At 68.6% G+C, this 56480-nt stretch carries 52 protein-coding genes (1 of these 52 only partly in view); 25 read left to right on the forward strand and 27 right to left on the reverse strand.

Annotation, left to right across the window (positions count from 1 at the left end):
• Positions 1–128: 128 nt before the first annotated feature.
• The gene (locus ACFFGN_RS21285) at positions 129–374 is read left to right on the forward strand and encodes a helix-turn-helix domain-containing protein (protein WP_380050466.1); all 246 of its coding nucleotides are present in this window, start codon (positions 129–131) and stop codon (positions 372–374) included.
• A gap of 333 nt (positions 375–707) precedes the next feature.
• Here ACFFGN_RS21285 and ACFFGN_RS21290 read toward each other — a convergent pair whose 3' ends face one another.
• Positions 708–1262, reverse strand: coding sequence for a hypothetical protein (locus ACFFGN_RS21290; RefSeq protein WP_380050469.1), 555 nt, complete (start codon positions 1260–1262; stop codon positions 708–710).
• Between the two features lie 156 nt (positions 1263–1418).
• Between ACFFGN_RS21290 and ACFFGN_RS21295 the strand changes: the two genes are divergently transcribed.
• The 4 genes from ACFFGN_RS21295 to ACFFGN_RS21310 all read left to right on the forward strand — a co-directional run bounded on the left by ACFFGN_RS21295 (position 1419) and on the right by ACFFGN_RS21310 (position 5339).
• Positions 1419–2621, forward strand: coding sequence for a LysM peptidoglycan-binding domain-containing protein (locus ACFFGN_RS21295; protein ID WP_380050471.1), 1203 nt, complete (start codon positions 1419–1421; stop codon positions 2619–2621).
• Position 2622: 1 nt separating this feature from the next.
• Positions 2623–3138 carry an Rv3235 family protein gene (locus ACFFGN_RS21300; protein ID WP_380050473.1) on the forward strand — a complete coding sequence of 172 codons (516 nt, stop codon included), beginning with the start codon at positions 2623–2625 and terminating at the stop codon, positions 3136–3138.
• Positions 3139–3528: 390 nt separating this feature from the next.
• The gene (locus ACFFGN_RS21305) at positions 3529–4338 is read left to right on the forward strand and encodes a VanW family protein (RefSeq protein ID WP_380050475.1); all 810 of its coding nucleotides are present in this window, start codon (positions 3529–3531) and stop codon (positions 4336–4338) included.
• 275 nt (positions 4339–4613) lie between these two features.
• Positions 4614–5339, forward strand: a complete 726-nt coding sequence (locus ACFFGN_RS21310) for a helix-turn-helix domain-containing protein (RefSeq protein WP_380050478.1) — start codon at positions 4614–4616, stop codon at positions 5337–5339.
• Here ACFFGN_RS21310 and ACFFGN_RS21315 read toward each other — a convergent pair.
• Both ACFFGN_RS21315 and ACFFGN_RS21320 read right to left on the reverse strand, forming a co-directional pair.
• Positions 5287–6330, reverse strand: coding sequence for a transglutaminase domain-containing protein (locus tag ACFFGN_RS21315; RefSeq protein ID WP_380050480.1), 1044 nt, complete (start codon positions 6328–6330; stop codon positions 5287–5289). The two genes, ACFFGN_RS21310 and ACFFGN_RS21315, sit on opposite strands and share 53 nt — an antisense overlap.
• Positions 6331–6674: 344 nt before the next feature.
• Positions 6675–7475, reverse strand: coding sequence for a methyltransferase domain-containing protein (locus ACFFGN_RS21320; protein WP_380050482.1), 801 nt, complete (start codon positions 7473–7475; stop codon positions 6675–6677).
• Here ACFFGN_RS21320 and ACFFGN_RS21325 point away from each other — a divergent pair.
• Complete coding sequence (locus tag ACFFGN_RS21325; protein WP_380050484.1) at positions 7474–9381, forward strand: aminotransferase-like domain-containing protein; 1908 nt, start codon at positions 7474–7476, stop codon at positions 9379–9381. The genes ACFFGN_RS21320 and ACFFGN_RS21325 overlap by 2 nt on opposite strands.
• Before the next feature lie 29 nt (positions 9382–9410).
• Here ACFFGN_RS21325 and ACFFGN_RS21330 read toward each other — a convergent pair whose 3' ends face one another.
• On the reverse strand, positions 9411–10733 hold the full coding sequence (locus tag ACFFGN_RS21330) for a phosphoinositide-specific phospholipase C-related protein (RefSeq protein WP_380050486.1): 1323 nt from the start codon (positions 10731–10733) through the stop codon (positions 9411–9413).
• A 303-nt stretch (positions 10734–11036) separates the two neighbouring features.
• On the opposite strand from ACFFGN_RS21330, the gene ACFFGN_RS21335 reads away from it, so the two are divergent.
• On the forward strand, positions 11037–11882 hold the full coding sequence (locus ACFFGN_RS21335) for an endo alpha-1,4 polygalactosaminidase (RefSeq protein WP_380050488.1): 846 nt from the start codon (positions 11037–11039) through the stop codon (positions 11880–11882).
• 3 nt (positions 11883–11885) lie between these two features.
• Here the strand turns inward: ACFFGN_RS21335 and ACFFGN_RS21340 are convergent, their stop codons facing one another.
• The 3 genes from ACFFGN_RS21340 to ACFFGN_RS21350 all read right to left on the reverse strand — a co-directional run bounded on the left by ACFFGN_RS21340 (position 11886) and on the right by ACFFGN_RS21350 (position 17213).
• Entirely contained in the window at positions 11886–12779 is an 894-nt protein-coding gene (locus ACFFGN_RS21340; RefSeq protein WP_380050489.1) for an NAD(P)H-dependent flavin oxidoreductase, read from the reverse strand.
• Positions 12780–12946: 167 nt separating this feature from the next.
• The gene (gene secA / locus ACFFGN_RS21345; RefSeq protein WP_380050491.1) at positions 12947–15802 is read right to left on the reverse strand and encodes a preprotein translocase subunit SecA; all 2856 of its coding nucleotides are present in this window, start codon (positions 15800–15802) and stop codon (positions 12947–12949) included.
• Positions 15803–15992: 190 nt separating this feature from the next.
• Positions 15993–17213 (reverse strand): winged helix-turn-helix domain-containing protein, encoded by a 1221-nt coding sequence (locus ACFFGN_RS21350; RefSeq protein WP_380050493.1) that lies wholly within the window; start codon positions 17211–17213, stop codon positions 15993–15995.
• A 455-nt stretch (positions 17214–17668) separates the two neighbouring features.
• Here ACFFGN_RS21350 and ACFFGN_RS21355 point away from each other — a divergent pair, with 455 nt between their 5' ends.
• Positions 17669–18514, forward strand: a complete 846-nt coding sequence (locus tag ACFFGN_RS21355) for a S1 family peptidase (protein WP_380050495.1) — start codon at positions 17669–17671, stop codon at positions 18512–18514.
• Between the two features lie 72 nt (positions 18515–18586).
• Here the strand turns inward: ACFFGN_RS21355 and hpf are convergent, their stop codons facing one another.
• The 5 genes from hpf to mtrA all read right to left on the reverse strand — a co-directional run bounded on the left by hpf (position 18587) and on the right by mtrA (position 24399).
• Positions 18587–19228 carry a ribosome hibernation-promoting factor, HPF/YfiA family gene (hpf, locus tag ACFFGN_RS21360; RefSeq protein ID WP_446685213.1) on the reverse strand — a complete coding sequence of 214 codons (642 nt, stop codon included), beginning with the start codon at positions 19226–19228 and terminating at the stop codon, positions 18587–18589.
• A 180-nt stretch (positions 19229–19408) separates the two neighbouring features.
• The gene (locus ACFFGN_RS21365; protein ID WP_380050498.1) at positions 19409–20140 is read right to left on the reverse strand and encodes a ComF family protein; all 732 of its coding nucleotides are present in this window, start codon (positions 20138–20140) and stop codon (positions 19409–19411) included.
• Positions 20141–20219: 79 nt separating this feature from the next.
• The gene (locus ACFFGN_RS21370) at positions 20220–21968 is read right to left on the reverse strand and encodes an LpqB family beta-propeller domain-containing protein (RefSeq protein WP_380050500.1); all 1749 of its coding nucleotides are present in this window, start codon (positions 21966–21968) and stop codon (positions 20220–20222) included.
• Positions 21965–23662: an MtrAB system histidine kinase MtrB gene (gene mtrB / locus ACFFGN_RS21375; protein ID WP_380050502.1), complete on the reverse strand. Its 1698-nt coding sequence runs from the start codon at positions 23660–23662 to the stop codon at positions 21965–21967. The genes ACFFGN_RS21370 and mtrB overlap by 4 nt, the downstream gene beginning before the upstream one ends.
• A gap of 38 nt (positions 23663–23700) precedes the next feature.
• Positions 23701–24399 (reverse strand): MtrAB system response regulator MtrA, encoded by a 699-nt coding sequence (gene mtrA / locus ACFFGN_RS21380; RefSeq protein ID WP_328996498.1) that lies wholly within the window; start codon positions 24397–24399, stop codon positions 23701–23703.
• 128 nt (positions 24400–24527) lie between these two features.
• Here mtrA and ACFFGN_RS21385 point away from each other — a divergent pair, with 128 nt between their 5' ends.
• From ACFFGN_RS21385 to ACFFGN_RS21415, 7 genes are all read left to right on the forward strand, one after another.
• On the forward strand, positions 24528–25616 hold the full coding sequence (locus ACFFGN_RS21385) for a hypothetical protein (protein ID WP_380050505.1): 1089 nt from the start codon (positions 24528–24530) through the stop codon (positions 25614–25616).
• Positions 25613–26263 carry a DUF4129 domain-containing protein gene (locus ACFFGN_RS21390; RefSeq protein ID WP_380050507.1) on the forward strand — a complete coding sequence of 217 codons (651 nt, stop codon included), beginning with the start codon at positions 25613–25615 and terminating at the stop codon, positions 26261–26263. Before ACFFGN_RS21385 ends, ACFFGN_RS21390 begins: the two co-directional genes overlap by 4 nt.
• On the forward strand, positions 26260–27414 hold the full coding sequence (locus tag ACFFGN_RS21395) for a DUF4350 domain-containing protein (protein ID WP_380050509.1): 1155 nt from the start codon (positions 26260–26262) through the stop codon (positions 27412–27414). The genes ACFFGN_RS21390 and ACFFGN_RS21395 overlap by 4 nt, the downstream gene beginning before the upstream one ends.
• A complete protein-coding gene (locus ACFFGN_RS21400; RefSeq protein ID WP_380050511.1) occupies positions 27411–28400 on the forward strand; it encodes an AAA family ATPase in 990 nt (329 codons plus the stop codon). The genes ACFFGN_RS21395 and ACFFGN_RS21400 overlap by 4 nt, the downstream gene beginning before the upstream one ends.
• A complete protein-coding gene (locus tag ACFFGN_RS21405) occupies positions 28400–29692 on the forward strand; it encodes a DUF58 domain-containing protein (protein ID WP_380050513.1) in 1293 nt (430 codons plus the stop codon). The genes ACFFGN_RS21400 and ACFFGN_RS21405 overlap by 1 nt, the downstream gene beginning before the upstream one ends.
• 68 nt (positions 29693–29760) lie before the next feature.
• Complete coding sequence (locus tag ACFFGN_RS21410) at positions 29761–30294, forward strand: hypothetical protein (RefSeq protein ID WP_380050515.1); 534 nt, start codon at positions 29761–29763, stop codon at positions 30292–30294.
• A gap of 130 nt (positions 30295–30424) precedes the next feature.
• Positions 30425–30868, forward strand: a complete 444-nt coding sequence (locus ACFFGN_RS21415) for a hypothetical protein (protein WP_380050517.1) — start codon at positions 30425–30427, stop codon at positions 30866–30868.
• A gap of 54 nt (positions 30869–30922) precedes the next feature.
• Here ACFFGN_RS21415 and ACFFGN_RS21420 read toward each other — a convergent pair whose 3' ends face one another.
• Positions 30923–31678: a DUF1206 domain-containing protein gene (locus ACFFGN_RS21420; RefSeq protein WP_380050519.1), complete on the reverse strand. Its 756-nt coding sequence runs from the start codon at positions 31676–31678 to the stop codon at positions 30923–30925.
• 54 nt (positions 31679–31732) lie between these two features.
• On the reverse strand, positions 31733–32731 hold the full coding sequence (locus tag ACFFGN_RS21425) for a stage II sporulation protein M (RefSeq protein ID WP_380050521.1): 999 nt from the start codon (positions 32729–32731) through the stop codon (positions 31733–31735).
• Between the two features lie 93 nt (positions 32732–32824).
• Here ACFFGN_RS21425 and ACFFGN_RS21430 point away from each other — a divergent pair, with 93 nt between their 5' ends.
• Positions 32825–33643 carry an RDD family protein gene (locus ACFFGN_RS21430; protein ID WP_380050523.1) on the forward strand — a complete coding sequence of 273 codons (819 nt, stop codon included), beginning with the start codon at positions 32825–32827 and terminating at the stop codon, positions 33641–33643.
• A gap of 10 nt (positions 33644–33653) precedes the next feature.
• The gene (locus tag ACFFGN_RS21435) at positions 33654–34409 is read left to right on the forward strand and encodes a class I SAM-dependent methyltransferase (RefSeq protein WP_380050525.1); all 756 of its coding nucleotides are present in this window, start codon (positions 33654–33656) and stop codon (positions 34407–34409) included.
• A gap of 65 nt (positions 34410–34474) precedes the next feature.
• Here the strand turns inward: ACFFGN_RS21435 and ahcY are convergent, their stop codons facing one another.
• Positions 34475–35911, reverse strand: coding sequence for an adenosylhomocysteinase (gene ahcY / locus ACFFGN_RS21440; protein WP_380050527.1), 1437 nt, complete (start codon positions 35909–35911; stop codon positions 34475–34477).
• 116 nt (positions 35912–36027) lie between these two features.
• Between ahcY and ACFFGN_RS21445 the strand changes: the two genes are divergently transcribed.
• Positions 36028–36390 carry a MerR family transcriptional regulator gene (locus ACFFGN_RS21445; RefSeq protein WP_380050529.1) on the forward strand — a complete coding sequence of 121 codons (363 nt, stop codon included), beginning with the start codon at positions 36028–36030 and terminating at the stop codon, positions 36388–36390.
• An 80-nt stretch (positions 36391–36470) separates the two neighbouring features.
• On the opposite strand, the gene ACFFGN_RS21450 is transcribed toward ACFFGN_RS21445, so the two are convergent.
• From ACFFGN_RS21450 to ACFFGN_RS21475, 6 genes are all read right to left on the reverse strand, one after another.
• Positions 36471–37430, reverse strand: coding sequence for a cation diffusion facilitator family transporter (locus tag ACFFGN_RS21450; RefSeq protein WP_380050531.1), 960 nt, complete (start codon positions 37428–37430; stop codon positions 36471–36473).
• Positions 37431–37473: 43 nt separating this feature from the next.
• The gene (gene manA, locus ACFFGN_RS21455; RefSeq protein ID WP_380050533.1) at positions 37474–38637 is read right to left on the reverse strand and encodes a mannose-6-phosphate isomerase, class I; all 1164 of its coding nucleotides are present in this window, start codon (positions 38635–38637) and stop codon (positions 37474–37476) included.
• A complete protein-coding gene (locus ACFFGN_RS21460; RefSeq protein WP_380050535.1) occupies positions 38634–39713 on the reverse strand; it encodes an SIS domain-containing protein in 1080 nt (359 codons plus the stop codon). Before ACFFGN_RS21460 ends, manA begins: the two co-directional genes overlap by 4 nt.
• Positions 39710–39892 (reverse strand): Trm112 family protein, encoded by a 183-nt coding sequence (locus tag ACFFGN_RS21465; protein ID WP_380050537.1) that lies wholly within the window; start codon positions 39890–39892, stop codon positions 39710–39712. Before ACFFGN_RS21465 ends, ACFFGN_RS21460 begins: the two co-directional genes overlap by 4 nt.
• An 80-nt stretch (positions 39893–39972) precedes the next feature.
• Positions 39973–41346 (reverse strand): phosphomannomutase/phosphoglucomutase, encoded by a 1374-nt coding sequence (locus tag ACFFGN_RS21470; protein WP_380050539.1) that lies wholly within the window; start codon positions 41344–41346, stop codon positions 39973–39975.
• A 124-nt stretch (positions 41347–41470) separates the two neighbouring features.
• A complete protein-coding gene (locus ACFFGN_RS21475) occupies positions 41471–41854 on the reverse strand; it encodes a DUF3499 domain-containing protein (protein WP_380050541.1) in 384 nt (127 codons plus the stop codon).
• Between the two features lie 31 nt (positions 41855–41885).
• Between ACFFGN_RS21475 and ACFFGN_RS21480 the strand changes: the two genes are divergently transcribed.
• Positions 41886–42332, forward strand: coding sequence for a metallopeptidase family protein (locus tag ACFFGN_RS21480; RefSeq protein ID WP_380050543.1), 447 nt, complete (start codon positions 41886–41888; stop codon positions 42330–42332).
• 410 nt (positions 42333–42742) lie between these two features.
• Here ACFFGN_RS21480 and ACFFGN_RS21485 read toward each other — a convergent pair whose 3' ends face one another.
• From ACFFGN_RS21485 to ACFFGN_RS21500, 4 genes are all read right to left on the reverse strand, one after another.
• Entirely contained in the window at positions 42743–44221 is a 1479-nt protein-coding gene (locus ACFFGN_RS21485) for a DUF5719 family protein (protein ID WP_380050545.1), read from the reverse strand.
• A complete protein-coding gene (locus ACFFGN_RS21490; RefSeq protein WP_380050547.1) occupies positions 44218–47121 on the reverse strand; it encodes a glycosyltransferase in 2904 nt (967 codons plus the stop codon). The genes ACFFGN_RS21485 and ACFFGN_RS21490 overlap by 4 nt, the downstream gene beginning before the upstream one ends.
• A 202-nt stretch (positions 47122–47323) precedes the next feature.
• Positions 47324–47575 (reverse strand): WhiB family transcriptional regulator, encoded by a 252-nt coding sequence (locus tag ACFFGN_RS21495; RefSeq protein ID WP_380050681.1) that lies wholly within the window; start codon positions 47573–47575, stop codon positions 47324–47326.
• A 273-nt stretch (positions 47576–47848) separates the two neighbouring features.
• Entirely contained in the window at positions 47849–49117 is a 1269-nt protein-coding gene (locus ACFFGN_RS21500) for a cation:proton antiporter (RefSeq protein ID WP_380050549.1), read from the reverse strand.
• Positions 49118–49250: 133 nt separating this feature from the next.
• On the opposite strand from ACFFGN_RS21500, the gene cofD reads away from it, so the two are divergent.
• The 5 genes from cofD (at position 49251) to ACFFGN_RS21525 (ending at position 54056) form a co-directional block, all read left to right on the forward strand.
• Complete coding sequence (gene cofD, locus ACFFGN_RS21505; protein ID WP_380050551.1) at positions 49251–50228, forward strand: 2-phospho-L-lactate transferase; 978 nt, start codon at positions 49251–49253, stop codon at positions 50226–50228.
• Positions 50225–51196 (forward strand): coenzyme F420-0:L-glutamate ligase, encoded by a 972-nt coding sequence (locus ACFFGN_RS21510; protein ID WP_380050553.1) that lies wholly within the window; start codon positions 50225–50227, stop codon positions 51194–51196. Before cofD ends, ACFFGN_RS21510 begins: the two co-directional genes overlap by 4 nt.
• Positions 51197–51391: 195 nt before the next feature.
• Positions 51392–52102, forward strand: coding sequence for a thioredoxin-like domain-containing protein (locus tag ACFFGN_RS21515; RefSeq protein WP_380050555.1), 711 nt, complete (start codon positions 51392–51394; stop codon positions 52100–52102).
• Positions 52103–52243: 141 nt separating this feature from the next.
• Positions 52244–53320, forward strand: a complete 1077-nt coding sequence (locus ACFFGN_RS21520) for a Gfo/Idh/MocA family protein (RefSeq protein WP_380050557.1) — start codon at positions 52244–52246, stop codon at positions 53318–53320.
• Positions 53313–54056 (forward strand): ThuA domain-containing protein, encoded by a 744-nt coding sequence (locus ACFFGN_RS21525; RefSeq protein WP_380050559.1) that lies wholly within the window; start codon positions 53313–53315, stop codon positions 54054–54056. The genes ACFFGN_RS21520 and ACFFGN_RS21525 overlap by 8 nt, the downstream gene beginning before the upstream one ends.
• Positions 54057–54103: 47 nt before the next feature.
• Here ACFFGN_RS21525 and ACFFGN_RS21530 read toward each other — a convergent pair whose 3' ends face one another.
• Positions 54104–55201, reverse strand: a complete 1098-nt coding sequence (locus ACFFGN_RS21530; RefSeq protein WP_380050561.1) for a mannose-1-phosphate guanylyltransferase — start codon at positions 55199–55201, stop codon at positions 54104–54106.
• 90 nt (positions 55202–55291) lie between these two features.
• On the opposite strand from ACFFGN_RS21530, the gene ACFFGN_RS21535 reads away from it, so the two are divergent.
• Positions 55292–55561 carry a hypothetical protein gene (locus ACFFGN_RS21535; protein WP_380050563.1) on the forward strand — a complete coding sequence of 90 codons (270 nt, stop codon included), beginning with the start codon at positions 55292–55294 and terminating at the stop codon, positions 55559–55561.
• Here the strand turns inward: ACFFGN_RS21535 and ACFFGN_RS21540 are convergent.
• On the reverse strand, positions 55547–56480 hold the 3' portion of the coding sequence (locus tag ACFFGN_RS21540) for an MFS transporter (RefSeq protein ID WP_380050565.1). It continues 272 nt past the right edge of the window; only the last 934 of its 1206 coding nucleotides appear in the window; the start codon falls outside the window, past its right edge; the stop codon is at positions 55547–55549. The genes ACFFGN_RS21535 and ACFFGN_RS21540 overlap by 15 nt on opposite strands.

Below are 56480 nucleotides of genomic sequence, written 5' to 3' on the forward strand. Positions count from 1 at the left end.
CTGCCTTGTTGCCAGTTCCGGCGCCGGAAGTTGTCCACAGGCAGTCAGATGGGGACAAACCCGGCGAATCCGAGGCAAGACATGCCAAACTGATTCAAACGACGATGACTTGATGAATCGAAGGTCCCATGCCAGCACCGCGTTTCCTGCAGCTGTCCGATGTCGCCGAAGTGCTGAACATCTCCGCCAACCAGGTCTACGCGCTGGTGCGGCGCGGCGACATTCCCGCGGTGAAGATCGGCGGGCGCGGTCAATGGCGAGTCGAGGCCACCGAACTCGAGAAGTACATCGAGCGCCTCTACACCGAAACCAAAGAGTTCATCGAAGCCCACCCCTTCGGCGACGAAGCCGAACAGACAGAAGACGTCCGCTAGTCCACCGCTCCCCGGACCGCCTCCTGCCCGCCGCGGCCTCAACAGCTACCCCACGAACGCCGCCGCGACGCCCCGGCGATCGGCCACATCCGGCGGCGACGCCTCAGTGATCGGTCGTATCTGGCGCTGCGGCGAAATCAACTCCGCCGGACGCCGCTCTCCGCCATCTCGCGCCCATTGGGAACACCTAGCGCCCGCCAGACTGGCCGACTCGGACTGGACAGATCGACTCAGCAGGCAAGTACGACTGGCAAGCTTTGCCGCTTGCGTTACCTAGCAGGGCTGACGGGACTACAGATCGACTGGGCCTCACAAGTCCTCCCGATCTCTGGACTATCGGCGCCAGACGGCTTGCAAGGCCGCGGCCGGGACCAGGCGCGTGTTGTAGACCTCGCCCCGGCGACGGGGCACGTCGAGCGGATGCTCGGCCATCTCCAGGAAATCCGCCCCCACTCGATCGACCGTTCCCGTCACGGCCTGCTGATCAACGCCCGCGCAGAACACCGTGACCGCTGATCGGTCACGCGCGATCCCCCGCAGTAGATGAGCCAGTCCGAGCTTGGCCGCGACTGCCCCCTGCGCCGGCTCTGCCCAAGGCCCTAGGCCTTGCACCGCCCGCAGCGCCGCCACCGGGATCAGCCATTCGTCGTACCGCTCGGCGGTCACCAGCAAACAGTCCTTGCCCACCCGACTCAATACGCCCTGAACCGTCCGACCCGATCCGAGTTCAACCTGGATCGTGTCGCCGACCGCACCCCGCAGGCGGTCCAGCACGGTGATCCGGCCGACCTCGGCCCGGATCCGGTCGGCCACCTCGCCATATAGATCGCCGTCGGTGAGCGCGTCGAACTGGGACTCCAGGTCCTCGAACAAGGCCTCCAAACGCACGCTTCAAAATCTACTGCCTTCCGTGTTGTAGCGACCACATGCTGTAACGAAGGTGGCCATCAGGACTTGCCAAAGTATCGCTAACGAGGTCTATATTAGACAAATCGAGGCAAACTAACGCAAACGCAAGATTCGGACCGCAAAGGAGCCATGCCGATGATCCGCATGATCAAGACGGCTCTCACCCTGGCCGCCGTCGCGGCAGCCGGGCTCGGCCTGCGCTGGGTGACAGCCGACTCGCTGGCCTCGGCATCTCGTGACGACCTCGCATCGCTGGCGGTCGTGGCCATTGGCGCAGTCGCGTGGGGTGCATACGCCTGGCTGGTGGTGGTCACCAGCGCGACCGCTCTCGAGCAGCTGCCAGGCGCGCTCGGCCAGATAGCAGGCACAATCGCGACTGGTCTGACTTCCGCCGGTTCCCGCACCCTCATCCGCTCCACCCTCGGCATCGCCGCCGTCACACCCCTGACGGTCGGCCTCGCCCACGCCGCCCCTCCCGCCCCCTCCAGCGCTTGGACGGCGTTCGACTCAACTCGCGCGATCGACCCGCCCGCCCGCGCGCCGTCGTACGCCGGTCACGAGGTGGAACCGGCCTCAGAGGTCGACCTTGGCCACCCACCCTCGACGACGTACGTCTACGGACAGGCCGAACCGCCCTCCCACATAAACCTCAGCCCAGGCGTCCCATCCGACCGCCCAGCCCAACCGTCACCCAGCGGCGACCGCAATGCCCCAGATCACCCCGAAACCGCCGGGCGGCCCCACACTGCGGGCCGGCCGGACGTGACCCGCCACTTCAACGTGACGACTCGTCCCGATGGAACTGATCGCCCTAACGTGGCGAGCGATCCCGTGGCGATCGGGCGCCCTGGAGATACGAGTCGTCCCGTGGCCGCCGACCGACCTGACCTGGCGAGTCGTCCCGTGGTCGCAGGTCGTACTGAGGTGACGAGTCGTACCGCGGGAGCGCGGCGTTTCGTGGTGGCAGGGCGTTCCGAGGTGGCGGGGCGGCCGTGGGAGGTGGAGCCGCCGGGCGGGCGTGGGGATCGTCGGGTGGTGGAGCGGCGGATCGCGGTACCGGATCGGCCGACGGTCGGCGCTCCCACGCGGTACACGCCGATCCGTGCACCGCGGCAGCTCGTGGTGCGGCCGGGCGACACGCTCTGGTCCATCGCCCGCGACGAACTCGGGCCCAACAGCACCGATCAGGCGATCGCCATCCGGTGGCCGGACTGGTTCGCGGTCAACGCTGCCGTCATCGGGCCCGACCCGCACTACCTCGAGCCAGGCCAAATCCTCCAGCAACCAGCACCTTCAGCCGAGGTGCGTCGGCTGTCCCCAACCTCGAAGGAGTACTGAAATGAGCACCAACAAACCTCATCTCGTCGCCGTGGCCCCGGTCAAACGTCCGACACCGGCCCGCGCCCGTGGCCGGGCGAACCTGCCGCCAACCGACGGCTCACTCGCGCTGCACTACCCCGCCGACTCGCTGCCGTCAGGTCCAAATCTGCGGCTGGTACGGGATCCAGCCCCAGAGGCAATACCTGACATAACGGCCTGGGCCGCCCGGCTCGCGCAGGCGATCGCCGAAGTCGTCGTCGGCGATCGTCCGGTTGCCCAGCTAGTGCGATGGGTTGAGCCATCCGTCTACGCAGACCTGTATCGGCGGGTCCGCGTCCTCGGTCTGACCACCTCCGCCGGTATCCGGACCGCGTCGGACCGGTCGTCAGTCCGTTCCATCCGCCTCTGCACGCCGACCGAAGGTGCGGTGGAGGTGGCGGCCCACGTCCGGCACGGCGCCCGCTCACGAGCGATCGCCCTACGCCTCGAACTCCATCGCGATCGCTGGATCTGTACCGCGCTACAAATGGGCTGATGCCTTGGTCCGCAAGGGGAAACGTACGTCGGCATGGCACTGCATAACCCCGGAGCGAACTCGGCCGGTCGGCGAATGCGCGATGGCGAAGCCCGACGGGTTCGGGCCGCATGCGGCGCGGGCATTACAGCTGTTCTGCCATCCGGCTACAGCGCGGCGGATTCGGCGCGGCAAGCACCCTGCGGCGGATAGCCTCGCGGTCAGGCCTCAGCAGGTTTCACTCGCACAATGTCCCGGGGGAACGTCGTGACGCAATCGGCAGTCGAGCTGTCCGCCGCAGAACGAGCAGCCCTGGCGCCACGCCTCGGCAAGCCGCGATGGTCGGAGCGAATCCCGGCGCTTTATCCGGTGGCGGTTCGGTACCACCGGGCGCGAAGGCGCATCCAATGGATGCGATCTCCCTTGACCTTCAGCTCGACACGTCAGCCGGAATCCCTTCCAGTACGGGTGAAACAACACAAATCGCTGCTGCTTCGCACCCTCGGCGAGACCGAGATGTGGCTGCAGCACAACAAGGTCACCAACCTGCGACTCGCCTGCGCCCGGGTCGACGGTCTGCTGATCAGGCCAGGCGAGACCTTCTCGTTCAACAAGGCCGTCGGCAATGCCACCCGCCGGAAGGGGTACGTGCCCGGGATGCGCCTCTCGAACGGCGTTGCCCGGCCCGGCATCGGCGGCGGTATCTGCCAGCTCGCGAACCTGCTGCACTGGATGGTGCTGCACTCGCCGTTGACGGTGACCGAGCGTTCGACCCACAGCTTCGACCCATTCCCGGACAACGGACGCGTTCTGCCATGGGGTGTCGGTTGCAGCATCGTCTACAACTACGTGGATCTGCAGTTCCGGAACGACACCGACCAGACCTTCCAGCTTCGGGTAGCTGTAGGCGAGCGCTATCTCGAAGGCGAGATCCGCTCGGCCAGCCCGACCGAGTCCACGTACCGGGTCTTCGCCCGTGGTGAACGCTTCTTCCGCTCCGGCGAACGGTTCTTCCGGCGCAACGAGATCTGGCGTACGACGATCAACCGCCGGACCGGCCTCCCCACCGACGAGACTCTCGTCCGCGAAAACGTCGCCCTGGTCAAATACGTGCCCACCGACGTCGAGATCATCGACCTCCCCGCAACCCTGCCTCCCCCAGCCACCCCTAATGCCGCCCGAGTTCAGGCACAGCGACGGACTGTCGCGAGCCGACATTGAACGCGGCTCCAAACCCGCGCGCCTCGCATCGCACACGGACAGGCCACTGACGCGTGTCGGCAACACGAGCCGGTCGGCGTGGCGAGCCGGTCGGCGTGGCGAGCCGGTCGGCGTGGCGAGCCGGTCGGCGTGGCGAGCCGGTCGGCGTGGCGGGCCGGTCGGCGTGGCGGGCCGGATGATGGGGCCGGGCACGCGAGGCGTGGGTGTCGGAGAGGCTGCGCCGGCCGTAGAAGGTGCGGCCGGAAACTGTCGGTGGGGTGGTGGAGACTGGCGGCATGAGTGAGGGTGCGATCGCCTATCGGGAGCGGCCTGCCCGGTTTGTGGGTGCCACCTTGTGGGGACTGCGGACCGATGGCAAGCCGCATCGCGTACTGCCCGACGGCTGCATGGACCTGATCTGGTCTGGCGACCAGTTATTGGTTGCTGGACCCGATACGCAGGCTTTCATCAGCGCCGGCTCTGCTGGCATGCCGGTCGCGGGAGTGCGCTTCGCGCCTGGCACTGCCCCGGGTCTGCTGGGTGTGCCCGCGCGGGAACTTCGCAATATCCGTGTCCCGCTGGCCGATCTCTGGTCACCGGCGCAGGCCCGCCGAATCAGCGAGCGCATCGCCCGCGCGCCGTACGCCGCCCGCGCCCTGGAATCCGAGGTCCTGCGCCTTGCCGATGATCGTCCGGTGAGTCCACCTCTTGGAGGCGGTACGGCGTCCACCGTCGCGCGCGTTCGGCAAGGCGACCCGGTGCACGCCATCGCGAGCGGCCTCGGCCTGAGTGAACGCCAACTACATCGACGATGCCTCGAGGCGTTCGGCTATGGCCTGAAGACGCTCGGCCGAATCCTGCGAATGACCGCGGCCCTCGACCTCGGCCGCGACGGCCTCCCCTTGGCCGACGTCGCCGTCCGAACCGGATACGCCGACCAGACCCACCTCACCCGCGATATCAAAGCCCTCACCGGCCTCTCCCCCACCCGCCTCTTAACACCACAATCCCCACGCCCCTAACACCACCCGTGAGACCGGTCAACGCGAGTAGGCCGGCGCACCCGATAGCAGCGGTAGTGGCGCGCGACTGTCGACGGTGCGTAGCGGGACAGCGCGACGCGGCCGCTGGTGAAGCGCGGCTGCACGCGGCGAGTGCGGCGGCCGGACGGTGGGCGGGGTGGCGAAGCGGGCAGGGCCGGCAGGTGGCGCGACGCGGCCGCTGGCGGTGGGAGGAAGTCTGGGCGAGGAGTCGCCGCGGCGGGTGGTTGGTGGGGCAGTGGGCGGATGAGCGGGTCAGTAGGGGGTTGGCAATTCGGCGGGCGGTCCAGCAGAGACTTTGACCGTGGGCGGCGAAGAGGGCGTCGCGCGAGCTGAAGCGGCCGTAGTCGTGGACCACCTGGCCGGAGAGATCGCAGGGTGACTGCCCGTTGATGCCGCACGTCACGCCGTCCCAATCCACGGCGGTTCGGCCGATGGCGTCGAACAGGGTTTCCGGCCCGGTGTTGGTGAATCCGCTTCGACTGCTCATGCTTCCGATTGGCCCGAAGAGCGCGGATACGTCGAGCCATTCGCCGTCCGCGCGGAACTCTGGCCATGCCAGCAAGACCGTTTCCGGAACCAGGCGTTGCATGGCCGGGAAGCGCGGGTACCAGAACCGGCCGTCGATCGCCAGGCCGCGTACTCGCGTCGGGATGCCCTCCGCACGGGCGAGCGCTTCCAGTACGGCCATGCGCTGACTACACGAACCACGCCGTTTCGCGAGCGTCGTGGAGACCGCCTGCAACTCTTCCAACGCGTAGACCGGCCGCACCATTTCGGCGATCGTGCGATGAGCCGACTTGAGGAACTCCCGCTCGCCGATCGGAGCGAGTGCGCGCACTTCGGAATGAAGTGATCCCACTGCGGCGTGATGCCAGTCGAGCGTGGGCGTCGCCGCGGTCTCCCCCGTCACCTCGGCTAGTACGGCGGGGAGGCGGCGGCGACGTCGCGTACTCAGCAGGCGTGAGGTCATAGAGCAGTGTGGCACTCCGCGATTCCGACGTCTGGACCCGTACGACGAGCCGACCATGTGCTGCCGATCGCGAGTTGCCGACACCTTCGGTCGGATGGCCGTCCGACCTACGTGATCCGGCCAGGGAGCGCGGGCGGATTGCAGCGGCGGTTTGAGCCAACTACCGCGAGAGGCGACCGAGCCGATCGGAGGCGATTAGGGGAAGAGGGTGGAGCGGAGGTCGGAGCGGAGGCGTTGGGCGTCTCGGTCGGTGGGGTCGTTGGTGGGGCCGGGGAGGGGGCGGCGGCGGTGGGTGCGTTCCAGGGCTAGGACGAGGAGAAGGACCAGCAGGAGGGGGACGAAGATCATGGCGAATTCCCTTTCGTGGCAAGGGCTTTGAAGAAGGTGTAGTGCAAGGTGCCGCCGGGTTGAGCGATGCGGCGCAGGTCGGTGATGCCCTGCTGCCATTCGCCGCGTCCGGTCAGACCGGCCGCGACGGCCTCGTCACCGGCGGCTTCGAACAGCGCGATGAACGTGTTGCGGGTGAAGCCTTTGACCAGGTCAGGACGCGATTCGTCGGCGTAGACGCAGATCGGCTCGACGGCGACGTGTTCGAACTCGGCTTCGCGTAGCAACGGGTACAACTGGCGCCCAAGCAGAGCGTTGCCCCCGGCAACGGCTTGCAGGCGGATCTGGTGGGCGATGGTGGCCCGGGCCAGCTCGCTGTCGGGGTGGAAGAACGCCGAGGCGTGGTCGCCTTCGATGACCGTGATCGTGCCGCCCGGCTTCAGCACCCGGCGCAAGGCGGCGAGCGCGCCGGATGGATCGCGGAGGTGTTCCAGTACGAAGCAGACGAAGACGTGATCGAATTCCTCATCCGCGAAAGGCATGTCGAACACGTCGGCCTGGTGCCACTCGACGCCCGGCATCCGGCGACGGGCTGTCTCGAGGGATTCGGCTGATCGGTCGATCGCGACCAGACGCGCGCCCGGGCTCGAGGCAACCAGGTGAGCGGTTTGGGCGCCGACGCCGCAACCGATCTCCAGGACGCGACTGCCCGGCGGGTACGACGTACCGGCGTGCAGGAGATTCGCCAGCGTGTCGGCCTGATCGTTGAGGCGGCGGGCCTCGTCGGCCGAGTACCCGTGCACGTAGGTGGTTTCCATGGCTCAAGCCTGCTGGCAGTATGGACCAGTGAACAGGTCCATACGAGACGCCTCCGACCGGTCCAAAGATGGTTCCGATTTCCTGCAGCTGACGCCGGACGAGGCGCCTGCGGGTGGGCTGGCCGATTGGCTCGCGGCAAGTCTGCGCACGGCGATCGCTGACGGGCGGCTTCCGATCGGGAGCCGCCTTCCGGCTACGCGCGTACTGGCCGCGGATCTGGGGGTCTCGCGCGGCGTGGTCACCGAGGCGTACCAACGGCTGACCGAGGACGGTCACATCGTCGGCCGCGGTCGCGCCGGCACGATCGTTGTCGCCGTACCGCACATCCCACCCGCAGTGCGCACCAACTCCACGCCCACCGCAAGGGCCCTAGGAACTAGAGCCAACGCCCCAGCCGACGCGCCGAGCGGGTCGGGACGGTCGAGCGCGCAGGGAGGCGGACGGGGAGGGGCGAGCGGACAGGGAGGGCCCGGCGCGCCGAGCGGGTTCAGCGGGTTGGGAAGGCGGGGCGCGCCAAGCGAGTCCAGCGGGATCGGCGGGTCAGAAGAGCCGGGCAGGCCGATCGGGTCCACCGGGCTGGACGGCTACAGCGGGCCGCGCGGGTCAGGAACGCCGGGCAGGCCGATCGAGTCCAGCGGCGGGAGCGGCAGTGGCGCGAGCAGCGGCCGGGGTGGCGGCGAGGGTGGCGGAGGGCGGGGGCGAGCTTGGCGGGGTGGTCAGCTGGATCAGGGTGGTGGTGCGCGGGATGGGGCAGGGCGGGAGGTTGGGGGGACGGTGTTTGAGCGGGAGCCTGGGCTTGAGGTGTTTGAGGCGGCTCGGGCGGCTCCTGCGCGTATTGACCTTTCGCCGGGAGTTCCGGACTTGGCGTCGTTTCCGCGTACGGCGTGGCTTCGGGCCGAGCGGGCAGTGCTTAGCGGGCTTTCGGCGGCTGACTTCGGGTACGGCGATCCGCGGGGCGCTCCGGTGATGCGGGCGGCTGTAGCGGATTGGCTGGCGCGGTACCGCGGGATCAGCGTGGATCCGGCCGAGGTGATCATGGTCGCCGGTGTCGCTCAAACCCTTGATCTGCTGGCCCAGATCCTCCAGCAGGATGGCGTCAAAGAACTCGCTGTCGAGGAGCCCGGCTCGCTCGGTACGCGCCAGCAGTTCCACCACCGCGACGTCACCACCACGCCGGTAAGCGTCGACGAGGACGGGATCGTGGTGCACGAGCTTCGCGCGACCGGAGCGCCCGCTGTCCTGCTGACGCCCGCGCACCACTTCCCCACCGGCGTAGTACTCGGTGGTGAGCGTAGGCGCGAGTTGATGCAGTGGGCGGGCGAAGGCGGTCTGATCGTCGAGGACGACTACGACGCGGAACACCGGTACGACCGGCCCCCTGTCCCGGCAATCCGGTCCATGCTCGCCGACCAGGTCTGCTACACCGGCAGCGTCTCCAAGTTGCTGGCACCGGCGCTACGCGTCGGTTGGGTTCTACCGCCTGCGAAGTACCGCGAGCACTTCATCGCCGCCAAGCGGTACGCCGACCTAGGCAACGCCGTACTGCCTCAACTGGTGCTGGCCCACCTCATGAACTCAGGTGAGCTCGAACGGCAGTTGAGGTTTCTCCGCCGTCGGCACAAGCAACGCCGGGACATCATGATCGCCGCCATCCGGGAACACCTTCCCGCCGCCAAGGTGCATGGAGCGGCTGCGGGGCTTCACTTGATGATCACGTTCGACGGCGACTTCTCGGACGGCACACTCGCTGCGGAGGTTCTGGCACGTGGAGTCAAGGTTCAGCCGTTGTCGTGGCACCACCAGCGTCCGGCCCGACCAGGCCTTGTCCTCGGCTATGCCGCCAACAGCCCATCCGACCTGACCGAAGGCATCGCCACCATCGCAGCCGCCCTGCACGAGCAGTAGCTGCACAGATCACCAGCAGCCACTAGAGATCACCAGTAGCTGTTGAGGTTCTGCATGAGTGCAGAGACAGCTCCACCCTCTGGCTTCTGGTAGAAGTCCAGCGCGACGTAGTTCGGCTTGCGACCCGCTGCAGGGCCGCACACCCGGGCCAACCGGTCGGCCAGCTTGGCGCCGTTGTCTGCCGCGGCAGCACCCTCGGACGGAATATCGCGGTAGTGGTTCATCACGTGCAGGCGGCGGAAGCCCGGCTCCTCCTTGGCCAAGGGGACCTCGTCCCACCGGCTGTAGCACTGGGTGTCCCCACCCGAGCCAAGTGACCAGTAGTTCTCGGCGGTCCAGTCCCGGTCGAACATCACCCCGGACGCCTCCCGCCCCGAACGCTGGGAGAACACCAGCAGGCGGCGGTTCTGCGCGATCAGTTCGGAGATCCGGGGCCAGCCGTTCGTGCGTACGCCAGCCTGGTCCGGGCGGAACAGCCGGTCGGCGAATCCGTTGACCTTGGCAACGGCTGTCCCCAGCTCCGCCACGCTGGTGTAATCCTCGATGAACACGCTCACGACGGCCGTCGGATTGGCGTTGAGGAAGTTGACGACGTCCTGGAGACCCGCGGTGAGCGTGCGTTCGTTGCCCCAGCAACTGCCGTGGCACATCCGGATGTCGCCGTTGTACGGGCGGGCGTCGATCTGCAAGCCACGAACACCCTGCGCCAGCTGGTCCCGCAGCCGGTATGACTGGTTGGGGAATCGTCCCCAGAAGCCCTCATCGGTGTTGGCCATCGCGTTGTGCGCCACGAGGTAGCTGACCTGGTCGAGCCGCGGGTCAGCCGGCATCGGGCGGCGCGGTACGTCGAGACCGTTCAGGTACCACTCGGCCGCGGGGCCGCCATCCGGGCTGACAACAAGCTCGCGGCCCGTCGACGGCGTCGGCGCGACTACGCGTAGGTAGCCGCCCGACGGGGCCTTGATCCGGTAGCGACCACCTAGGTCCTCAAAAGCCCAAGCGGACAAGGCGTTACCGCAACTCCGCAGGACCACTCGCGCCGCGTCGTTCCGGCCCAGGCACCAGGTGGCGTCGGAGCCGAGCGCGATCTTGTAATGGTCGCCGTCACGCCGGATCCGCCAGTGCTGGGCGGCGGAGCCGTTCGCCGCCCACTCCTGGATCTCGCGGCCGTCCTCGAGCCGCCCACCGTCCAGATCGGCCACCCGGCCGTTCGGCACGCTGAGCAGGATGACGGATGCCGTCATCGGCGGCTCGGCGGTGGTCGTGGCCGAGGCCTTCACCATCTGGCCGGAGGCCAGACCGAGCGCGAACGAGAGCGTCAAGCCGATCAAGCGGGCAGACCGAACGGCCATCAGTACCTCCAAGATGCAGGGCGGGCGAACCCCGGACGTGCGGACACAGCGTGTCCAACCGATAGCCCCGCGTCAATATGACCGGCGCGTCTCGGCGGTGGCTACAAGAAGATGCTTCCCCAGTACCGCGCGACGAACACCAGTGAGCAGGCTTCGTTTTGACGATGCCGCCGCGGCTGGCTTAACTAACTCCTGGTGCCATGGGTACCGCAGCGACGCACTCAGCCGGTGGCCAGTCCGGTTTCAGGCGCCAGGGCGAGAGCCCGAGGCGGGGTAGCGTCCCCGGGTTCGATGGAGCTGCTGGTGTCCATACTGAGCAAATCCCTGCTGGCCACCCTCGCCGCCGTGGCCGTTGTGCTGGTAGCCACCCATAACCAGCCCGACCAACCCGCCGAAGACCCCCAAGCCACACAAATCCCTGCAACGGCCAAACAGAAGCCGGTCAAGCTGCCGCCGCCTCAGGCGCCCTGGGACTACCAACTGGCCGGCCCTTACCCGCCGGCCGGCGGCGTCAAGGTGGTCTCCCGCGATCGCACCGCTCCAGCCGTGCCCGGCCGCTACAACATCTGCTACGTCAACGCCTTCCAGGTCCAGCCCGGGGCCCAGTCCGAATGGGACAGCGACCTGCTGCTGAAAGGGGCCAACGGCAACCTGGTGATGGACGAAGAGTGGGGCGAACCGCTGCTCGACCTGCGCACGGACGCCCAGCGCCGCCGGATCGCAGCCAAGGTGAACCGCTGGATCGACGGTTGTGCCGCCGCCGGCTACCAGGCGGTCGAGCCCGACAACTACGACAGCTTCAGCCGTTCCAAAGGCCTGTTGCGACCCGAACACGCGACGGCGTACATCAAGACGCTGGCGGACCACACGCACAAACGCGGTCTCGCCATCGCGCAGAAGAACACGCTCGAACTGGCCGGTCAGCGGGAGTCGCTCGGTCTGGACTTCGCCGTGGTCGAGGAGTGCGGACAGCACAACGAGTGCCGCCAGTTCACCAGCCACTTCGGCACGGCCGTCGTCATCGTCGAGTACACCGACCAAGGCCTCGAGAACGCCTGCGCCACGGTCGGCGACCAAGTGAGCGTCGTACGCCGGGATGTGGCCGTCTCGACGCCAGGCTCGGCCGGCTACGTCCGCAAGACCTGCTGAGCCCTACCGAAGCGCACGCCGGAGTAGGTCTTCCGTGCCCTCGAAGCTGCGAACGACCTCCGCGGCGGTGGTCTCGCTCCGCAACGCGCCAACGCCCTGACCGGCGTACAGCGAGGTGGTGTCGACGTCGCCCGCTCGCATGGCCGCCAGGAATAGCTCGTGGGCCGCGTCGTCGCCGCCCAGTTCTGCCTCGCGGCCCTCCCACTCCTCGAAGAAGGTGTTACGCAGCGCCCGGCCGCCGAACTCGTCGGGCCAGCCCGCACGCGATGCCTTGTCGAAGACCCGGCCGTACGCCGTTGAGGTCTCGTCAGCTGCTACAAACTGCTGCCGGGCGCTAGCGCTGTTGATGGCTTCGCGGCACGTGAGGAAGGCTGTGCCGATCCAAGCGCCTGCGGCACCTGCGGCCAGTACGGCGGCCATCCCCCGGGCGCCCGAGATTCCGCCCGCTGCTAGTACCGGGACGTCCACCTCATCCAGAACCGCCTGCAGCAACGGAAGAGTCGCCACCTCGTTGCGCCCGTGCCCACCGCCCTCACCACCTCTAGCCACCAGTACGTCGACCCCGGCCGCGACGGCCTCGCGCGCGTCCGCGAGCTTGCCTGCCTGCGTGGCGACGGCTATCCCCGCCTGCTTGAGCGGTTCGACGTACTGCGGGTAGTCCCCGAAGCTCACCGCCACCAAAGCCGGTTTGAGCTCCAGAACCGCTTCGAGCTGCCCGGGCCGTTCCGCCAGCGCCCAGGCCATCAGCCCCACGCCGTACGGCTTGCCGCCCTCGGCCGCGATCCGCCCTTGCTCGAGGATCCAGTCGGGTGTGACGGCGTTCCCGGCGCCGATCATGCCTAGGCCACCTGCAGCCGAGATGGCTGCTGCCAAGGCTCCGCCACTTGCTCCGGCCATAGGCGCTCCGACCAGAGGTACCGACAATCCGAACCGCTCCGTCAACCAAGTCCGCATAGTTCGATCTTGCACCCGCCCGAACCCGGCAGACCCGCGTTTGTGGCGTACCAGACGCAAGAACCGCCGGGCCCCACGAGGGGCACCGGCGGTTCTCAGAACGATCTAGCTCAGTGCTGGTAGTGCTCCGACTGCGGGTCGCCGTGGCAACGCTTGTACTTGCGGCCGGACCCACAGGGGCAGACCGCGTTGCGCGGAGTGCCCGCATACTCCAGGGCGCCACCCTCGACGGCGTCCATGTGGGTCGAGATCTCATCGTCGCCGTCAACCGTCGGCGAGGTGTAGGTCAGGCGCTGCGGGCGCTGTCCGCCGAGGCCCTTCGCCTGGATCCGCGGGGTGTCCTGCGGGCGCGGCTCGGCCTGGCGGCCGGGGAACTCCGCGACCGGCGCACCCGGCACCAGCACGTCCTCGACCTCGGGCTGCTCCGCGACGACAACGTCCTGCACGTCCTCGACCGGCTCGTCCTGCAGGTCGCTGACGGTGACCTCGAGGTTGAAGATGTACGCGACGGACTCTTCCTTGATGGACTCCATCATCGCGCTGAACATGTCGAAGCCCTCGCGCTGGTACTCGACCAGCGGGTCGCGCTGCGCCATCGCGCGCAGGCCGATGCCCTCACGCAGGTAGTCCATCTCGTAGAGGTGCTCGCGCCACTTGCGGTCTAGCACGCTCAGCACCACGCGACGCTCGAGTTCACGCATCGCCGGAGCGGTCAGCGCGGCCTCACGGCGGGCGTAGGCCTCATGCGCGTCGCGGGTGATGCGTTCGATCAGGAAGTCCTGGGTCAGGCCGGAGCGATCGCCGCCGGCCTCCTCGATCAGGTCTTCCTCGGTCAGCGTCGACTGGTACAGCGTGCGCAGACCGGTGAACAGCACGTCCAGGTCCCAGTCCTCGGCGAACCCGTCCGCGGTCGCGCCGACGACGTACCCCTGGATGGTTTCGTCGAGCATCTCCGTGACCTGCTCGTGCAGGTCGGCGCCCTCGAGCACGCGGCGGCGCTCCTTGTAGACGACGTGCCGCTGACGGTTCATCACGTCGTCGTACTTGAGGATGTTCTTCCGGGTCTCGAAGTTCTGCGCCTCGACCTGGGCCTGCGCCGACGCGATCGCCTTGGTGACGACCTTGTTCTCCAGCGGGACCGTGTCGTCCTCGTTGCGCGACATCGCCCAGTCGACCATCTCGCGCTTGAACAGGCGCATCAGGTCGTCCTCGAGCGACAGGTAGAACCGGGACTCGCCCGGGTCGCCCTGACGGCCGGAACGACCACGCAGCTGGTTGTCGATCCGGCGCGACTCGTGCCGCTCGGTGCCCAGCACGTACAGACCGCCGGCCTCGCGGACCTCGACCTGCTCGTCCTTCACCTGCTGCTCGAACTGCTCCAGGACCTTCGGGTACTCCGCCTCGTACTGCTCGGCGTGCTCGACCGGGTCGATGCCGCGGGCGCGCAGGTCCTGGTCGGCGAGGAACTCGGGGTTACCGCCGAGAATGATGTCGGTACCACGGCCGGCCATGTTGGTGGCCACCGTGACCGCGCCCTTACGGCCGGCCTCGGCGACGATCGCGGCCTCGCGCTCGTGCTGCTTCGCGTTCAGCACCTCGTGGGCGATACCGCGCTTCTTCAGCTGGGCCGAAAGCCGCTCGGACTTCTCGACGCTCGTCGTACCCACGAGGATCGGCTGGCCGGTCGCGTGCCGCTCGACGATGTCGTCCACCACCGCGTCGAACTTCGCGTCCTCGGTGCGGTAGATCAGGTCGCGCTGGTCCTGGCGGACCATCGGCTTGTTCGTCGGGATCTGCACGACGCCGAGGCCGTAGATCTTGCCGAACTCGGACTGCTCCGTCATCGCCGTACCGGTCATGCCGGCGAGCTTGTTGTACTGACGGAAGTAGTTCTGCAAGGTGATGGTCGCGAGGGTCTGGTACTCCTCCTTGATCTCGACCTTCTCCTTGGCCTCGATCGCCTGGTGCAGGCCCTCGTTGTAACGACGGCCGTGCAGCGTCCGGCCGGTGTGCTCGTCGACGATCAGCACCTCGCCGTCGACGACCACGTAGTCCTTGTCGCGCTTGAACAGGTCCTTCGCCTTGAGGGCGTTGTTCAGGTAGCTGATCAGCGGCGTGTTGGCCGACTCGTACAGGTTGTCGATACCGAGGTGGTCCTCGACCTTCTCGATACCGCGCTCGAGGATCGCGACCGTGCGCTTCTTCTCGTCGACCTCGTAGTCGGTCTCCGGGCGCAGCCGGTTCACCAGGTTGGCCATCTCGACATACCAGCGCTGGCTGTCCTCGGCCGGGCCGGAGATGATCAGCGGCGTCCGCGCCTCGTCGATCAGGATCGAGTCGACCTCGTCCACGATGGCGAAGTTGTACTCACGCTGCACACAGTCCTCGATCGAGGTGGCCATGTTGTCGCGCAGGTAGTCGAAGCCGAACTCGTTGTTCGTGCCGTAGGTGATGTCCTTCGAGTACGCCACCCGGCGCTCGGCCGGGGTCATCTCGGGCAGGATCACGCCATAGTCGACGCCGAGGAAGTGATACACCCGGCCCATCCACTCGGCCTGGAACCGGGCCAGGTAGTCGTTCACCGTGACCACGTGCACGCCCTTGCCGGACAGCGCGTTCAGGTACGTCGGCAGGGTACCGACCAGGGTTTTACCCTCACCGGTGCGCATCTCGGCGATGTTGCCCAGGTGCAGCGCGGCACCACCCATGATCTGCACGTCGTACGGCCGCTGGTGCAGCGTGCGCTTGGCGGCCTCGCGCACGACGGCGAAGGCCTCCGGCAGCAGCAGGTCCAGCGACTCCCCGTTCTCGACTCGCTGCTTGAACTCGGCCGTCTGGCCGCGCAGCTCCTCGTCGGTCATGGCGACGAATTCGTCCTCGATCGAGTTGACCAGCTTCGCGATGCCCTCGAGCCGGCGCAGGGTCTTGCCCTCGCCGATCCGCAGGACCTTGTCGAGCACCTTCATCGTGGGGAGTCCACTCCTTGACTGTTCCAGCCTTGATACGGCGGGCGCCTTCCCGTCCGGCCCAGGGCAGGGCTGAACGGGCCGCCCGTCTGACGGGCGCAACCCATGGTACGGGGCGGGGCGAGTCAACCCACCCCGACCGCGTGAGTCGCGTTATCTGGTCCCACGACCGGCGGGCACGGAAAGTTCCTCAGGCGGCGCGCAGCGCGATGCTCAGCGCCGGTGCCAGATCACCTCCGCCGGCCACCCGCACCGTGTCGAGGCCCATCCAGCCCGCCATCTGGACCAGCTCGGCCGCGAGCTCCTCCGGCGTCTCGACCGGCGCTCCCGGCTCCGCGTGCGCCGATTGCACCAGCAGTACGCCGTTCGGGCGGTCCGCCTTCAGGTCCACCCGGGCCACCAGGCGGTCCCCGAGCAGGAACGGCAGGACGTAGTACCCGTAGATGCGTTTCTCCGCCGGGACGTAGATCTCGATCCGGTAGTGGAAGTCGAACAGCACCTCCGCCCGGGTCCGCTCGAACACCAGCGAGTCGAACGGGCTGACCAGCGCCCGGGTGTTGACCCGCCGCGGCAGTTTGGCGTCGCGATACAGATAGGCCTGCCGTTTCCAGCCCTGGATCGAGACCGGCTCCAGCTCACCGGCCTCGACCAGCTCCGCGATCGCCTGCGCGGTCGGGGCCGGCGCCGTCCGGAAGTAGTCCTTCAGGCATTGCGCCGTCGCCACCCCGTGCGCCTTGGCCGCGATCAGCACCAGCTGACGATGGGCCTCCTCGGGCGTCGGGGTCGGCGTGTTCAGTACGGCGGGCGGAAGCACTCGCTCGGGTACGTCGTACATCCGCTCGAACTGCTGGTTGCGCCTGGCCACGGTGATATCGCCCGCGAAGAAGAGGAACTCCAGGGCCCGTTTCACGTCGGACCAGTTCCAGCCCCAGTTCGACCGGTCGCGCTCGATGTCGTCGTCGATCTCCCGGGCGGTGATCGGCCCATTCGCGGTGACGTCGGCCAGGACCTGTTTGAGCAGATCCGGCCGCTCCTGCGCGATCGACCGTGGCCCGCCCCAGGCCTCGGTATGCGCCCGGGCCATCCGCCACCGCAGCAGGGGGTGGGTCTCGACCGGGACCAGCGAGGCCTCGTGCGCCCAGTACTCCACGAGGCGCCGGGGTGGCTTGGCCGCCGCCTTGTCGAGGAGGTCGCGTGGATACGGGCCGAGGCGCGAATACAGCGGCAGGTACTGCGCGCGGCTCAGCACGTTCACCGAGTCGATCTGGATCAGCCCGATCCGGCTCAGCACCCGGGTCAGCGCCCGGCTGTCGGGCACCCCCTTCGGCCGCGGGTCGGTGAAGCCCTGGGCCGCCAGCGCGATCCGCCGGGCCTGGGCCTGCGAGAGCACCTGAGTGGATATCGAGGTCACGAGCCCGATTGTGCCGGGCCCCACCGACAAAAACCTGAGCCCGACCGCCGGACGCCACCGCCCATAACCACGGCGGCCCGGCCAGGTGATCGCATTTTGCGTCCGACCGTCGCCAGGTGGGTCGCCGGAACCGCTGGGATCTGGCGGGTGGGCCGGCCATCTCGCGGGTTGACCGGCCAGCAACCGGGCGGCGGGTGGAAGGGCCCAGGGCGGCGGGAGGTGGAAGGGCCCGGGGCGGCGGAGGGTTGGAGGGGCCGGGAAAGGGTGGTGGGGACGGGGTGGGGGTTGGGTGCGGGGTTTCCCTTGCGGTGCGGGGTTGGTGATGTGGTCGCGATGTAGACGTGCGTGGAACGAGATCTGGTCGTGGCCTGGGGGTCTGGGTTGGCGGGTCAGAGTTCTTTCCACGACCGTGACCCCCGCCCGGGGCGCGGCGTATCGTCCTGAGGAGTTCCGCCATGCCAGTGAGGCCCCACGCTGTTCATGTACTGCTTGCCACCGGCGCCATCGTTGCCGGTTCGGTGCTGTCCGCAACCACTGCCGTCGCCGCCACCCCGAACCCGGATGCCCAGCCCACACAGGCGTCCGGCAAGAACGTTGTCAAGGGCAAGGATCCCCGCATCGTCGGCGGCACGCCGGCGAAAACGGCCGACGCGCCCTGGGCGATCGTGCTCACCAACCCGGTGTCGTCGTCGCCGAACGACCAGTACTGCGGCGCGACGCTGGTCAAGGCCGACAAGATCGTCACCGCAGCGCACTGCGTCACCGAGCCCGTCGACACGTACACGGCGATCCAGGGTCGCGACGACCTCAAGGTGAAGAACGGTAAGACCTCGAAGATCAGCAACATCTGGAAGGATCCCCTGTACGGCAAGGAGCCTGGGCACGACGTTGCCGTCATGACGCTGGCCACGCCGTTCACGGACGTACCGACGCTCGCCCTGGAGACGAGCGCCGCTGCCGACGTGGAAGGGGCCCAGGCGACGGTTTACGGCTGGGGCAACACGAAGGGCACCGGCCCGGAAGAGGTCTTCCAGAAGGTTGAGGCACCCGTACTCGGTGATGCCTACTGCAGCGACGTCTACGCCCAATACGACTACTCGGTCTCGGGTGAGATCTGCGGCGGCTTCAAGGAAGGCGGCAAGGACTCGTGCCAGGGCGACTCCGGCGGTCCGCTCGTGCTGAACGGCCGCCTGTTCGGAGTCGTGTCCTGGGGCGTCGGTTGTGCCGAGGCCGGAAACCCGGGCGTGTACGCCGAAGTGGCCGCCTACGCCACGGATCTGCAGGCCCAGATCGACCAGTAGTAGTCCGCATTCCCTTCGATTGAAAGAGATCCGGCCCGCGTCGCCCACCTGTGCGACGCGGGCCGGACCCGCTCAGACTGACAGCCGGATCACGCCGTAGTCGTAACCGTGCCGGCGATAGACCACGCTCGGCAGGTTCTCGTCGGCGTCCACATAGAGGTAGAAGTCGTGGCCGACCAGTTCCATCTCGTAGAGGGCCTGGTCCAGCGACATCGGCTTGGCGCTGTGGGTCTTCTCGCGCATCACCAGCGGACCGTCACCGGTCACGGTCAGCGGACCGACCTTGTGGGTCGGTACGGCGTTGTCATCTTCGGCCTCCTCGGTCGCGAGGGCGGTGCCATTGGCAGAACCGTTCGCGGTCTGCATGGCCATGGCCTGTTTCAGCGACATCGGCGAGTGAGCACCACCACGGTGCACCCGGCGACGGTCCGCGGCCTTGCGAACCTGGGCACGCAGCCGGTCAAGGCTGACGTCGAAGGCGGCGGACTTGCTCTCGCCGGTTGCCTCGGCCCGGACGATCGGGCCGCGGGTGTACATCGTGAGTTCCACTCTCATCGCACGATCGCTCTGTCGCGGGTTCTTCTCCTGGGAGACCTCTACCTCGCACCGCAGTACTCGATGATCGATTTTCTCGATCTTCCCGAGTTTTTCCTCGACGTACTGCCGGAAGCGGTCACTGACCTCGCAGTGATGACCTTTGACGACGACGTCCACGGAAACCTCCATCGATCGGCGATTCTCTTACGTCTTCGGACCCCCGTTTGTGCTCGCGGGCGGCCCGAAAAGCAAACACCCGCTCGACGGCCCGTCGGATCCCGTGGTCAGGATTCCGGTCTGTCCGGTCCTGGACCACAACTGCTTCCGACAAGCCCCAGCGGGTGCCATGTGCCAACGCTAGTCCGCTTCTGGGAAAACCGGTAGGGAAGGTCTCATGAACCGTCGTCGCGTCGCGGCCACCACGGCACAACCGAGCGGCGAAATACCCGCCGCCGTGAGCGCCCGGCACGCCTCGGTGAGCGTGGCGCCGCTGGTAATCACGTCGTCCACGATCAGGACAGGTTGATTCGTCAGGCGTTCAGCCCAGCGCGAACGCGTCTCGAAAGCGCCGGCGAGATTCCGTTCGCGGTCCGCCGCGCCGAGGCCGGCCTGGTCCTCCGGCCGCCGGACCACCCGCAGCGCGGGCGCCACCCGGACGTCGTACCCCTCGCGGCGAAGGCGACGGGCCGCGGCCGCGGCGATGCGCCGGAGCGGATCGTGGCCGCGGGCACGTATCCGGGCCCGCGGCGACGGAACCGGGCACAACCAGGCCGCGCGATGACCGCCGGCGCCGGACAGCGCGCCCAGGACGGACCCGGCGAGGGCCGCACCGAGCGGCCCGGTCAGCTGGTACCGCCCGTGCTCCTTGTGGGCGAGCAACATCGACCGCACCACCCCGTCGTACGCCGTACAGGCGGTGGGCGGTGCGAGGCCGGCCGGAGCCGGATCGGGCCAGGCCGGGTAGGGCCTCGACCGCAGCACCACGCGGCAGTCCGCGCAGACGGCGACGCCGGGCCGCTCACAGCCCGCGCAGACGCCACCGAGGACCAGGTCCGCGAACGGGGACAGCAGCACGTCCCGCAACGACACCGGACCAACGATCACCTGGCCCGGGTCCCGACGGCAACCCCATCGGCGCCGCCTGTGGATAACCGCCCGGGCGAGCTGACTACCCGGGATAGACCGGATAGACCGCCGAGTAGTTCGTCGAGTCGAGCGGATCGTCCCACTGCAGATCCCGGGTTCGCCGCTGGAGCTTTGCGTCGTTGATCTGGAGAATCAGCAGGCTCTCCACGTTCGGCGTGGCGGCCACGGCCGTTACGTTGTACTTGGCGACGCCCGCGACCAGGCCCGGCAGCGAACCGTCGACGTTGACCTCCAGAGGCTGCGACTTGGGGTCGTCGCCCTTGGTACCGACCACCGTTACCCGGTCGGCCTTCGACCAGGCGGCGTCGACCATGTCGTCGAACCCAACCTGCAGTGAGTGGAAGCCGACCAGCGAGCGCTTATTGTTCTCGCCGATCTGGACCCGGCCGATCCACAGCGCCGACTTGCCGTTCTTGTGCACGACGGCCAGCGCCCGAACGCCGTCCGGGGCCATCCGCAGCGCCCGCACCTCGTTGCCCTGGAAATCGGCCTCGACCTCGACGAGGTTCTGCTCCTTGTCCATCATCCACACCCGCGGGCCGCTGTCCGCGCGGTCCACGAACCACAGATTGCCGGCCCAGTCGAACGACGGCCGGATCACCTTGCCCGAGGCCGGCAGGCGCTTCTCCTTCTCACCTTCGGCCATGCTGAGCCGGGCCACGATCACCTGGCCACCGCTGACGACGGCACCGAGCTCGCTGTTCAGGCTGATCGCGAAAGAGGTCGCGGTGAAGGGAGACAACAGGCTGGCCTGGCCGAGCGGTTCCAGCTTGATCTCGCCGGAACCGTCCAGGCCCATGAAGCGGTTGATCTTGCCTTTGCTGAGCACGTAGAGCTGGGTCAGGTCCGCCGCGGGCACAGACGGGTCATACCGGGAGAAGCTGTCGAAGGTGCGCGCGTCGTTGTCACCGTCCTGCAGCGGCACACCCTGCACGGTGATCCGGACCGGGCCGACCGGGCGCAGCGTCCACGCGATCTGCGCCGCGAGCTGTTCGCGCTCGACCGGGCCGACGTTCTTGACCGCGTCACTCAGGTCGACGTTCGCGGCGCCGTCGGTGACGGTCACGTTGCGCACCAACTCGGTGTTCGGCGGTACGGCGGACAGCACGGAGTTGCCGAGCCGGCTGGTCGGGCCGGCCAGCAGCGACTGCATCAGCAGGTGCGCGATCTGGCTCTGCGTCCGGTTGATCGGCAGGTAGATCGGATCCGGCACCAGCAGGTCGTTGGTGGGATTCAGGAAGTACAGGTTGTGCGGCTGGTAGTTGGTCTCGCTCACGTTCCGGTCCAGCAGAACGCCGGGCGGCGGCGTGCTGATCCGGTTCTCACCGTCCACCTCCACGACGGTGAACAGAACGTTGAGCTGCTGATTCGGCGCGGCCGGACGCCAGGCGTTGCGCGCGTCCAGGGTGGCCACCAGCGACGCCTTCAGCCGGAACCCGATGTCCTTCTCGGGCTGCAGGGCACTGGGCTGCGGGTCGTAGATCCTGGTCTGCCGGACATCCCAGGCGGCGGCCGCTTCCGCGGTCAGGTACTGCTTGGCGATGTTCAGCGTGTCCGGGTTCGACATGGCCTCGAGAAAGCCCCGGACCACCGAGCCGGGTTGTGCACCGGGCTTCGGCGGGTCGGCCAGCACGTCGTAGCCGGATTGGCGCGTGCTCTCGTTGCGCCCGTCCTCCGAGCGGATCGTGCCGCTGTTCGGCACGGTGGCACAGCCCACCAGCAACGCCAGGGCGGCGACCACGGCCGCGACCACTCCGCGCGTTGTCCTCACTCCGCACCTCCGCGATCACCGGTGAGTTTCTGATACGGCGATCCGACCTCGACCAGGTTGATATCCGGCACCACCCGGCTGGCGTCCGGCGGGCGGGTCGGCAGCGGCGAGCCGATCAACGGTACGCCGGGCCGGCGCGGCAGGGTCAGCCGGAAGTACGCGCCCTCACCGGGCGAGCCCCAGGCGTCGAGGCGGCCACCGTGCAGGCGCGCGTCCTCCAGCGCGATGGACAGGCCGAGGCCGGTTCCACCGGTGGTCCGCGCCCGCGCCGGGTCGGCTCGCCAGAACCGGCTGAAGACCAGGTCGGCCTCTTCGGCGCGGAAGCCGATGCCGTGGTCGCGAACGGCGACGGCCGCCGCGTCCTCGTCGGAGGCGGTGGTGATCCGGATCGGACGGCCTTCGCTGTGCTCGATCGCATTGCCGATCAGGTTGCGCAGAATGCGCTCGATCCGGCGCGAGTCGACCTGGGCGCGGCACGGCCGGGGCATGTCCAGGAGCATCTCGGCGCCCTTGCGGGCGAGCAGCGTCTCGTGGTTCTCCAGCACCCGGGCCACGATGTCGCGCAGGTCGACGTCCTCCAGGTCCAGCGCGGCGGCACCCGCGTCGAACCGGCTGATCTCCAGCAGGTCGGCGAGCAGCGCCTCGAACCGGTTGAGCTCGTTCTGCATCAGCTCGACCGAACGGCGCGAGACCGGATCGAAGTCGTCCTTTGCCTCGTGCAACAGGTCGGCGGCCATCCGCACGGTCGTCAGCGGCGTACGCAGCTCGTGCGACACGTCGGAGACGAACCGGCGCTGCAACCGGGAGAGCTCTTCCAGCCGCCGGATCTGCTGCTGGAGATTACTGGCCATCTTGTTGAACGAGACCGCCAGCCGGGCCAGGTCGTCGGTACCGCGGACCTGCATCCGCTCCTCCAGCCGGCCGGCCGCGAGCCGTTCCGCGATCCGCCGGGCCATTCGTACCGGCGTGACGACCTGCCGGGTGACGAGCCAGGCGACCGCGCCGAGCAGCAGCACCAGCAACAGGCCTGCCGTCAGCAGCGCGCGCTGAACGACGCCGAGCACCTCGGCCTGCGGCGTGAGCGAGAACAGCAGGTACATCTGGAAGCGCTCGTTCGTGCTTTCCATCCGCAGCTGCGTGCCGACCACCAAGGCGGGCTCGGTGGAGCCGTCCTGGTACTTGAGCGTGGTGTAGGTGTCGAACAGCTTGCTCGGGTCCGCGATCACCGAGGAGCGCAGCACCTGCGGCACCGATTCCGGGTCGACACCACTGCTCACCCAGGTCGCCTGGGTGCTGGACGAGACCGAGTCGATCGGTACCACGACGGCCTTGAAGGTGCCGCCGTTGGAGTTCGAGACCAGCTGGCTGACGGCCTCCATCGCGGCCGGGGCGTCGCCGGCGTTCAGCTCGGCCTGGGCCCGGTTGACCTGGGCCGCGGCCTCCGCGTGGGCGGTCTCCCGGCGCGATTCCAGTACACCGTCGGTGACCTGCGACATCATCACCCAGCCGACCAGGAAGACCACCACGGCCGACATCAGCAGCGTGCCGGTGACGATCCGGGCCTGGATCGAGCGCCGCCAGAAGTCCGGCCAGTGCTTTGGCGAAGTACGCCAGATCGGCTTCGGGTAGGCGTGCCAGTCCGTCCCGGTGACGGGTTGCGCGGTGGGCTCCAGGTCGGTGCCGGCCGGTGTCACCGGGTCGGTCTGTGACGCGTTGTCGCGCCCGTACTCGATCAGTCCGCACCCGCCTTGTAACCGACACCGCGGACCGTCACGACGATCTCAGGGTGCTCGGGATCCTTCTCGATCTTGGACCGCAGCCGCTGCACATGCACGTTGACCAACCGGGTGTCCGCGGCGTGCCGGTACCCCCAGACCTGCTCCAGCAGGACCTCACGGGTGAACACCTGCCACGGCTTCGAGGCCAGGCAGACCAGCAGGTCGAACTCCAGCGGGGTCAGCTGGATGGTCTCGCCACTGCGCTTCACCGAGTGCCCGGCGACGTCGATGGTGAGATCGCCGATGGTCAGCGACTCCGGGCCGGGCTCGTCCAGCCGCCGCAGCCGGGCCCTGATCCGGGCCACCAGCTCCTTGGGCTTGAACGGCTTGACCACGTAGTCGTCCGCGCCGGACTCCAGCCCGAGCACGATGTCGACCGTGTCGCTCTTCGCGGTCAGCATCACGATCGGTACGCCGGACTCGGCCCGGATCGCCCGGCAGACGTCGATACCGTCCATGCCGGGCAGCATCAGGTCGAGCAGCAGCAGATCCGGCTTGAACTCCCGGAATGCCCCGACCGCCTTGTCTCCGGTCGCGACCAGATGAGTCTCATAGCCCTCGTTGCGAAGGACGATGCTGAGCATTTCCGACAACGCCAGGTCGTCGTCGACGATCAGGACACGCCCTCGCGTCGCCCGGTTACCTTCAGCCACGCCCTACTCCTCGCCGGTTCTGTTGTCACACGTTCGACTGCCAGTGTCCCATTCGGCACCACCAAACGCCGGTTGGCACCCCGGTAAGTGATCATGGACCACACACAGCCGATCCGAAGGGACCAAGCGTGGCGCCAGACGGCGGGATTGCCGAGAGCGAATCGTTCTCCGAACCGCTGCGCCCGTGGTTGCCCGTCGATCTGCTCGACAACGCCGCGCGGACCATATCGGACAACAAGACCATCATGCTCGGTCTACCGGTGATAGCGGGAATCGGTCTCACCGCGCTGCAGCTCGGCCTGACCCAGGTGGCCGTGCCCGGCGGCCTGAGCGGCCTGTTCGAGGCGGACAACCCGTTCGGAGTCGGCGGCCTGCCCGTGCTGCTGATGTACGCCGTCCAGGCCATCTTGTTCACGATGGTGGCGAGCATGCTGAGCGGCATCGTCGCGCTCGCGGCGGTGCGGAGCCAGCTCGGCCGACGGGTCGGCGCGCGGGAGCTGCTCCGGCTGGTTCGCCCGGCGCTGCCGGCGCTGGCCGTCGTCGGCCTGGCCCAGTCCGCGGGCTTCGCCTTGCTGGCGGCCGGCTGGCTGCTGGCGCTGTTCGGTATGGCGGCCGGCGCCGAATCGGCCACCAACTCGGCCATCGCGGGCCTGGTCGCGCTGGTGCTGATGGGCACCGGCGGCCTGGTCGCGCTCATCTTCGGTATCCGTATCTCGCTCGCCGGCACGGTGGTGTTGCTGGAAGGCAGGCACGCGCCGGATGTCGGGCTCTACATTCCCGCGCCGGTGGGCGTGATCGGCGCGCTGAAGCGTTCCTGGGCGCTCGTTCGCGGCCGGTTCTGGCGGGTGTTCGGCATCCTGATGTTCGCCGGGCTGGTGATCTACCTGGTCAGCAACGCCATGCAGCTCGGCATCACCTTGCTGATCAGCGCCACGGCCGGCTGGGCCGGTGCCAGCGACAACGGTCCGGGCGCGATCGCCGTCACGGTGGCGCTCGCCGTCGCGGCCGGTGCCGCCGCGGTGCTGACCACGATCGCGAGCCTGGCCTTTCTCTCGGCCGTGCAGGCGCTGGTTTACCTCGACCTGCGGGTGCGCCGCGAAGGCCTCGACCTGTGGCTGCGGCCCGCGCTCAAACCGCCCCTGCGGCCGACGCCGCCGCCGACGCTGGACCCGATGCTGAATCCCGCCCTGCGACCCGTCCCGCGTCCCGGAGCATGATGAATCTGCCGCTCGAACCGCCCATCGACATCAGCCGGGACAGCGCCGCGGAGGAAGCGGCCCGTGAGCTGTCCAAGCCGGTGTACCACGACGACCAGTCGATCATCACCCGCGCGCTGAACAAGCTGCTGGAGTGGATCGGCGAAGCCTTCGCGGAGATGGCCGTCCGCTCCCCCGGCGGCCGGACCGGATTCCTGATCCTGCTGGGCCTCGTCGTTCTCGCCGTGGTGGTGATCATCTGGCGCGCGGGTGTACTGCGGACCACTCGGGCGATCCGCCAGGAGGCCGTCTTCGACACCGGGCGGATCCGCTCGGCCGCGGAGTACCGGGCCGAGGCCGAGGCGGCTGCCGCGAGCGGACAGTTCGGCCCGGCGATCCGGTCCCGCTTCCGCGCGGGTGTCGCCGAACTGACCGAGCGCACGATTCTCGACGACCGCGCCGGCCGAACGGCGTACGAGGTGGCCGCCGACGCGACCAAGGCCATTCCGGAGCTGGAGGCATCCCTGCGGCCGGCGGCGACGGTGTTCGCCGAGGTCGTTTACGGCAGCCGGACGGCGACTCCGGAGCGGTACGCCGCCGTGGTGGCCGCCGACGAAGCGGCCCGCCGGGTGTCCACCAGGTCGATGCTGAAGGCAACGGCCGGATGAGCGGCACGGTGGAGCAGACCTCCCTGGAACGCACCGGCGCCGAGGTCTGGCGTTCGCTGCGCAAGCCGTTGCTGATCACCACGGTGATCGTGGTCGGCGTGATGGCCCTGTTCGTCGTGAACGGCGCCCGCACCACCGGGCCGTTCAGCCCGGACTCGGCCGAACCTACCGGCGCCCGCGCCCTCGCCGCCTTGCTGGACGACCACGGCGTGAACGTCGAAGGCACCAACGATCTGAGCGACGCGACGGCTTCGGGCTCCGGCCGGATCTTGCTGGTGGCACCTGGTGGCGCGGTGCGGCGGGACGACTGGCAGCGCATCGCCGACGCGGGCTGGGCGCACATCGTGCTGGTACAGCCTTCGCGCACCGCGCTGGAGGTGCTCGCGCCGGGCGTGACGAGCACCAACTCCCTCAGCCGCGACAGCCGCGCGCCGCGCTGTGAACTGGCCGCGGCGGTCAAGGCCGGTACGGTCACCGTCTCCGGTACGGCGTACAGCGCGCCCGCGGAGGCCGACGGTTGTTATGGCGACGGGCTGCACCACAGCATGGTCCGGCTCGAAACCGGTTCGCGAACAGTGGATGTGCTCGGTTCGCCGAGGTCGTTCGACAACCGGAGTCTGGCGGACGACGGCAACGCCGCGTTCGCCCTGAACCTGATCGGCACGCACTCCCAGCTCGTCTGGTTCGTACCGCGTTTCGGCACCGCCGATCCCGGCGAGCGGGCCACCGGCAAGGACCCGGTCGTTCCGGTCGAGACGCGGTACGCCGCCTGGACGCTGGCCCTAGCGATCGGCGTGATCGCGTTGTGGCGTGGCCGGCGCCTCGGCCCGGTGGTGGCCGAACCGCTGCCGGTGATCGTGCACGCAGCCGAAACCACCGAAGGCCGCGCCCGCCTCTACCGCCGTTCCCGGGCGCGGGACCGGGCGGCCGACGCGTTGCGCGAATCGGCTCTCGGTAAGTTGCGCCGGGCCCACGGCATCGGCCGCCGAACCGAACCGGTCGCGGTGGTCTCCACCATCGCGGCGCGGACCGGCCGCGATCCGGTCCAGCTGAACCACCTGCTGTACGGGCCACCGCCGCCCGACGACGCCACTTTGCTTGCCCTGTCCCGTGAACTGGATGTACTTACCCAGGAGGTTCGACGCCCGTGACCGAAAGTCCCGCTGATACCGACACCGTGGTCTCGCCGGAGCGGGCCCGGCAGGCCCTGATCGACCTGCGCACGGAGATCGGCAAGGCCGTTGTCGGCCAGGACGTCGCCGTCAGCGCGCTGGTGCTCGCGTTGCTGTGCCGCGGCCACGTGCTGCTCGAGGGTGTGCCCGGTACCGCCAAGACGCTGATGGTCCGGGCGCTGTCGATGGCCCTGCGGCTGGACACCAAGCGCGTGCAGTTCACGCCGGACCTGATGCCGGGTGACGTCACCGGCTCGCTCGTCTACGACGCGAAGACCTCCGAGTTCGCGTTCCGGCCCGGGCCGGTCTTCACGAACATTCTGCTCGCGGACGAGATCAACCGGACGCCGCCGAAGACCCAGGCCGCGTTGCTGGAGGCGATGGAGGAACGCCAGGTCACCGTCGACGGCGTGGCCCGTCCGTTGCCCTCGCCTTTTGTGGTCGCCGCCACCCAGAACCCGATCGAGTACGAAGGCACCTATCCGTTGCCCGAGGCCCAGCTCGACCGGTTCCTGCTCAAGGTGACGCTGGAGATCCCGCCGCGCGACGCCGAGATCGCCGTACTCGCCCGGCACGCGCAAGGGTTCGACCCGCGTGACCTGGTTGCTGCCGGTTTGAAGCCCGTCGCCGGGCCGGAGGACCTCCTGGCCGCGCAAGCCGCCGTACGGCGCGTGGCGGTCCGTGAGGACGTCCTGGCGTACATCGTCGACTTGTGCCGGGCCACCCGGCAGTCGCCGTCCCTTCAGCTTGGGGTGTCCCCGCGTGGCGCGACGGCCTTGCTGGCGGTATCGCGGGCCTGGGCCTGGTTGTCGGGCCGGGACTACGTCATCCCCGACGACGTGAAGGCGATGGCCCGACCGGCGTTGCGGCACCGGGTCGAGGTTCGCCCGGAGGCGGAGCTGGAAGGCGTCACGGCCGACGCGGTGCTGGAGAGCGTGCTCGCCACGGTGCCGGTTCCCCGCTGATGGTTGTCACCGGCAGGGCCGCGATCGTCGCACTGGTCGGCGTACCGTTCGTGGCTTTCCTCATGCCGAGCTGGGCCGGCGTCAGCCTCGTACTCGCCTTACTGATCCTGCTGTGCCTGGTGGATCTCGTACTGGCCGGATCGCCTCGCAAGCTGCAGTTGAGCCGTGAGGGCGATACGTCGGTTCGACTGGGCTATGAGGCCTCGGTGACTCTCCTGGTCGGTAATCCCGGTCGACGCGTCCGCGGGGTGTTGCGCGACGCGTGGCCGCCTTCGGCCGGCGTACTGAACTCGAGGCACAAAATCGACCTCGGCTCGGGCGAACGCCGTCGGCTCATTACAAGGTTGGTGCCAACCCGTCGAGGCGATCGAGAGGCCACTCGCGTCACTGTGCGGGCAATCGGACCACTGGGTATCGCGGGCCGCCAAGGATCGCACCGAGTGCCTTGGACGGTTCGGGCCCTTCCGCCGTTCAACAGCCGCAAGCATCTTCCCTCGCGGCTGGCCCGACTACGGGAGCTCGACGGCCGTACGGCGTTGCTGGTCCGCGGGCAAGGTACGGAGTTCGACTCGTTGCGGGACTACGTACCGGGCGATGACGTTCGCAGTATCGATTGGCGCGCTACGGCTCGGCGCTCGGGCGTCGTGGTTCGGACCTGGCGTCCGGAGCGGGATCGCCAGGTGGCCATCGTGATCGACTCGGGCCGGTTGTCGGCGGGCCGGGTCGGTGACGCGCCTCGACTGGATCACTCGATGGATGCCGCACTCCTGCTGGCCGCGCTCGCCACTCGCGCCGGGGACCGGGTCAGCCTGCTCGCGTGCGATTCAGCCGTCCGGGCCGACGTACGGCGCGCGGCCCCGGAGGACGTGTTGCCGTCGTTCGTGAACGCTTTGGCGACGGTGGACGCGGAACTGGTCGAGACGGACTTCCGAGCGGTTGTGTCCCAGGTACTCGGGCGACTCCGGCAGAGGTCGCTCGTCGTACTGCTGACCGGTCTGGAGCCAGCCGTGGTCGAGGAAGCCCTGTTGCCGGTCATCAGCCCATTGCTCAAGAGGCACCTCGTGGTGCTGGCATCGGTCGCCGATCCACGCCTGGCCGAGCTGGAGGCTTCGACGGCGGACGTGATCGAGGTGTACGGCGCCGCCTCGGCCGCCCGTACCCGCCTGGACCGCGAACGCGTCACCGCCGTTCTCACCCGCGCCGGCGTCGTGGTGGTCGACGAAGACCCGGAGAAGATCGCGCCCGCCCTGGCCGATACCTACCTCGCCCTGAAGAAGGCCGGCCGCCTGTAAACGTGCTTGACCCGGACCGGTGCGGTAATTAGCGTCTCTGATAGACGCAACTTACCTTGGAGGTCTCGATGCAGAGTCCCGCGCAGGTGTTCGCTTCGCTGATCGCGTCGGAGCAGCCCCGGCCCGAACTGGCCGAAGCGCTCGCGCCGTTCGAGCCGCTGATCGGCAGCTGGGACCTGGACGTCGCCTGGTACGACGAGAACGGTGAGATCAACCGGACCACCCAGGGCGAGTGGCACTTCTCCTGGGCGCTGGACGGACGGGCCGTCGCGGATATCTGGATCACGCCGAGCCGGGAACGCCACCCGGTCGACGGTGACGGCGAGTGGGGTCTGTCGGTGCGCTTCTACGACGAACAGCTCGGTGCGTTCCGGTCGACGTGGCTCGGGCCGAAGGCGGCGTTCGTGATGCCGTTCGTCGCGCACGCGGGCGACGGCACGATCCGCTTGGAAGCGTTGACGCCGACGGCCGCGAAGACCCGGTGGATCTTCACCGACATCAGCTCCGACGGCTTCCATTGGCGCAACGAGGACGAGACCGCGGAAGGCGTCACCGTGTTGCGTCAAACGTTTGTTGCGCGGCGCGGATCCGACACTGAGTAGCGGGTTTGTCGCGCACAGAAAGGTCCAGTGGCAGCCGCCACTCAGGCGGTGACATCGATTGCCTGGTAGACCTCCTGACGCGATAGCGTGAGCACGCCCTGCTATACCGCTCTGATCACGGGAGATCTTCTTGATTCGCAAAATCATCGCCGGAGCCACTGCGCTCGCGGCGGTCACTGGCTTCAGCGTGATGAACGCTCCGGCCGCGAATGCCTACGCCTACTGGAAGAACGGCTACTTCTACGGCGACACCAGCTACTCCAACAACGTGCCTGGCGTTTACGCCAAGGTCGTCGGCCGTCGCGACGTCGGTCGTCAGCTCTACTACATGACGCTGACGCTGACCGACACCCGCACCGACAGCCAGCGCGGCGCGCTGCGCGTCCGTGGTTACGACAAGACCACGGGCAAGTGGCTCGCGTACTACAGCCTCGCCATGGTGAACGGCAACGCCGGTACGGCCCGTCCGTACAGCGTCACCTTCTCCACCGCGAAGATCGACCGCATCATCCTGCAGGACGGTATCTACGGCAAGACCTACGGAACCAACTCCGTAACGCTCTTCAACCGCTGATCACCACATGACGAAGCCCCGGACCTTTGTGGTCCGGGGCTTTGCCTTTGGGCCTTACGTCTTGGCGTTGCGGGACCAGACGAAGCAGTAGACACCGAAGCACGCGATCCCGAGGGCCATCAGCGTCAGCAGTGCCGTGCCGAAGGGTTGCTCCTTCACGGTGCGCAGGGCGGTGTCGAGACCACCCGCCTTGGCCGGCTCGGAGCTGATCGCGGCCCAGGCGATGAGACCGCCCACGATCAGCAGCGCCGCACCCTTGGCGCCGTACCCGGCCTGGCCGAGCATGACCGTGCCGTCGGAGACTCCTCCGGTCAGGTCCTCGGTGAACTTCTTCGTGTAGGCCTTGTAGAAGTGGCGGGCGGCAACCGCGATGACCACCAGGCCGATGACGACGACCAGGATGCGACCGGGCGTCTCGGCCATCAAGCGCGCGGTCATCGACTTCTGCCCGGCCTCACCGGAACCACCCGAGCCCATCGCCACCTTGGCCGCGCTGATACCAAGTGCCAGGTAGACGACGATCCGCCCGGCGGCGGAGGCCTTGCGTTCGCCGAGGACCAGTTCGAAGCCTTGCCAGATGACGAGCGCGAACAGGCCGATCGCCACCACCCAGAGCAGGCCACTACCCAACGGCGTACTGGCCATCTCGCGCATCGCGCCCTGCTGGGAGGCTTCCTCGCCGCTACCACCCCAGGCCACTTGCAGGGCAATCCAGGCGATCAGGATGTGCACGACGCCGTACGCGATCAGGCCGACCGTGACGGCGGCACGGTAGACAGAGGAACTACGAGCTTGCTGGACGGACTTCATCCTTCGGACGATCCTCGAAGCGGGACCGACAGGCAAGCCCAAGCGAGTCTTGGATCAAGCTGAGACCGGCGCGGAGGCCTCGCGATCGACAGCCTCGATGTCGCCGTACTCCCCGGCCAGAACGGCGCGACGGCCCAAAGTCCACACGTAGACCAGGAATCCGATCTCAGCCAGTACGCCGATGCCTACGCGGAGCCAAGTCGGTATGGGTGCGGGTGTGACCATGGCCTCGATCACCCCGCTAATGAGCAGTACGACGGCTAGGCCGATCGCCATCCCGACAGTAGCTCTACCGGTTTGGGCGAGTGCCTGCATGCGTGTTCGTGCTCCTGGCGCTACCCAGGCCCAGCCAAGGCGTAGACCGGCCGCACCCGCTACGAAGACGGCGGTCAACTCCAAGAGCCCGTGCGGGGTGATGAGGCCGAAGAACACGTCGGACTTGTCATGCCCGATCATGATGCCCGCCATCGTTCCGAGGCTTACTGCGTTCTGCCAGAGCAGGAGCACCGTCGGGATGATCAGGATGCCTAGAGCCAGTGCGGCCGCCGCAAGGGTGGCGTTGTTGGTCCAGACGCGTAGGGCGAAGTCCCGGGCCGGGTGCTCCGAGTAGTAGTTGGCGAAGTCCTCGTCCACGATCCGCTGGATCTGCGCGGGCGTCGCGACGGAGCTCAGCACCTCCGGCATGGTGATGACCCGCCAGGCGATCCAGGCGGCCACCAGGTAGAACGCTAGGCCGATAGACAGCCACCAGCGTCTGGAGGCGTACAGGGCGGCAGGAAAGCCCACTAGGAAGTAGCGCGCGATATCCCGCCAGACCGGTGCTTGCACGCCAGTGACGGCTCCACGCGCGTCAGCGATCACACCGGACAACCGGCCGATCGTGACGGGATCAGCCCCTGCAGCACGTAAAGCCGACAGGTGCGTCCCGACGCGCTGGTAGAGCGAAACGAGCTCGTCGGCCTCCGCGCCGGTCAGTTTGCGCTGAGCTCGGACCAGCTGGGCCAAGCGGTCCCACTGCGGCTGGTGGACCGATACGAACGCCTCGACGTCCACACGTCACTCCTTCGTAGCCCCAGCGCATCCGCCGGGTGGCTCCCGACGCTGGCAGACTATCCAACGCGGGTGTCGCACTTGGAGGGGAAACGGATGTCGCAGCTTGTCACGGGGGAAGCGGTCGTCCTCCAGGTCCGGCTCGCCCGGATGCCCACCAGGTCACTCGCAACCGCCATCGACGTCTGCCTGCAACTGGTGACGCTCGGCCTGCTCCTGGCCGTGCTGCTGATCTGGCTGATCACCGGCACCAACCCGGCGCTGGCCGCCGCCACGATCTTCTTCGTCGTCTTGCTGGTCATGGTCGGCTACCCGACGCTGATGGAGACGCTGACCCGGGGCAAAACGCTCGGAAAGATGGCGCTCGGTCTGCGGGTGGTTCGCGATGACGGCAGCTCGATCCGGTTCCGGCAGGCCTTCGTCCGGTCCCTGATGTGGCTGTTCGTCGACTTCGCGCCCTGGTTCGGCTGCTGCCCGGGCATTGTCGCGAGCGTGATGAACAAACAGGGCAAGCGCTTCGGTGACATGGTGGCCGGCACCGTGGTGATCCGGGAGCGGCAGCAACCGATCCCGTCGCCGCCGCTGTTCGTACCGGGCCACCTGGTCGCCTGGGCGCAGTCGCTCGAGCTTTCCCGGCTCAGCGACGACCTCGCGAACACCTCCCGGGAGTTCCTCGCCCGCTACACCGAGCTGGAGCCGGTCGCGCGGGAGACGCTCGGCAACGCCCTGGCGTTCCGGGTCAGCGAGGTCACCGCACCGAATCCCCCGACGGCCATTTCGGCACCGGCCTTCCTGTCCGCCGTACTGGCCGAACGCCGTCGGCGCGACTTGATCCGGCTCGAGTCCCAGCGCCGGTTCTACGCTCAGCCGCCGAGCCCGTTCGGCCAGCGATCGGCGTACGGACCACCGCAGTAGTCTTGCGACTATGTCGCATCAGGAGAACGTCGATTGGCAAGCCTGGCTGACCCGTTGGGACGACCAGCAGGCCGGCTATCTGCCCGACCGCGAAGAGCAGTTCGCCACCATGCTGGACGTGGTCGAGCAGATCACGGGTCCACCCGCACGGCTGGTGGATCTCGCCTGCGGGCCGGGTTCGATCTCGGCCCGTTCGTTGCGGCGGTGGCCCGCGGCGAAGGTCGTCGGTGTCGACCTCGACCCGTTCCTGCTCGAGATCGCCCGCCAGACGGTGACGGGCGCGCGGTTCGAGGCGACGGACCTGCGCGAGAACGGCTGGGACGCCGTACTGGGTGACGGGCTGGTGGACGCCGTACTGTCCGCGACGGCCTTGCACTGGCTGGAGGCCGATCGACTGGGTGAGGTCGCGCGAGACCTGGCGAGGCGGATCAGGCCGGGCGGGGTGTTCCTCAACGCGGACACGATGCGGCTGGGGCCGACCGAGGTGCCGCGGCTGGACGCCGTCGCCGTACGGCTGCGCAACGAGATCTGGGAGAGCTCGCACGCCTCGGGTGTCGAGGACTGGGCCTCGTGGTGGGACGCGGCCCGGGCCGAACCAGCCTTTGCCGAACTGCTCGAGCGGCGCGAGGCCGCCTTCGGTCAGCGTCGCCAAGGGCGTGAGATCACCCTCCGGGACTCGGTGGAGGCCTTGCAGAAGGCGGGATTCGCCGAGGTCGCCGTACTCGGCCAGGTCGCCGACAAACACCTGCTCGCCGCCATCCGCTGAAACGCTGAGGCGCCCCGGCTCGGAGTGAACCGGGGCGCCTCAGCGTTGAATCAGCTTGCGGTAACTCAGTAGCGGTAAGCGTCCGACTTGTACGGGCCCTCGACCGGAATACCGAGGTACTCGGCCTGCTCCTTGCTGAGCTCGGTCAGCTTCACGCCGAGCGCGTCGAGGTGCAGCCGGGCGACCATCTCGTCCAGGTGCTTGGGCAGCACGTAGACGTCGGTCGGGTACTGCGCGGTCTTCGTGAACAGCTCGATCTGCGCCAGCACCTGGTTGGTGAACGAGTTCGACATCACGAACGACGGGTGGCCGGTCGCGTTGCCGAGGTTCAGCAGCCGGCCCTCGGACAGGATGATCACGGTGTGGCCGTCGGGGAAGCGGAACTCGTCCACCTGCGGCTTGATCGTGACCCGCTCCACGCCCTCGGTCTTGTACAGACCGGCCATGTCGATCTCGTTGTCGAAGTGACCGATGTTGCCGACGATGGCCTGGTGCTTCATCTGCGCCATGTGGTCGGCGGTGATGACGTCCTTGTTGCCGGTCGTGGTGATGAAGATGTCGGCGATGCCGACGACGTCCTCGATCGTGGTGACCTGGTAGCCGTCCATCGCGGCCTGCAGCGCGCAGATCGGGTCGATCTCGGTGACGATGACCCGGGCGCCCTGGCCGCGCAGCGACTCCGCACAGCCCTTACCGACGTCGCCGTAACCGCACACGACCGCGACCTTGCCACCGATCAGCACGTCGGTGGCGCGGTTGATGCCGTCGATCAGCGAGTGGCGGCAGCCGTACTTGTTGTCGAATTTCGACTTGGTGACCGAATCGTTGACGTTGATCGCCGGGAAGAGCAGCGCACCGGCCTTGTGCATCTCGTACAGCCGGTGCACGCCGGTAGTGGTCTCCTCGGTGACGCCGAGAATGTTGCGGCCGATGGTGGTCCAGCGCTGCGGATCCTCGGCCAGGGTGCGGGTCAGCACCGACAGCACGACGCCGTACTCCTCGGACTCCGCGGTCTTCGGGTCCGGTACGGCACCGGCCTTCTCGAACTCGGTGCCCTTGTGCACGAGCATGGTGGCGTCGCCGCCGTCGTCCAGGATCATGTTCGGGCCGTCACCACCGGGCCACACCAGCGCCTGCTCGGTGCACCACCAGTACTCCTCCAGCGTCTCGCCCTTCCAGGCGAAAACCGGCACACCCTTGGGCTCGTCCGCCGTACCGTCCGGGCCGACCACCACCGCCGCGGCGGCGTGGTCCTGGGTGGAGAAGATGTTGCAGGAGACCCAGCGCACCTCGGCCCCGAGGGCGGTCAGCGTCTCGATCAGCACGGCGGTCTGGATGGTCATGTGCAGCGAGCCCATGATCTTCGCGCCGGCCAGCGGCTTGCTCTCGCCGTACTGCGCGCGCATCGCCATCAGACCCGGCATCTCGTGCTCCGCGAGCCGGATCTCCTTGCGACCGAACTCGGCGAGGCCGAGGTCTGCCACCTTGTAGTCGAACGTCATCTGGTAACCGCTCCCTGAAGGATGTGGTGGGCTGTTCGGCTATGAGCCTAGAGGTGATCGGCCCCGCACTGGACGGCCGGGTTCGATTCCTGACAGGAAAATGTCAAGATAGCGAGATGCGGATCTCCGAGGCTGCCTCGAAACTCGGCACCACCCCGCGGATGTTGCGGTACCGCGAAGCGCTCGGCCTGTTGCCGGCGAGCCGCTCCACCGCCCAGCGCCGGTACGACGCCCGCGATCTCGCCGCGGTCCGGCTCGCCCTCGAACTCGAGCAGCGGTACGACGTCACGCCCGCCGCGCTGGCCTTCGCGCTACGAGTCCTGGCCGAGCCGTCGGTCGCGGCGGACCTGCGCAATCTCGGCTACCGCACGGGCCGGCTCAGCACCCCGCCCACGCCGTCGGACATCGACCGCGAACGCGCCCTGCACTGGCTCGGCCGCAGCGGCGTACTCCCCCCACCCCGCCAACGCCCCCGCTGACCGGCGGCCGCACCCACACATGCCACGAGTGGTCGCGTGTGCACGCGACCACTCGTGAGGTAAAGCGGTAGAGCTGGAGATCAGTGCGAAGGGGCGTCCGGGATGGCGGGACGTTCTTCGCGCTGGTAGCCGGGCACGTAGATGTCGGGCTCGACGTAGATGTGCACCGAGGTCGGCTCGGCCTCGCGGATCGCGCGCTCGACGGCGTTGATGGTGTCGGCGACGACCTTGGCGTCGGCGGTTTCGGCCACGGCGAGCTTCACCGCGACCAGCACCTCCTCCGGACCGACGTGCAGCGTCTTCAGGTGGATGATGCGGTCGACGCCGGTGATCGCCTCAATCGCACCGGCAATGCGGCGCTGCGCGTCCTTGGTGGCGGATTCACCGATCAGCAGCGACTTCATCTCGATCGCCAGGAAGACCGCGACCACGACCAGCAGCGCGCCGATCGCCATCGAGCCGAGGCCGTCGTAGATGCCGTTGCCGGTCGCCAGCGACAGCACGACACCGATCAGCGCGAGCACCAGACCGGTGAGGGCGGCGAAGTCCTCCAGCAGGATCACCGGCAGCTCGGGCGACCGGGCGTTGCGAATGAACTTGCCCCAGGTCGCGCCGTTGCGGACCTTGTTCGTCTCCACGATGGCCGTGCGGAACGAGAGCGTCTCCAAAATGATGGCCACCACGAGCACCGCGACCGGCACCCACTTCCACGCGGTGATCGACTCCGGGTGCGACACCTTGTGATAACCCTCGTACAACGCGAACAGACCACCGACGCTGAACAGCACGATGGCGACGATGAACGAGTAGACATAGCGTTCCCGGCCATAACCGAACTGGTGCAGTTCGGTCGCCTCGCGCTTGGCCCGCTTGCCACCGAGCAGCAGCAGCGCCTGGTTACCGGCGTCGGCGACCGAGTGGATCGACTCCGCCAGCATGGACGCGGATCCGGTCAGGGCCCAGGCCCCGAACTTGGTGATCGCGATTCCGGTGTTCGCCAGCAGTGCCGCGACGACCGCCTTGGTACCGCCACCAGCCATCTGAGAATTCCTCGACTTTCAGGGGAGAAGGAACTAGAAGTGTTCAGGTCACGGAGACCACGAAGGCCGTACCGGCCCCCCGTAACCTACAGGGTCCTTCGGGTCCTGCGACGAACGCCGACGAACCAGGGGCCAGGGGCAACGGCTCCGCGTCGGTACCGAGCTCGATCTGACCGTCCAGACAGGCCACGATTCGCGGGCCGACGGCATCGACCGTCACCTCGTCGCCGGTCAGATCGACCCGGCGCACGGTGAAGTACTCACACCCGGTCTGGTACGTCGTGACCGGGCCGCCGTCGGAGCTACCGCGCAGGACCGGATCCTCCAGCGGCGTGAAGTCGACAACCGAGACCAGCTCCGCCACATCGATGTGCTTGCGGGTCAGACCGCCGCGCAACACGTTGTCCGAGTTGGCCATCACCTCGAAGCCCGTTCCGGACAGGTAGGCGTGCACGTTGCCGGCCGGTAGGTAGACCGACTCGAACCGCGCCAGCCGGACCCGGTTCAGCAGCAGCGCCGCGAGCACGCCCGGGTCGTCCGGGAAGTCCTGCGCGAGCCGATCGAGCGACTCCACCTCCAGCTCGAAGGTGGTGCCGGCGTACTTGCTGCAGGCTTCGCCGAGGGCCAGGACGAGCGGGCGGATCGCGTCGCGGTCCATGCTCATCACCTCGGCGAAAACCTCGGCCAGGCGATTGTCGCGAAGCGCCGCGGCGAGAAAGTCCAGTGCCGGTACGGCGAGGGCCTCGATCAACGCGACGGTCTGCGCCGGCGGACGAAAACCCACCAGCGCGTCGAACGGGCCCAGCGCCACCAGGATCTCGGGCTTCGGCCAGGCGTCGCGGTAGTTCCGCTCGGGTGCGTCCCGCGGTACGCCGTCCGCGTCCTCCCGGGCGAACCCCTCCACCGCCTGCTCGGGCGACGGGTGGGCCTGGATCGACAACGGCTGCGCCGCGGCCAGGATCTTCGCCAGGAAAGGGAACCGGCGCTCGAACCGCTCGGCCACCTCCGGTCCCAGCACCGCGACGGGATCAGCCGTCACCGCGTCGTACAGCGAGCCACCGTCGGCCAGCACGGACGGCGCCGACTCATGCGCGCCCATCCACAGCTCGGCCTGCGGGCGCCCATCCGTTTCGACGCCCAGCAGCGACGGAATCGCCGTCGTGGAACCCCATGCGTAATCGCGCACGGAGTTCTGCAGCAGGCTCACCACGCAGGGTCCTCCGCCGGGTTGAGCGAACCGGTCGTGCCGGTACCGGGCATGCCGTAGCGGGCGAGACCGAGACCGAGGTAGGCAGCGCCGTACCGCCCGGACTGCATCAGGGCCGCGTAGCGCGCGACGTCCGAGCCGTTGTCCTGAGTGACCACCTGGACGCGCACGTCATGCCGCTCGGCCGTCTCCTCCAGCTGACGGCGAGTGGCCTTGACCAGGTCATCGCCCGCGCCGTCGTCGAGAATGACCAGGCCGGGGCGCAGGTTCTCCGGGGCCTCGTCGAACGGGTCAGCGAACAAGTCGCGCGGCGGCTGGTTCGCCAGCACGGGCAGCAGGTGACCCGCATCCGCGGCGAGAGCCGGACGACCCGATGCCAGCCGGAGCGCCTCGACGACCCGGCGGGCCGCACGGGCGGCGAGCACGGTGCCACCCCAGACCAGCGGCATCCGGTCGGCGAGCATCAACGCGAGGTCCTTGGCCGGGTTGACCGCGACATCGCGGTTCGGCGAGCAGGAGACGGCGACATCGTCCAGCGTCTTGGCGACGGCATCCGCCTCGACGGCAGGGCCCAGCTCGAGCTGGTGCAAGGCCTGCAGTACGGCGATGGCGGACGCGAGTTGATCGTCTGACTGCGAGGGCAGCCGGATGGCATGCCGCGAACCGGCCGAGGCCACCGCGATGGGCGACTCCTCCGGGCAGGCCACCATCAGGCCGCAGCCGCGCCGGACCGCCTCGGAGGCGGCGGAAACCGAACCGGAATCGGCCTTCATGCCGCCGAGCACGACGACGAGGTCGAGCGGTCCGGCCCAGCCGGGCAGACCGGGACCAGGCCAGGCCACGAACGGCACGGGACAAACCGGCTCCAGCACGGCCCGGACCAGTCGCGCGTCCCGGCCGGCGGCGACCACCGCGCGGGGGCGGAAGCCGTCGGAGTCGAGCATGGCCAGGGCCGCGGCCGAGGCGTCGATCTCGGCGCGGATGCGGGCACCGGCACTGGCGAGACGGCGCAGCAGGTCATCCGCCGCGGCCAGCGCGACGGGATCGTCCAGGCGGGTGTCGTCGAAGGCGGTCATCTGGTCGGTCGGGCCTCGTCGATCAGCAGTACCGGGATGTCGTCGCGGACCGGGTAGGCCAGCGCGCACTCCGAGTTCGTGCAGACGAGCTCACTGGCCGTCTCGTCGACCCGGAACTCCGAACGGCACTTCGGACAGACCAGGATGCTGAGCAGATCGGGATCCAGATTCACAGCCATCGGTTCTCCTTGTTGATTCCAGCGTTGAGCCCGCTCGCCGGCCAGGCAAGCCGGTCACCCGGTCGGTTCCGGCCCGCCGTTCAGGCCGGTCTGCGGATCACGGCGAGCACCTCGTCGCGCAGCGCCACCATCATCGCGACATCCGCGGCCTCGACGTTCAGCCGCAGCAACGGCTCGGTGTTGGAGGCCCGGACATTGAACCACCAGTCGCCACCGTCGATGGTGAGCCCGTCCAGGTGATCGACGGTGACACCCTCGCGGCCGCCGTACAACCGCTCGATCTCGGCGACCGCCGCGGCCTGGTCGGCGACCGTGGAGTTGATCTCCCCGGAGGCGACGTAGCGCTCGAACTCGCGGAACAGCTCGCTCGCGGGCTGGTCCTGCTCGCCGAGCGCGGCCAGCACGTGCAGCGCGGCGAGCATGCCGGTATCGGCACGCCAGAAGTCGCGGAAGTAGTAGTGCGCGGAATGCTCGCCGCCGAAGACCGCGTCCGTCTCGGCCATCAACTGCTTGATGTTCGAGTGGCCGACGCGGGCGCGGATCGGGCGGCCGCCGTGCTCCGCGATCAGCTCGGGCACCGCCTTGGAGGTGATCAGGTTGTGGATCACGGCCGAACCGGGGTGCTTGGCCAGCTCGCGAACGGCGACCAGCCCGGTGACGGCGCTCGGTGAGATGGGCGCACCCAACTCGTCGATGACAAAGCAGCGGTCCGCGTCGCCGTCGAAGGCGAGGCCCAGATCGGCACCGACCTCGACCACCTTCGCCTGCAGGTCGACCAGGTTCTTCGGGTCGAGCGGGTTGGCCTCGTGATTGGGAAAGCTGCCGTCCAGCTCGAAGTACATCGGCACGATCTCGATCGGCAGACCCGCGAAAACGGCAGGCACGGTGTGACCGCCCATGCCGTTGCCGGCGTCGACCGCCACCTGAAGCGGACGGCACTTGCTCAGGTCGACCAGGTCGTTGAGGTGATCCGCATACGCCGGGAGCAGGTTCTGCTTGGTGATCGAGCCAGTGATCGGGCGGGCGGGCGCGTCCTCCGCGAGGGCCTTGGCGACCAGGTCGGCGATATCCCGCAGGCCCGACTCGGCGCCGACCGGAGCGGCACCCGCGCGGCACAGCTTGATGCCGTTGTACTGCGCGGGGTTGTGGCTGGCGGTGAACATCGCGCCGGGCAGTCCGAGCCGCCCGGAGGCGAAGTACAGCTGGTCGGTGGAGGCCAGGCCGATCAGGATCACGTCGGCTCCGGTAGCGGCCACGCCCTCGGCGAACGCCTGCGCGAGAGCCGGGCTGGACGGGCGCATGTCGTAGCCGACCACCACGGCGCCGCCGTTGGCCAGCACGTCGAGAACCTCGACGAACGCCGTCCCGGTGGCCCGCGCGACCGACTCGTCCAGCTGGTCCGGAACCACCCCGCGAACGTCGTACGCCTTGAAGATCGCAGCTACGTCAACCATGCGGGGACCCTATCCTGGCCGACCGACAAGACCGCCCATAGCTCCGTCAACCGGGTCGAATACCGGTTCAATTCCTGGCTCGATTTACTGGCTCGACCACTGGCGGCCAGCTTAGTCGGGTGGTTCAGTCCGGCGCCGCGGACGTGCCGGGGTCCTGCAGCATGCGCAGGTGCTTGCGGCGGGCGACCTCGACCGGCGCGCCCGGCAGATCGCGGCCCGGATCGCGCGGCGGTGCCGGCCGGGCTGCCTCCCGCACAGCGTCGGCCAACGCCTCGAGATCGTCATGCGACGGACCGGCCGCGGCGGGATCCGGAGCCAGCCGGATCACCTCCCAGCCGTTCGGCGCGGTCAACCGGTCGGCGTGGTCCGCACACAGGTCGTAGCAGTGCGGCTCCGCATACGTCGCCAGCGGACCCAGCACGCAGGTCTGGTCGGCATAGACATAGGTGAGCGTCGACACGGCCGGACGATGGCAGGCGGCGCGCGAACAAATCCTGGCGATGCTCACGAGGTGACGCTACTCCCACTAGGCTTCGGACGTGACCGAGGCTCGCCGTCATCGCAGGCACATCGACCGCCACGGCCGTGGCATGCTCGGACCGCTCAGCCGTCCGAGCACCTTCGCGCCGCGCGGTCTGCCCTTGCAACGCTCCGCCGCGGCCCAGTTCGACGAGGTGGTCGCGATCGAGGTCACCCGGCTGGAAAAGCGTTTGCCGCAAGTCGTCACCCGGGTCGAGTTCGCCATCGAGGACGTCCCGAACCTGGAAGGCCACGAGGGCGAGATCCCCCTCACCCACTCCAGCGGCGGAACCTCCCACGAACCCTACCGAATCGTCGTCTACCGCCGCCCCATCGAACTAAGAGCCGAACGCTCCGGCAGCGGCCTAACCTGGCTCGTCCGCTCAGCACTAGTTCTAGAACTAGCCGACGTCCTAGCCCTCTCCCCCGAACAAATAGACCCCGACTTCGACCCCGACGACGACTAACCCCCACCGCGCGGTCCACCACACGTGGCGATCAGCCCTTAATGCCGGCACCACTGCCCGGCGGCGATTGGGCGCAATACAGAACCATGTCGTACGACGACCCGATTGCTGTTGTCGCGACGATTCGGCGCATCTTGCGCCCTAACCGCCCAAAGCCAAACCGTCAGATGACGACACCACCCAGCCCGGACCAAGGGCGCAAGATGCGCCCAATCGTCGCCGGCCAGTGACACCACTTTCACCGATTGCTCGCCCATCATGGCCGGAGCGGTCCCATGCTCGGCCCGGGGTCGCTGGCCGGTGGCGCCACTTTCACCGGTTGATCGACCTTCGTGGCCGGAGCGGTCCCGCGCTCGAACCGGGGAACCCGCCAGTGCCGCCGCCTTCGATGGGGGCGGTTTCGGGCTGGGTTAGCGAAGGGCGGATTGGACGTTGGGGGCGGCGCCTAGTTGGGCTCGGAAGACCAGGGAGGTGGCTAGGGTCCAGGCGGTTACTTTGCTGACGGGTGGAATGGTTTTCAGCGGCGGCGCGAGGGCTACGCCGGCTACCAGGTCGCCCTTGCGGGGGGTGACGGTGAGGTAGCTCGACCTGGTGAGGGGTTTGAGGGCGACCATGCTCGTCGCGCCTTCGGCGATGTCGAGTTCGCGGGTCTGGACCACCGTGCCCGCACTGTCGCGGACCTCCACCAACACCGCGCCACCCTTGTCCGGCGCGGTCAGCATCAGCAAGAGTGGCTCCGGATGCGCCGGCAGCGCCAGATACGCCGGCCCGGTCAGCGGCAACGCCGAGGCCGTGGCCGCGAAGTCCGTCTGCTTCGCGTCAATCATCCGGGCGGAAGCCGCCAGCGGCTGGTCGGAGGTGATCGACACGCCGCCACCGTCGCCCTTCAAGGCGTCGTCGAGGCGGACCACCCGGGTGGCTTTCGCCGGAATGTCCAGGGTTTCCTTACGCGCGGGCTTGAAGCGCCCGTTCGGCCCGTGCAGCGTCAGCGTTGCGGTGGCCTGCACGTCACCGGGGTTGATCACCGTCAGCACGCGCAGACCCTTGCCCGGCGCGATGGCCGGTACGACGACCTGCTTGGTCGGCGTACCAGCGGCGGGAATCCAGTCGACGCCCGCCGGCCCGGTCTTGCCCTGCGCGTTGTCGCGGAACGTCGCGGCGACCCGGCCCGCGCCGACCTGCACGTGCAGCGCGAGATCCCGCGAGTTCGGCAGCACCGTACTCAGGTAGACGTCCGTGCTGTCCCGGGCCGGTACGACAACACCCTTGGCCTCCGGGACCTCCACCTCGCCCTCGGCACCATGCACGTAGACGTCGACGCTGGCTGGTTCCTCGTCGAGATTCGTGAGCGTCAGCACGCCGCGACGGCCCGCCTGCGAGCTGACCCCGACGAACCAGAAGTCCGACGTGGGCGCGACACACGGCGAGCTGGCCAGGCCACGGTTGGCGCCTTCGTCCGCGCGAGCGGTCACGGTGGCGGCAGCGCCCGCGGCGAGCGGCCCGTTCGCCCGTACCGAGACGATCTCACCGTTGTCCGTGCGCTTGAGTTCGCCGAGCTGGCCCCGTTCGCGAACGCTGGTGTAGACCCGGCCGGAGTCCGGGTCCAGGTCCGACAGGGTGAGCGCGGTCTGCTTGCCGGCGGGCATCGGCGTACCGTCCGGCAGCAACGGTGAGACGGCCGTGACCACCGATTGCACCTTGCCGCCGGGTCCGAGCACGGGGCAGGCGACGGTCGCACGGCTGACGACGGCCTTGCCGTTCAGCGCGGCGCCACCGGTGCCGGTCTTCGCCGCGGGCGGTCCGGCCACGAAGCCGAGCAGCGCGACCACCACCAAGATGACGGCGCAAAGGCCGACGCGGAGACGGGGATCGGTCAGCAGGCGGTTCACGCGACCCTCCTCGCATGGGTTCCGGCGACGGTACGCCGGGCGGTCGGCAGGCAGAACACCAGGGTGAGCAGCCAGCCGACGATGCCGAGGATGCGCCAGATCCCGTGCGTCACCTCGCGCATCGGGCTCTTGCCGTCGGCACGCACCTCGACCGCCCAGGCCGCGGCGCCGTCGTTCGCGCTGGAACGGTTGAGGCCGGGCACCGAGTCGATGGTCGAGACCAGCACCGGATCCAGCGGCGGCACCAGGTACACGTAGTCGATGTCGAGCGCGGCAAGTCGCTCCGCCTCGTCACCGGCGCCACCGCCACCCAGCGCGGCCAGCACCTCGGTGATCGACTGGCTCTGCGCCGCGGGTGCCTCGGCCTCGACGGCGCCCATACGCGGGCCACCATTCCGTACCAAGGTGAACTCGATTCCCTGGTCAGGCTGCTTACTGGCCACGACGATCGATCTGTTCAGCGGAGGCTCTTGCGCCGACACCAGGTACGCCGGAAGGTCCTGAGCGGGTTCACGCCGTAGCGGCCCATCATCCCCTCTGACGACCCACCAACCGGCCGAGACGACAGTAGTGAGCAATACGACGGCCAGCACGCCTCGCGTGATCATGTCGGCCGAACGTCCAACCGAATCCCAGGTGACCGTGATGACGCCGATCCACCCCGCGGTCATCAGCAGCATCAGCGGGCCAGTACCGCCACCTAGGCGGCTCGAGGCCAACGTGCCGACCAGACCGGTCACTGCGATGGCCCAGCCGAGTAGTTCGAACTTGCTACGCGATCCCCGCAACATGCTCAGCAAGGCGACCACTACGAGCGGAATACCAACAACCCACGGCACGGGCGCACCCTCGGGGATACCCGTCAGGAGACGGCCAATGCTGTCCCCAGGCCCAATAGCGGCCGTAGGTGCTCCACCCGCCTCCTGCCCGATCCGGGACGGGTGCAGCACAAGCTCGATGGTCCACGGCAGAACGAGCAGCAGGCCCAGCACCGACGAGAACAACAACTGGCGGCTCTGACGGGACCAGCCACGTGCAAGCAGTCCACCGGCCGCAGCGCCTACAGCCGCCAGCAGGCCCAACGAAGGCGTGAACGCGACCAGCACGGCAATGCAGCCACCGGCGAACCAAGCCGCCCGCCAACTGCCTTGCAGGGCTACGCGCCGTCGACGGGTCACGGTGTGAATGGCCATCGCCAACAGCGGCAGCACAACCGCCGCGACGCAAGTACCAAGGCGGCCCTGCGAAACGGCGCCGCCAACAAAAACCGACAGGCCGTACGCCGTGGCGCCCCAGGCCCGGGCCATCCGGTCGAGCACGATCTTGCGCAGGAACGACCAAGCGGTCAGGGCGGCGAGCGGTACGGCGCCGAGCACCATCAGATCCGTCGCCAGCGAAGGATTGCCGAGCGCCACGAACACCCAGGCCGAGAACTGCCCGAGCCAGGCCGGCGGGGTCACGCCGGGCGGAGCCGTCGCGGCCGCGTGCCACAGATCGCCGAGGCTGTCGTGCGGTGGCGGCATCACGTCGGAGCGCAGTACGCCGGAGCCCATCACACTGCGCGCGGCGAGCAGCGAACCGACAAAGAGCGCTATCCAGCCGACCAGGAACGGCCGGCGGATCAGCTGACGACGCCAGCGCGGCTGGTCCACCGCGACCCGGGACGTACTGCGGGCCCGGCGGGCGGTGGTGACGACCTGTTCCTCGGGTTCGTCCGCCCAGGCATCGCGCAGCCGCTCGGTGATCGCGCTGCCGGTGTCCTCCAGGCTGTGCCGGATCGCCGTCACGGACCGGGCGAACAGATGTTTCACGCCCTCGTGTGGTTGCTTGTTCAGCCGGCGCCGGTCCTTGCGGGCCTTCGTCCAGCCGCCGGCCAGCAACGTACCGAGCAGCGCGGTCCACTCGTCGACGGCACCCGAAGGCGTTTTGCCGATGACGAACCAGGCCGAGCGGAAGACGGTGCCGAACAGGAATCGCAAGATCAGCAGCGGCAGCAACTTGCCCGGCGCGTTGGCCAGCACGGTGTAGTAGGCGTGCGCGCGGTCCAGCTGGTACGCATGCCGCCGGGTGCCCGCGAGCGGGCGCTCACCGGCCGCGGCGGCCTGCGCGTGGTACACGACCGACTCCGGCGCAACGGCCACCCGGACGCCGGCCTTGGCCGCGCGCCAGCCGAAGTCGATGTCGTCGCGGAACATCGGCAGGCGCGGGTCGAACCCGGCCAGGCCTTCCCAGACCTCGCGGCTGACCAGCATGCCGGCCGAGCTGACCGCGAGTACGTCGCGCATCGTGTCGTGCTGGCCCTGGTCCAGCTCGCCCGGCTCGATCCCGGTATCGCGGCGGCCACCCAGTGAGGTGGTGACGCCGACCTCGAGCAGTTCGCGATCGCGCGGCCACATCCGCAGCTTCGGGCCCCAGATCCCGATCGCGGGATTGATCGTGGCCGCGAGCAACAGCCGTTCCAGCGCCTTCGGAGCGGGCGCGCAGTCGTCGTGCAGCAGCCAGAGCCACTCCCGGACCGGGGTGTTCTCGTCGCTGCCGTACGGCCCGGCGGCCGACGGGATCGCGGCGAAGCCGACCGCGTCGAGACCACGGGCCACGGCGGTGCCGAATCCCGTCCGCGCGGACAGGCCGACCACCGGCTCGACGCCGGGAAGATTTGCGAGTAGTTCAGCGGTCTCGTCGGTCGACCCGGTATCAACCGCGATCAGGCGGTCCGGGCGTCGCTCGAGCGCCCAGAGGGCCTCGTTCAGCCGCGGCAGCCAGGCGGCGCCGTCATGGCCGACCACGATCGCGGTGACGACATGACGAACGGGCGCGCGACCCAGTGGATCGTCAGTGCCGTCGGCGGGAAAGTCGACCGAGTCGAAAAAATCCCAACCGGCCTGTGCTTCGGTTTCCATGCGGTGTAGTTGCACCTCGACGAAGTGGTGGGCCCTGCCGCCGTCCCAAGCCTGGCCGGGGCGCGGACTACCCTACGCGACTTCTGAGGTTGTGCCAGCGGGTGAATCGAACGGGCGGGCCGACGGCGGCGGGTGGCAGGGCACCAGCACGCCGAACGCCGGCCGGGCTCAGGCGGAGCCCGTCATCCCGAAAGCTGGGCCGTTAGACGGCCCGCTTCTTCAACTTGCGGCGTTCCCGTTCCGACAAACCACCCCAGATACCGAAGCGTTCATCGTTCTGTAACGCGTATTCGAGGCATTCGCCCCGGACGTCACAACCGAGGCACACCTTCTTGGCCTCGCGGGTGGATCCGCCCTTCTCCGGAAAGAAAGCCTCTGGGTCGGTCTGAGCGCACAACGCTCTTTCCTGCCAGTTGAGTTCCTCTTCGATCGCCTCACCGTCGACAATCGCCATCAGCTCTGTCACGGTACGACCTCCTCGACCCTGTTCGTTCCCCTGTGCATGTGGGTTTGCGGTCCCACATGCCTGACCTCGTCCGTCCTGCGCTCTGCAACGGTCCCCGATACCGAGTGTCCTAACGAACGACACGACTGAAATTACATTCCTGCAATCCAGCAAAGTCAAGCCGTGGTCTGCTAGTGGCGACTTCCGCAACACGGCTGCAAAGCAAACAGAGGCCCGCCGGGCGATCCCGGCGGGCCTCAAACGCTCAATTGAACGAGCGGGTCACTGCGAGGGCTGAGACCACCAACCCTGCTGGTCACCGCCAGGTTGGCCACTCTGACCACCGGGCTGCTGCTCGGCCGGCTTGTCCTCTACCGGCGGCTGAATGCGGGTCTCGTCGTCGGCCTCGGTGTCGGCAGAACCTTCTGCCGGCGTCGCCGAGGTTTCGGGCGTGCCAGCGGCCGCGCCGCTCTCCCACGACTGCTCCGGCTGCTGCCAACCCTGCTGGCTCCAGCCCTGCTGACCACCCTGCTGGGCCGCCGGCTGCTGCGGCCACTCCTGGCCGTACTGCTGCTGGCCGGCTTCCTGGCCCCACTGCTGGCCGCTCTCTTGCGAAGGCCACTGCTGGTTCTGTTCGGCGCTGTACTGCGCCTGCTGTCCCCACTGCTGCTGGTTGGCGTCCTGACCCCACTGAGAGGCCTCGGCGGCCGGAGCCGCGTCACCCTGCTCGGTGGCCTCGGACTGGCCCCAGGCGGGCTGCTGCTCGCTCTGGCCCCAGGCCTGGCCTTCGGACTGCTGGCCGGCGGCGTAACCCGCCGCGCCGGCTACACCAGCTGCACCGGCCGCACCCGCGGCAGCGCCGTACGCGCCGTACTGGCTGCCGGCCTGGTCACCCTGGCCGTACTGCCCCTGGGCGCCGTACTGACCCTGCTGGCCCTGGGCGCCGTACTGCGCGCCCGTGTCGCCGTACTGGCCCTGACCGGCCGGAGCGCCCTGGGCGCCGTACTGCTGGCCGGCGCCGTACTGCTGGTCGCCGTAGCCACCGCCCTGGGCAGCGCCGTACTGGCCCTGACCGGCGAACTGGCCGTGCTGGCCGGGCTTCGGCGCACGAACCGGCGCGGGCAACGCGTTGAAGGTGTTGTAGACGAACAGCGCCACCGGCACGTAGAGCGCGATGCCACCGAGCGAGTAGAGGAACCCGACGATCTTGCCGCCGGCCTCGGCAGAACCCGAGAACCCGGCCACGACGGTGATCAGAGCCAGCAGCGCGAGCACACCCGTCAGGATCAGCGCGACCAGCGTGATGGTGCGGGCGTTGGGAGTCCGCTCCCCGGCCTCCGTCACCAGGTAGACGGCGCCGCCCAGCGCGGCGAGCAGCACCAGCGCGGACAGGCCCGGCGGTACCACGGCCGAGGAGGTGACCGAGGCCGCCATGGCGAAGGTGTCCCCTAGGAACAGCCGGATCAGCGATGCCAGCGCGACTAGGCCGGCAAAGGCTAGAAGTGAATACGCGACCGGCTCTCTGAGCTTCTTGGTTGCGTCGGTGACCACGAGGGCTCCTCGGAAGATGTTGGGGCCAAAGACTGGTCCGGAGCCTTCGGCGGACGGGCGCGACTTCCCCGGACCCACCGCAGCATAGTCCCGCGACGGTCCGTTGCTTTGGCGACTCGTGCACACTGCTGCCATGCGATTGACAGTCCTGGCCGGTGGCGTCGGCGGCGCGACGTTCCTTCGTGGCCTGCTGGCGGCCCGTCCCGACGCCGATATCACCGTGATCGGCAACACCGCCGACGACATCACCTTGTTCGGGCTGCGGGTCTGCCCGGACCTCGACACCGTCATGTACACCCTCGGCAACGGCATCTCGGTCGAGCGCGGCTGGGGCCGCGAGGACGAGACCTGGGTGGTGAAGGAGGAACTCGCGGCGTACGGCGTGCAGCCGACCTGGTTCGGCCTCGGCGACCGGGACATCGCCACGCACCTGGTCCGCACCCAGATGCTCGACGCCGGTTACGGCCTGAGCGCCGTGACCGAGGCTCTCTGCGCCCGCTGGCAGTTGCCCGTCCGGCTGTTGCCGATGAGCGATCAGCGGATCGAGACACACGTGGTCGTCGACGATCCGGAGAACCCGGGCGCCCGCAAGGCGATCCACTTCCAGGAGTACTGGGTCCGGCTGCACGCCGAGGTCCCGGCGCACGAGATCGTGGTCGTCGGCCAGGAACAGGCCAAGCCCGGTCCCGGCGTACTCGAGGCCATCGCCGACTGCGACGTGCTGCTGCTGCCGCCGTCCAACCCGGTCGTCTCGATCGGCACCATTCTCGGCGTGCCGGGGATTCGCGACGCGGTCCGGGCCACCAAGGCGCCGGTTGTCGGCGTCTCCCCGATCATCGGCACCGGCCCGGTCCGGGGGATGGCCGACAAGGTGCTCGCGGCGATCGGCGTGAAGTCGACCGCCGCCGCGGTCGGCCTGCACCACGGCTCGCGAACCACCGGCGGCGTTCTGGACGGCTGGCTGATCGACACCTCCGACGCGGACCAGCTGTACGAGATCAACGGTGCCGGTATCGCCGGTCACGCCGTACCGCTGTGGATGAACGACGTGCCGACCACCGCCGCGATCGCGACGGCCGCCCTCGACCTGGCGGAGCGGCTGCGTCGATGAGGGAACGCCTCGAGATCGTCCCGGTCACCGGCCTGCCGGAAGTGGCTCCCGGCACTGATCTGGCCGGCTTGATCGGGGCCGCGGTCGCCCTGTCCGACGGCGACGTCCTGTCCGTCACCTCGAAGATCGTCAGCAAGGCCGAAGACCGCATTCTCACCGGTACGACGCGCGCCGAGGCGGTTGACGCCGAACTCGTCCGGGTCGTCGCCCAGCGCGGTGACACCCGGATCGTGCAGACCCGGCACGGCCTGGTGATGGCCGCCGCCGGGACGGACACGTCGAACACCGCCCCCGGCACCGTGCTGTTGCTGCCGCTCGATCCGGACGCATCCGCCCGGGCCATTCGCGACGGCCTGCACGAGCGGTACGGCGTCAACGTGGGCGTCGTGGTCACCGACACGCTCGGCCGGCCGTGGCGCAGCGGCCAGATCGACCTGGCCATCGGTGCCGCCGGGGTGACCGTGCTCGAGGACCTGCGCGGCAGCACGGACAGCCACGGCAACACCCTCGCGGTCACGTTGCCGGCCCTGGCCGACGAAATCGCGGCCGCGAGCGATCTGGTCAAAGGCAAGGCCGGCGGTATTCCCGTCGCGGTACTGCGTGGCCTCGCGGACGTCGTACTGCCCGCGGGTGAGCACGGTCCCGGCGCCCGCGCCCTCGTTCGCGACGCCGAGTCGGACCTGTTCAGCCTGGGCACGCGGGAATCCGCCCTGGCCGCGGTGTTCGACCGGGTACCGCCGAAGGGCCCGCGCGAGCTCGAACCGGCCCTGTGGCGGCGGCTGCTGCGGGACGCCGACGGCCTGCACATCGAGGTCGGCGGCGGTACGGCGAACGTGTTCGGCGCCGACCCGGTGGCGGTCGGCCAGCTGGCCGAGCGATTCGCGATCCTGCTGCACGCGGAGGGCTACGGCGTGAGTGTGCGCACGGGTCCGGGCAGTGAGGCAACGGTCACGTTCGGCTCACGGTGAGCCGAACTTTCTTGTGCCGTGTGTCCGAGGTTGCTTGAGTGATTGCGGTGGTCAGTGCCGTGAGGTGCGTCCTGGGCGCCGCAAGCGCCAAGGAACCTCGGACACACGGCACACTAGGCAACCTCTCAGATTGCCTGCGTACACTTCATCCGCACGGCGGCAGCGGACCGCCCCTGAGCCGGGAAGACCAACACTGTGGGTAAGACGCAGAAGTCACGTCGCGAGCTGATCGAGAAGATGCAGCGCGACCAGGCGCGGTCCGACAAGCGCCGTACCTGGATTATCGTCGGGGTCTCGATCATCGTGGGCCTCGGCATCATCGCTTTCCCGGCGGTCAAGCTGATCCAGGATTCGAAGACCCGGAACCAGGCCATTCCCGATATCGGCGTCAAGGCGTCCGCCGCGTCGTGCGACGCGATCATCGACGACCCGGCCAGTGGTCTGCAGGACCACAAGCCCGACGGCACCAAGATCACCTACTCGGTGTCGCCGCCGTCGTCCGGCCCGCACTACCAGAACTGGGCCCCCTTCGGTAAGACGTTCTACGCCGACTCCGACCGCCCCGCGATCGAGAACCTCGTGCACAACCTGGAGCACGGCTACACGATCCTCTGGTACAACGAGGCCGTCGCCAAGGACTCCAAGAAGCTGGAAGTGATCGAGCGCATCGCGAAGGCGAAGCTGCCCGACAGCGCCCGCGGCAAGTTCATCGCGGCGCCCTTCAAGTCCACCGACGGCGCCGCCTGGCCCGCCGGCAAGAACATCGCCTTCTCGCACTGGAGCGGCGGCGACGCCAAGACCGCCAAGGGCCACCGCCAGTTCTGCGCGGAGCCCAGCGGCGAGGCTCTCGCCCAGTTCATGGACAAGTACCCGGCCACCGACGCCCAAGAGCCCAACGGCGGCTGACCCTTTTCCACCAAAGCGCCGCGCCTTCAGCACCGAAGGCGCGGCGCTTTGCGTTCTGGCAGGTGGTACGGCGGAAGCGTTTCCGTCCGGCTGGTGGATGGAGGTTTGCCCTGACCTGGCCGAGGTGCGAAGACTGCGGGTATGAACGATCAAAAGACTTTGCGGGTCGGCGTGATCGGCCTCGGCTTCGCGGGACAGGCCGCGATGGAAGGATTTGCCGCCGTGCCCGGGGTCTCCCTGGACGCGGTGGCCGGGCTGGAGAAGGAACGACTCGAAGAACTCGGCGAGCGGTTCGGGATCGAGCGGCGCTACGAGCGCTGGGAGGACCTGATCGCGTCCGGCCTCGACGCCGTCAGTATCGCCACCCCGACGCATCTACACGCGCCGATCGCCATCAAGGCGCTGGAAGCGGGCCTGCACGTGCTGTGCGAGAAGCCGCTCGCGCGCTCGGTGGCCGAGGGCGAGGCGATGGTCGCGGCCGCGGAGCAGGCCGGCCGGGTGCTGAAGGTGGTGTTCAATCACCGCGAGCGTGGCGACGTGGCCGTGCTAAAGCAGCAGATCGACGTGGGCCAGCTCGGCCGGATCTACTACGCGAAGGCGCACTGGATGCGCCGCAACGGCATTCCCGGTCTGGGCGGCTGGTTCACCAGCCGGGAGCTGGCCGGCGGCGGCCCGCTGATCGACCTCGGCGTGCACATCCTCGATCTGGCGCTCTACCTGCTCGGTGAGCCGCTGGTCGAGACCGCGAGCGCCTCGACGTTCGCCGAACTCGGGCCGCGCGGCCTGGGCGGTTCGGCGTACGGCACGCAGCCGCTCGGATCGGCGTTCGAGGTGGAGGATCTCGCCACGGCGTACCTGCGGCTCGAAGGTGGTGGCGCGCTGCAGCTGGAGACTAGCTGGGCCACGTTCCGGGCGCCGGGCGACAACTTCGGCATCGAGCTGTACGGCACCGAAGGTGGTGCCCGGATCGAGGTCCAGGACTACCGTCACGGGGACACGTTGCGGATCTTCACCGACGTCGGCGGCGTACCGGCCGAGGTCCGTCCCGCCGTGGGCAAGGGCGAGGGCCATCGTGCCGTCGTGCGGGAATTCGTCGAGATCGTCCGCGGTGGCGACTGGGCCGAGCACAACGGCGGGGCGGGCCTGCGCCGTACCAGGGTGATCGAGGCCTGCTACCGCTCCGCCCTCCAGCACCGAGAGGTCACCGTCAATGCCTGAACCGATTCGCGTCACCGTCTGGGGCGAGAACGTGCACGAGCACCGCGACCAGAGCGTGAAGGAGATCTATCCCGAGACCATGCACGAGACGATCGCGGCCGGGCTGCGCGCGTCCCTCGGCACGCAGGTGGAGGTCCGGACCGCCTGGCTGCAGCAGCCGGAGAACGGGCTGACCGAGGAGGTACTCGCCAATACCGACGTGCTCACCTGGTGGGGGCACGCCGCGCACGGGGACGTCGCGGACGAGGTGGCCGAGCGGGTGCAGCGTGCGGTGCAGTCCGGCATGGGCCTGCTGGCGCTGCATTCGGCGCACTTCTCGAAGGTGTTCATCAAGCTGATGGGGACGACGTGCTCGCTGGACTGGCGCAGCGACGGAACCGATCGCGAGCTGGTCTGGACGGTCTCGCCGGGCCATCCGATCGCCGCCGGAGTGCCGCATCCGCTGCTGCTCGAGCGCGAGGAGATGTACGGCGAGCTGTTCGACATCCCGCAGCCGGATGAGCTGGTGTTCATCAGCTCGTTCAGCGGCGGCGAGGTCTTCCGGTCGGGCTGCGCCTACCGGCGTGGCCGTGGCCGGGTGTTCTACTTCCGCCCGGGCGACCAGGAGTACCCGACGTACCACCATGACGGCGTCAAGCAGATCATCGCGAACGCGGTGAAGTGGCTGGCGCCCGACTCACCCCGAGCCCTGCCGGAGGTCCATCACCGGGCCGAACGGGAGTGGTTCACCCCCTGACGCCGTCCCTGCCACTCCGGCCGGGCGGGCCGGAGTGGCGGGGCCGGTCAGGTGTACTTGGTGGGATGCGTCGTCTGGACGTGCGCCACCAGGTCCTTGACGCGTTCGCCGTCCACCAGCGGGCAGACCATCGTGACGTCGCGGGTGTGCACGATGATGTGCTCGCGCAGTCCGACCGTCGCGATCAGGTGATCCGGATCGTCGGTGACGATCACGTTGTCGTCGGAATCCAGTAAGCAGACCAGGGTGTTCTCGTCCCGACGGTTGCCTCGGGCATCTACCTGGTAGGTGCCGGCCAGCGCCGCCCACGAACCGACGTCGAGCCACTTCACATTCATCGGTACGACGACCACGTCGGCGTCCACCTTGCCCTGCGACACCGGCTCCATCACCGCGAAGTCGACGCTGATCTTCTGCAACTGGGGATAGACCTCGGCCAGTACGGCGTCCCGCTCGGCGCTGTCCCAGACCCCGGCCACCCGGCGCAGTTCCGCGGCCGATGCCGGCAGCAGCTCGTCGAGCACGCTCAGCAGGGTCTCGGCCCGCCAGACGAACATGCCCGAGTTCCACCAGAACCGCCCGGTCGCCAGGTACTCCTCGGCGGTCGCCCGGTCCGGCTTCTCCCGGAACCGGTCCACCACGAACGCCGGGCTGGCTTCGATCGGCTCACCGCGTTCGACGTACCCGAGGCCGGTGTGCGGATGCGTCGGCTCGATGCCGAAGGTGGCCAGCGATCGCGGCCGGGTCTCGACCAGGTCGAAGGCCGCCGAGATCGCGGCGCGGAACTCCTCTTCCGGCGTGATCAGGTGGTCCGAGGTGACGATCGCGAGGGTGGCGTCCGGATCGTCGCGGCCGACGACGGCCGAGGCGAGGCCGACGGCGTTCGCGGTGTCGCGGCCGGTGGGCTCGCCGATCAGATTGCCCTCGGGAAGTTCCGGGATCTGCGCCCGCACCTGCTCGGCATGTGCTGCCGCCGTACAGACGTAGATGCGCGAAGGATCAACGAGACCCTCCAGCCGGTTGTACGCCACCCGGAGCAGCGACAAGCCGCCCGCCAGGGGTAGCACCTGCTTGGGCTTGTCGACCCGGGACAACGGCCACAACCGCGTACCCGAACCACCGGCCAGGATCACCACGTTTCGCATGACGAGCCAGCCTAGCGGCTCCCAGCACCTCCCCCAGCCAGGAACCACCCCGCGCCTCGAACCGTTGGCCAGTAGTCCGTGGAGGTACGAATGCACTGGACGCTCTGGGCCGTGGGCGGCCTGATCGGGCTGTTCCTGCTCGACCGGTTACTGCTGTGGGTAGAGCGCAAGGGCTGGCTCTACTACCGCAAGCGCCGTCCGGAGCGTGGAGCGCACGGAGTCGGCTTGGCGTTCCTCGAGATGTACCAGGGCTATGACGACAACCGCCGGATCGCAAACGAGCAACGCGTCAAGGACGCCACGATCCGCCGTACGACACCTCCAGCGCCTCCCACCGAGCCAGGGTCACCGACGAAGTGAGCGGGCCATCGCGACGAACAGGGCCGCAAGGAGGCACCCGGCCGCGATGACGGCGAAACCCGCTCGCGGCCCGGCGACGTCCACTACCGGGCCGATCAGCAACAACCCGACTGGACCGGCTGCCAGCGCCACGGAGGTGTAGCTGCCGATTACGCGGCCGCGGAGGCGTTCAGGCGTTCGCGACTGCATGATCACCGCGACCACCGGGTTGATCGGACCCGACGCGATACCCGTGACGAAGGCCAGCACCGCCATCACCGGAACACCTGGCAAGAACGCGAACGCCGCCAGCCCGATCGCCGTGGCCGCGACGGACCCGATCAGTACGGGCCGCTCGCGCAGGCGATGACCCAGTACGCCGTACGTGATGGCGCCGAGCAGGCCGCCCGCGGCGAAGCAGGCCAGGATCAACCCGTACCCGGTGGGGCGGCCGATGTCCTGCAGGTGCGAGTTCAGCACAACGGACTCGAACGGCGCGACGAATCCCACAATGATCGTGGCGGTCAACGCGACCGTGCGCAGCCCTGGTTCGCGCAGGACAAAGCGGAGGCCCTCCAGGACCGAGCGCAGGTAGGGCTCGCGATGCGGAGGTGGCGAGAGATGCGCCGGCACGGTCAAGGCGGTCACCAACGCCGACAGCCCGAACATCGCGACGGTGATCCAGAGCGCGCCGAATCCGCCGAGCACCACCAGCAATACGCCGCCGAGGCCCGGGCCCAGCAGTAGACCCACGCTCTCGGCCGCCTCGCCCCACGCGTTCACCCGCGGCAACGGCGTACCAGTTGCGCGAGCCACGTCCGGCCGGAGCGTCTCGCGGGCGGCAGTACCCGGGCCGTCGAACACCGCGCCAACTGCGACGAGCACGAAGATGCCCCACAACGGCAGGCCGAACGCCCCGTCCAGCAAGGCCAACGCGGCG

The sequence above is a fragment of the Kribbella deserti genome, assembly GCF_042434725.1.
Lineage (GTDB): Bacteria > Actinomycetota > Actinomycetes > Propionibacteriales > Kribbellaceae > Kribbella > Kribbella deserti.

Coding starts and splice junctions, on each gene's coding strand:
- ACFFGN_RS21285 (WP_380050466.1), top strand. CDS start 129: ATGCCAGCACCGCGTTTCCTGCAGCTGTCCGATGTCGCCGAAGTGCTG.
- ACFFGN_RS21295 (WP_380050471.1), top strand. CDS start 1,419: ATGATCCGCATGATCAAGACGGCTCTCACCCTGGCCGCCGTCGCGGCA.
- ACFFGN_RS21300 (WP_380050473.1), top strand. CDS start 2,623: ATGAGCACCAACAAACCTCATCTCGTCGCCGTGGCCCCGGTCAAACGT.
- ACFFGN_RS21305 (WP_380050475.1), top strand. CDS start 3,529: ATGCGATCTCCCTTGACCTTCAGCTCGACACGTCAGCCGGAATCCCTT.
- ACFFGN_RS21310 (WP_380050478.1), top strand. CDS start 4,614: ATGAGTGAGGGTGCGATCGCCTATCGGGAGCGGCCTGCCCGGTTTGTG.
- ACFFGN_RS21315 (WP_380050480.1), bottom strand. CDS start 6,330: ATGACCTCACGCCTGCTGAGTACGCGACGTCGCCGCCGCCTCCCCGCC.
- ACFFGN_RS21325 (WP_380050484.1), top strand. CDS start 7,474: ATGGCTCAAGCCTGCTGGCAGTATGGACCAGTGAACAGGTCCATACGA.
- ACFFGN_RS21320 (WP_380050482.1), bottom strand. CDS start 7,475: ATGGAAACCACCTACGTGCACGGGTACTCGGCCGACGAGGCCCGCCGC.
- ACFFGN_RS21330 (WP_380050486.1), bottom strand. CDS start 10,733: ATGGCCGTTCGGTCTGCCCGCTTGATCGGCTTGACGCTCTCGTTCGCG.
- ACFFGN_RS21340 (WP_380050489.1), bottom strand. CDS start 12,779: ATGGCCGGAGCAAGTGGCGGAGCCTTGGCAGCAGCCATCTCGGCTGCA.
- secA (WP_380050491.1), bottom strand. CDS start 15,802: ATGAAGGTGCTCGACAAGGTCCTGCGGATCGGCGAGGGCAAGACCCTG.
- ACFFGN_RS21355 (WP_380050495.1), top strand. CDS start 17,669: ATGCCAGTGAGGCCCCACGCTGTTCATGTACTGCTTGCCACCGGCGCC.
- ACFFGN_RS21390 (WP_380050507.1), top strand. CDS start 25,613: ATGATGAATCTGCCGCTCGAACCGCCCATCGACATCAGCCGGGACAGC.
- ACFFGN_RS21395 (WP_380050509.1), top strand. CDS start 26,260: ATGAGCGGCACGGTGGAGCAGACCTCCCTGGAACGCACCGGCGCCGAG.
- ACFFGN_RS21405 (WP_380050513.1), top strand. CDS start 28,400: ATGGTTGTCACCGGCAGGGCCGCGATCGTCGCACTGGTCGGCGTACCG.
- ACFFGN_RS21410 (WP_380050515.1), top strand. CDS start 29,761: ATGCAGAGTCCCGCGCAGGTGTTCGCTTCGCTGATCGCGTCGGAGCAG.
- ACFFGN_RS21420 (WP_380050519.1), bottom strand. CDS start 31,678: ATGAAGTCCGTCCAGCAAGCTCGTAGTTCCTCTGTCTACCGTGCCGCC.
- ACFFGN_RS21430 (WP_380050523.1), top strand. CDS start 32,825: ATGTCGCAGCTTGTCACGGGGGAAGCGGTCGTCCTCCAGGTCCGGCTC.
- ACFFGN_RS21435 (WP_380050525.1), top strand. CDS start 33,654: ATGTCGCATCAGGAGAACGTCGATTGGCAAGCCTGGCTGACCCGTTGG.
- ahcY (WP_380050527.1), bottom strand. CDS start 35,911: ATGACGTTCGACTACAAGGTGGCAGACCTCGGCCTCGCCGAGTTCGGT.
- ACFFGN_RS21445 (WP_380050529.1), top strand. CDS start 36,028: ATGCGGATCTCCGAGGCTGCCTCGAAACTCGGCACCACCCCGCGGATG.
- ACFFGN_RS21450 (WP_380050531.1), bottom strand. CDS start 37,430: ATGGCTGGTGGCGGTACCAAGGCGGTCGTCGCGGCACTGCTGGCGAAC.
- ACFFGN_RS21460 (WP_380050535.1), bottom strand. CDS start 39,713: ATGACCGCCTTCGACGACACCCGCCTGGACGATCCCGTCGCGCTGGCC.
- ACFFGN_RS21465 (WP_380050537.1), bottom strand. CDS start 39,892: ATGGCTGTGAATCTGGATCCCGATCTGCTCAGCATCCTGGTCTGTCCG.
- ACFFGN_RS21470 (WP_380050539.1), bottom strand. CDS start 41,346: ATGGTTGACGTAGCTGCGATCTTCAAGGCGTACGACGTTCGCGGGGTG.
- ACFFGN_RS21490 (WP_380050547.1), bottom strand. CDS start 47,121: ATGGAAACCGAAGCACAGGCCGGTTGGGATTTTTTCGACTCGGTCGAC.
- ACFFGN_RS21495 (WP_380050681.1), bottom strand. CDS start 47,575: ATGGCGATTGTCGACGGTGAGGCGATCGAAGAGGAACTCAACTGGCAG.
- cofD (WP_380050551.1), top strand. CDS start 49,251: ATGCGATTGACAGTCCTGGCCGGTGGCGTCGGCGGCGCGACGTTCCTT.
- ACFFGN_RS21510 (WP_380050553.1), top strand. CDS start 50,225: ATGAGGGAACGCCTCGAGATCGTCCCGGTCACCGGCCTGCCGGAAGTG.
- ACFFGN_RS21520 (WP_380050557.1), top strand. CDS start 52,244: ATGAACGATCAAAAGACTTTGCGGGTCGGCGTGATCGGCCTCGGCTTC.
- ACFFGN_RS21525 (WP_380050559.1), top strand. CDS start 53,313: ATGCCTGAACCGATTCGCGTCACCGTCTGGGGCGAGAACGTGCACGAG.
- ACFFGN_RS21530 (WP_380050561.1), bottom strand. CDS start 55,201: ATGCGAAACGTGGTGATCCTGGCCGGTGGTTCGGGTACGCGGTTGTGG.
- ACFFGN_RS21535 (WP_380050563.1), top strand. CDS start 55,292: ATGCACTGGACGCTCTGGGCCGTGGGCGGCCTGATCGGGCTGTTCCTG.